Source organism: Myxosarcina sp. GI1 (assembly GCF_000756305.1).
Taxonomy (GTDB): Bacteria; Cyanobacteriota; Cyanobacteriia; order Cyanobacteriales; family Xenococcaceae; genus Myxosarcina.
In genome coordinates, this window is the sequence record NZ_JRFE01000035.1 from 1 (window position 1) to 55,407 (window position 55,407).

Genomic DNA, 55,407 nt, shown 5'->3' on the forward strand with positions numbered 1-55,407 from the left:
CCATTACTACCATCGAGAGCATCTAGATCGATAACGCCGTCACTGCCACCAAATACTACGTAACTTTCCCCTGATAGTTCAAACTCACCAGAGTTAGTATCTGGCGCACCGATAATAATATCTTCAATACCATCGTCATTGACATCTCCTGCACTGCTGACCGAGAATCCAAGGTCATCTCCCACATTGATACCATTAATTACTAGACCATTGCTGCCATCTAGAGAACTTAGTTCGATACTGCTGTTGCTACCAACTTCTGTTCCCCCAAACAATACATAGCTGCGATYTGCTTCGGGATCGGGTGTATATAAATTTGGCGCACCAATAATTAAGTCATCAAAACCATCACTATTAACATCTCCTGCAYTGCTGAYMGAGAAWCCAGAGCCATCGCCTAKTTCWATACCATTGATGACAAACCCATTACTACCATYAAGCTTGTCTAAATCGACGATTTTATCTTCGTCAATTTCTCTGCGCCCAAATATTACATAACTTTTGCCTTCCCCGAAGTAATTGTTATATAAAGCTTCATCGTATAATTTTTCGGGCGCACCGACAATAATATCTTCAATACCATCACCGTTAACATCGCCAGCATTGCTGACAGAATATCCCAGGCGATCGCCTGAAGCGATACCGTTAATTATCAAGCCGTTGCTACCATTGATATTATCAAGAGCGAAGATATTTACCATAGTAAGTTAGCTATAGTAAACCGATTAATTTAATCAGTTTTATTTGTTGAATTTTTATAAGCAAATCATAGCTCGAATTGGTTTTATTCATTATAGTTAAGCCATAATTAAATACTTTACAAACGGTAGAGAGTGCATATATCAGTCAATGTAATACAGATGTCGCTTCGATCGTGGGCAATGCGCGGCGGAAGCGCAACGCAAGTCAGAAGGACTCAGCGTATCCTTCGGATAATCGCGTCAAATTAAATATAGGTAGTTTTTTAAGAACAATTCGTCCTCAAAATCCATGTACAACTCAGACAAAGATAAATGCTTTATCGTTAAGACTCAAATTGGCAGAGACATTTTCTATGAGCGCGATAAGTTCTCCCATTATTACCATTAAACTCATCTACATCGATAATAGTTTTTGCCAAAACTCCTTCCTCCGATTACTTTAGAACTTACTTAAATAGATAGCCTAAAGTAAACAGTTGTATTGCTGTACTATTCTTACACAAAAAATAATTGGGTCACTGACTTGTATTTTTTTACTTTTGGCAGGGAGCAACGCAAAAAAGTTGGAGCGCGATTGCATGATTGCAGCGGCAGAGCAGAGTGCTTAATCCCGACAGAATATAAAAAGCAGATATCGCGAGGTTTAGATATCTGCGGTACTCATTTTCTATTGGTCTAAAGTCAAAAAGGAATAGGGTCAGCAGACAAATCTGTCTCAACGACATCCTGCTCTAATTCTTCGCTCTCAGCCTTTTCTTCTTCAGGTTCTACTGATTCAGTTTTCAACCAGGATTTAGTAGTCTCGATTAGCTGTTTAATACGTTCACTGACTGAAGAACCATTCTTAACAATCAAACTAGTAAAATTATCCCTTGTTGGTTCAACAAAACTCTTAGTCATTACAGCGTAGGAACTTTGACCATTAACCGAAGATGTAGCCTTTTCTCTAACCAATGTTGGTTGGTAAACAGCGTGGGCATAGAAAACATCATTTTTCTCCGCCGCTTTATCACCAGACAAAGCTTTGTACGTCTGAAGAAACTTCTTACAGAAGCTATCAGCATTATTGTAGTATGAAAAGTTCTTGAGAAAAGTAATTCCCGAATATCCAGAACACTTTAGCCGAAAAGGTAACTCCGACAAAGGTTGATTGTGACTATCTAAAAACCAAACAACCACGTAGCTAAAGGCTTTATATCCACCCTCTGTACTATTAAAGGAGAGTTTAGGAACAATCAACTACGTTGATTCGACATTTCTCCGAAATGGCGGATTGCCTACGGCAATCGATTTGCTGTAGTGCCGAGTCAACGGCTTTGATTTGGTAAGGTTTAGCATCGGAGTTATCTTTACCAGACTGCACTATTAATATGGGGTAAATAGGATGTTTCCAGAAGTTATGACTACCTTTGCCTCGTCGAGAACAGTAGACAAAACCAGCTTTAGATAACTTTGACTTTAAGGTTCTAATTTTCATTACTGAATCCTCATGCAATCGCGCTCGGCGCAGGAGATTAGCAAAGCTACTGAATTAACAATCAACTATGCCTGTTTATTAAACTTTGATTGTCGTTTTCTAGGTTTAGAGGAAGAAGAGTAAGACATAGAGGCAACAATAGCGTCAGTTTCAGTCCCTGGTAGAAGCCGAACCGAGAAAAGAAGAGGATGCCGACAGTTTGTGCCGAGATGCGGAACTATTCTTAGAACTGCATTTTTAATCTCCTCAATTCCCGAAGACATGAAATAGTTATCATGAGAGTCATGATAGATAGTGATAGTTGGAATATCTTCTGATTCGGGAAAGGGCTGGTTAAAAGTTCTAATTTCTACTAAAAGCTGTGGCTGAATCATGATAATTATTGAGAGTATTGAATAAAGTGAGGCGAGTTTAAAAAATAAGTATGGCTGTTGGCTAGCTAAGATTAAGTAGCCAACAGTTATGTGTCAGAACAGTTCTTTAGTTGCAATTGTGTAAGAAAGTTCGGCATGGCAAAGATCTCTTTCTGCCACCCACATATCCTCATAAGCAGGAGATAGCAAATAATACCATTCGGACTCGCTGAAGTAATGCTCAGGAGAGGAATAACATTGAGGATTGTGTCTTTTCTCAACAACCTCAAACGTTGCCCATTCGTTATGGTCTTCGTCGGAGTCTACGACTTTAACCATATCTCCGTAATCGTATTCTGAATATGGAAGGGCAAGGAGTGACCTAGATTCAGAGTTAAGCTCGCAGTCATTAGTTCGTTGGTGGTGTCTTCTAGTAGCGTCGTCAAACAGGTGACACCAGCCCGTACCTCTTTCGTCGCGGTAATCCTGAAAGTAAGTGCATTTAGCACAGGTGTCAGATTGGCGGATTAAAACTGATTCTTCGTACCAGCTTCCCTCATCAACTTTATATTTCCAGCGGGGTTGGTTTAGAAGTTTACCTGATGATGTTTTGCTTTCAATTAGTTCCATTCCGCAGATAGTAAGTGTCTTGGAAGGATTAAATTTGTTGATTACCTCATCATGGAATCTGAATTTAGGTTGGTAATTATATTTTTCGGTTTCTGTGGGATGAATGTTCGGTGCGAATTCAATGGTGACGAGGGGTGTTTCGTCTAATGTTGATACTGATTGTGGTAATTTTTCTGCTGTATATGTCATCATGAGATTACCTCATTATTGGTGAGTGAGAAGGAGAGCAGAACTTTGGACGGTACTTGCTCTCCTTCGTGTTAAGTCCACTAATTTTTTAGCGATAGCTAATAAAAAAAATCCCTATCTTAGTTGAAAAAGATAAGGATAAATTTGATTGAATTCTGATGTGCGTTCAACTGAGCCAACTTAAAATAGGTTGGCTTAATAAGTTGGCTATTACGGCAATTAATATTGCTCCAAGCAATCCGAAAACCCATTTTAATGACTTATAAATATAGTCTACTTTTTGCTCCAAGATATCGATTTTGTTGACTTGGGTTTTCATGGTTTTGGTTTCAAACTCGATTACTGCTAATCGTTCGGCATTTTTAATTAATTGCTGTAAAATTGCGTTTTCGTAATTTGGTTTGGATTCAGCACTAGTCATTGGTTCGATTTTGACCTTTAGGTCTTATTTTTATATTTTAACTCTTAGTAGTTGCTCCTCGTTCTACGGTTTATATTAAACCTGCCACGTTAGTTTCCTGAAAAAGAGTTTTATTATTTTTTCTTGGTGCAGATAAATACTGAATTATGGCACTTTGGTTAACTTTAGGCTTGCAATGTGCTGTTGTTTCCTAATAACTTTATTGTAAATTGTCTGCAAACAGTTGTCAAACATCTGTAGACAATATACAATATGATGAGAATTGGAAATTTAATTATGAAAACATTGCAAGTCAAACGAGTTCAGGAGAGTATTGGTGATTTCCCAGGTTTGGGACAGCGAATCAAAGAAGCTAGAGAGAACGATCCTCGTTCTTTAAGCCAAATTTGTCGTGATTGTAATATTAGTCGTTCTTACTGGTATCAATTAGAGTCAGAAGATATGAGATCGCCAGCAACCGAAGAAATTATTAGGAGGATTGAACAAGAATTGAATGTAGATTTGGGAGTTAAATTTGAAAACTAATTTTCAGATTATTAATTCTCTTAGTGAATTAGAATCGGCTTTTTAAGAGCGTGTTTTCATTTCCAATTCAAAAAACTAAAGAAATAGCCGATTAGAGTAAAGCTAAAAATTAAGAGCGACCGCCCGTTTCCGACCAAAGAACAGCGATCGCCCCAAGTAAAAATTCCATAAGGAGTTACCCAATGGATAATTATATTTTACGAGAGGTCAGACCATTTGACATCTCTACTTTCGCGCAACATCTTTTAAACTGTCTGAATAAGGGAGGTGTAGCATGATTAATTTCATCGCACCTTTTAAGATTCTGGACTATTTAGATCGCCTCGAAATAGTCAAAGAAACAGGTTCTGAATACCACTGTAAATGCCCTGTATGTGGCGATGGTGGCTTTAAAATCGACAAACCTACTGGCAAGTACCATCCGTTTAAGTGCGGTTGCGAAGTTAAGGATATCCGAGAAGCAATTCGTCCCTGGAGCGAAGTAGTAGAGAGCAGGGGAGAGGCTGCTTCGCAGCGACTCCTATCCAGGAGTCGGCGCAAATGCGCCCTGGAGCAGGGGAGCAGGGGAGCAAGGAAAAGTGTAAATTCAGTTCCTGAAGTTCCTAAGTTAGAAATTCCCGTTCCCAGATTAGCCAGATTACCAGCAGCAGCCGAAGATATACCTCAGCCAAATACGGATACAGAAATTCCCGAATGGCTACAGAAACAGGGAATACCAGCGATCGCTACTGAAACCCGTTACCACTACTCAAAAACGCAATGGGTATCACGCTTTGAGTGGCAAACCAATAAAGGAAAAGAGAAAACCTTTAGACAGGCACATACTAGCTCGAACGGATTAGTACGGTGGAAAAAAGGAGCAAAAAATTGGAACGCTTACAGACAAAATGAAGCTGCTGCTAATTGTCAAAACAAATGGGTGTTGGCAGTAGAAGGAGAAAAATGTGTTGAAGTAGCAAGAGAAAGAGCGATCGCGACAATAACATGGCAGGGTTCTAACTGGAACCATAGTGCAATCGCTTCAACTATAAAAGCTCTCAAGAAATCTGGTGCAGAGGGTTTGGTTTACTTTCCCGACAATGACGAAGCAGGAAGAAAAAAAGCCAGCCTAGTAGAATCAGCAGCTATTAAAGTTGACTTCCCTTGTCTAGTTCTCAATCCCAAAAACATCTGGACAGAAATACCAGAGAAAGGAGATTTAGCTGATTGGGTAAAAGCTCATGGTCATTTAGATGCCGAAGAACTAATAGCCAAATTAGAGGCTGCTATAAAAGGTCTAGAGTGTAGGAAAAAAGGGCAAAGGGTAAGGGAAAAAAGGAGTGAAGAACCCTTTAACCTTTCTCCTTTTTCCCTTTCCCCGAACGAAGTTCCTAACTGGTCACAGTCAGATCTTTCTAGTTGGTTGGCAGAAAAGTACAGCGATCGCCTAGCATGGAATACCGAGCTACAGCAGTGGTATCGTTATAGTTCAGTTATTGAGGGAATCTGGAGCATCGAACCTACAGAATTTGTGGGGCAATTAGTCAAGTTAGAATTAGAACAAACTGCTAGTGCGATAGCCTTATCGAATCCAAAAGGAAAAAAGCCAAGTTTCACCATCAGCTTTATCAATGGTGTAGTCGGATTACTAAAAATGGATTTGGCAGTGCGTTGTTGGGATGAAGCTACAGGATTGTTACCACTGCGAAATGGGGTTTTAAACTTAGAAACTAAAAAGCTGTTACCCCATGCCCCCGAACATAAGTTAACTTGGTGTCTGCCATATAGCTATAATCCTCTGTTGTCCTGCTACCCAATACAGCAATGGCTAAACCAAATGTGTCGGGGTGATGAGGATTTAGTCCAGCTAATGAGAGCCTATCTGCGAGGAGTAGTCACTGGTAGAACCGATTGGCAGAAATATTTGGAATTAATAGGACCTGGAGGAACGGGTAAATCCACTTTTACTAGATTAGCGATCGCACTAGTAGGACAAGAAAACACTCATACCACTACCTTGAAAAAACTTGAGTCTGAAAAGTTTGAACCAGCTTCGGTTGCTGGTAAAAGATTAGTTTTAATCAACGATTCGGAGCGTTACGCAGGGGAAGTTAGTGAGCTTAAAGCCTTAACTGGACAGGATACCTTACCTTATGAAGTTAAATACAAACAAAGTAGTGGTGGTTTTACCCCACAAGCAATGGTCATCGTGGCAACTAATGAAGTGATTCAGAGTAGTGATTATACTTCAGGACTAGAAAGAAGAAGAATTTCCATACCGATGTTTAATCGGATTGAGAGCGATCGCCAGCGCAATCTCATCGAACATCGTAACGGAGAAATGTTTGGTGAATTTGTCCCCTATCTACCAGGATTACTGAATTGGGTGCTAGGGATGGACGAAGTAAAAGCGACTGAAATCGTTAAAAACTACGAAACTGCCGTTCCTTCTTTAGCAGTGATGAAGGCACAAACCTTGGTAGAAACCAATCCGATCGCTGATTGGTTAGATAATAAGGTAATCTTAGACCCCGAAGCCAGAACCAATATTGGGGTAGCCAAGCGCGATAAAGATAGTAACTCGGATAATTGGTATTTACACAATGATGAATGGCTATATCCCAACTATACGGAATACTGTCACGATACTGGTAGTCGCGCGATCGGGTTACGGAGGTTTGTTAATCTGCTATCCGACCTGCTAAACAATCAGTTGAGATTAAATGTAGAAAAGGGACGCGATCGCCTGGGGTCATTTATTAAAGGCTTAAGACTTCGCGATAAAACAGATGATGAGCCGCCATTAATTACCAATGGTGCAGTAAGAACCAAAGCAGATTCTGGTAGTACGAATGTGAGGGCGCGTCCCCTGAATTCATTTCAGGGGCTTGTGTCGCCCGTCATTAACAAACTCTGGAATATGGTGATGGAAAAGGTGGTTAAAGCGATCGATTGCTTGATAGATGAGGGCGTTGCTCCCGATAGTAAGTTAGAAACTGCTGAAGACGATCGAGCAGAAGTAGGGGAAGATATTGAGGAAGTAGAAGCTGAAGAAATCTCTAACCAAAATGAAGAAATCAAGGTAGGCGATCGCGTAATGATTAAAGAATGTCCTGGTCATTGGTCGTGGGCGCAACCATTTCAGGTGTTATCTATAGAGAACGATAGAGTGGCTTTAGAATTGGTAGATGAGTTAGTAGAAATTAGTCGATTACGAAGATGTTAAAAGGAAAATTTAGAGTAGAACAATGGGTGGCAATTGATAAATATATCCTTCTGGTTTATTACACAACTGCCCATTGCTACCAGTTTTCAATTATTGATGGGGCGACCCACAGAGGCTACCGCCTCAGAGCCGCCTAGCGGCGTTTGCGCGTACGCGCTGTTCGGCGTAAGACGCAAGGGAACGCGCCCCATGTTGATGCAGAGGGAACAGCATTTGATTTTAAGCTAATTTGTTACACTGCTGCCGCAGCCGAGCTTGAGGGTAGGGCAGCGATCGAAACTGGATTAGGATTGTAGTTTAGCAGCGATAAGCCAGGGCGCATAGCTGAGTCTACGACTTGCGTTGCGCTTCCGCAACGCCATTGCTCAAAAAATTCGATAGAGTAAGAAAAATTACTTTACTTTATTGGGTGTCAATGATGGTGAATAAATCTTCTTCGCTTGCTTCGACGAAAAATAAAGCACAGAAACAAGAGCGAGACAATAAAGTCTCTAGTCCCAAGAACAGTTCATCATCTAATTTAAAAGCAGACAATACAAGCAAAACCCAACTTAAAACCTCTCAAAATTCCGAATCTAATAGTATTTTTCAAGCGATCGGAGTGCTTGAGGGTCTAGTAGCGGTTAAAAACGAAGAACAACTTACAATTACCATAGAAGGGCAAACATATCGTTTGGGCTATACTGCCAAATCAAAACAAAGATACAAAGCGTTGGTAGAAAAAATAGCATCTCAGGGCAGTAGCATTAAAAAGCTATCAGTTTATCCCCAAATCAATCACAACAAAGGACAAGAAGGCTACGAAATAAATTTCAACTTGGTAACGGTCGCGAATACAGAAGAAGCCAGAACCAGTATTTTTCAAGATTTAGAGCCAGGTGAGTTTTATCTATCAGGGTTTTGGCAGTATGTACTCTTCTGTAAGTCCTCAGTCATAGCAGTGTTAAGGAATTATAGTGAAAAATTAGCTCAAACAGTAGAAAGAGTTGGGAGTAAAAGAGCTAAGAAGATACTAAAACCAAATTATATTCCTGTAGATTCGGCAGATTCATCAGTCGATGCGTTTAAATACGATCCAGACCTTGAGAAAAAGCAGCAGATGCCCCGTTACTTCGTGCGGGTGAAAGCGAAATTTCAACCAGAGAAAAATTACTTTGAGGCGATCGCACAGGTTGGTGAAAGCACAACTCAAGCACCCAAGTATCTGAAATAAGAACTTGTTTTAAGTGTCGAGCTAGCAGCAGTGGAAGCAGCATTACAGGCAGTCTGCTTTGTAGTATATATGCAGCAAGTAAGTTTTAACTACAGTGATGACTGTGACTGAAGTTTGATGGCTAGAAACCTTGCTAGATATAGATGTGACGGATGTGACAGCAAATTTAAAAACTTCTAAAAGGTAGTGTTACTATACGCCAAAGTAAAATTACTTCTGCATAGTAGGACAAAAATCTAAGTAAGTTTTGTTATTTACCGTCACAGTTATCAAACTATACAGCTCTACAGTTGTAGAGCAGTCCAAATTAGATTTTGTTGTTGGCAAGAAAATTTAACCAAAGTCAAAAACTCTTCAAAACCATTGTCAAAGAACTGAGATTGTTAGGTAATTAAAGCAGGAGCAACTGTAGAACATTTGAAGTAGATGCCTAATTAGCCTAAAATACTCCCAGTATTCTTTGAGGCATCATGGAAACTTATATAGAGCGCATCGAAAATCGAGCAGATAAGGCAAAGGTTTCAATTGAGCTGATTAGAGAAATGGAAACAGCGATTGCTCAAGGTCACAAAGAGAGTATTCATGGTTTCAAACTAAGATTAGAAGAACTAATTGATAGGGTTTGGCATTTAGAATTGAGAGCCAAGAAAATTGGCAACTGGTCTGAATGCGAGTATTACTACCGACTTTCGTGTCAGTTGAGAGAACTGTGTCAAGAACTGGGATAGCAAGTCGAACAGCATTAGCATTGATGAACGAGCAGTTGAGGCTTCACTGCAAAGCCTGAAAATTACTGATGAAGTTGTACTTGATGAATAACTCTACTATTCGATGGAATACCAATATTATGAATTTCAGGCACTCGAACGCCCGCTTACCAAAGCCGAACAAGACTATCTGCAAAGTTTATCAAGTCGGGTGAAGCCTACTGCCACCAGAGCGGTTTTTACCTACAGTTATGCAGATTTTCCAGAGAATCCATTATCAGTTTTAGAGAAATGCTTTGATGCCATGCTTTACATGGCTAATTGGGGAAGTTACCAATTAGCGTTTCGTTTTCCCAAATCAGCAGTTAATGTCTCTGCATTGGAATCTTATTGTATTGACAACATTATTGAGGTCTCTACTACAGCAAAATATGTAATCCTCAATCTTGAGATTCACAGAGAGGAAGGCGGTGGCTGGATTGAGGAAAATAATAATTGGCTTAGTGATTTGCTATCATTACGACAGGCACTTCTCCAAGAAGATTATCGGGTTTTATATTTAGCTTGGTTGCAGGCAGAGGCAGTCTCTGCCTACTTAAAGGAAGATGCACAAGAGCCACCTATTCCACCTAATCTGCAAAAGCTCAACGCTCCGCTTCAGTCATTTGTCGATTGGCTAGAAATGGATACGGATTTAATCACAGTGGCAGCAAAGGCTAGTCCAACAAAAAAGGAACCCAAAGAAACTTTCAAAGACTGGGTCAATTCGCTCTCAGATAAAGAGAAAACCCAGTGGTTACTGGAAATTATTGTAGGAGACTCAGCGATTGCTAGCCAGCTTCAGGCACGTTTACGTCAAAAGTTTGCTAAAGTTTCCGAACTTTCGTCTGTATTTAGTAATGAGCGGCGCAGCTTTTCGGAGTTAAGGGTCTTAGCTGATACCCAACGTTTAGAGCGACAGGCAAAAGAGAAAGCAGCGGCAAAAGCCAAACGCCGTAAGTATCTCGAATCTTTAAAGCCTCAACAAGCTCAGCTCTGGGAAACGATCGACGCTTTGATTGCTCGCAAACAAGCACAACCCTATGAGCAGGCAATTCAATACTTGGTTGACTTGAGAGATTTAGCAGCACTAGAGGAAGACTCGGCTACGTTTCAATCTCGGATTCGGCAAATGCAAACTACGTATTCTAACCGTTCGGGGTTGTTGAGAAGAATGCGTGCAGCTAAACTTTTGAGCCGAGAGAATTAGCTAGTTGCTATACACTAACCCTATATTGAAGCCGAAAGAGCGCGTTTTCTCTCAACCAACAAAAATATGTGAGAATGTGTGAGAAGTCCCTCGGCTTGATTTATTCGATTACCAGCACCAAGCAGTATTAGAGATGATTCGGATTAGAGGAATCGTAAAAACAGCCAATCGAGTAAAAAGTAAATTACAACAAGGAGTTCATCCCGACGAAGTTGATTCTCTAAAAAAATTTGTGTTCGATTCTCTACAAACCATCGACAAGCTCTGTGAGGAAGCTAAGACTTCATCTAAAAGACTTCCCGTGCGTTCGCGTCGAGCTTATGATTATCTCAAAAATATAGATTGGCAGAATTTACCTGTGACTAACCAAAAACAGGAAGAGGAAGAACCAGCTACAAGTAACAGTTCCACTCTGCGAATTAAAAACTTAATCAAAAAACAAAAGAATCTTCAACGACGGATAAGAGAGCTACCACCTAACTATAAAGTTACTCAACTAAAATCTATCGGCAAAGCCTTGAGCGATTATACTCTCCAAGTCGAAGGCATTTGCCAACAAAGTCGGGTCACTCCCGCCGCCTTGACCGCTCCTTCCCGCAAAGCTTATGCCTGGATGAAGTTTCTCAGCGATGAAAACTATCTCGACCTCCACCTAAAAACTGTCGGGAAAATCAAAAACCTAGCCGCTCAAACTATTAAAACCGAGCGGCTAAATATCTCAGAAGTTAAAGTAAACATTACTAACTACAATGGCTTGTATAAATATAGAAAGAATCATCAAGGAAATATCGAACTACAATTGAGCGAAGGATTTATCCAAGCTGAAGATAATGTTTTACAAGCAATTATTAATCTAATTTTAGTGGGTAAAAATCCCCAAGATAAACAACTGATTCGCAGCTTTGGTTTAACGGAAGAATATCGCGATATTCTTTTGGAATTGGATCTGATAGCCGAAGTCGATGCGGAGAAAGATCGAGAAAGTTATTACGATTTAGAAGAATTGTTTCATCGCCTAAATCGAGAATACTTTACAGGAAAGTTAGCCAAACCACGTCTAAGCTGGAATAAAATCTTGACCCAACGCAAATTGGGACACTACGAGCCTTTGCGAGACAGAGTAGTAATGAGTCGTACTTTAGACAATCCCCAAGTACCGCAAATGGTAGTGGAATTAGTTTTATATCACGAATTACTGCATAAATATCATGGAGTCAAATGGGTAAACGGAAAGCGCATGGTACACACTCCTGAATTTCGTCGTAGCGAAAGAAAATTTTAACACTATCAAGAGGCGCAACAGTGGCTAGAGCAATCTTTTGAAATCCCAATGTAATTATTAATCTAATGAACCTTCTGCGATCTAAGGTGAAATCACAACAGAAGCACCCCAAGAGCTGAAGTAGAAATTTATTTCAAGTGTTAAAGAAAACGACAGTGGGAGTAGCAGTAAAAGCTAGTCGTTTTGTAGCACATATGCAGCAATTAAGTTTTAACTGCCGTGATAATTGTGACTAAACCTTGATGGCTGAAACCCTTGTCAGATATAGACGTGACGGATGTGACGGCAAATACAAAAACTCATAATTAGCGGAATGACACTCGTACCAAAGTAGAACTGCATTTTTATAGCTGAACAAATATACGGAGAAGTTTTGTTATTTACCGTCACAGTTGCCATCCGTCATCCGCCAGAGGCGATCGCTGTTAAAAGAAAGTTTTGTTGCGTTTATTTCACATAATTTGTAAACTAAGAAGAGTAGTATAAATGCTCTTAAAGTGTAAACTCAAACTATGGCTACATTAGAAAGACAAAATAAGCTTCCTATGCCGTCAGAAGAAGAAAAAAAGCTGTCTACAGAAAGTAGCCGTATTTTAGCTAGTATTTTCGATACTAATTCTGCAACTCAGTTGTTGACAGTAAAGACAAATAGTGGAGAGGAAAAGTTACTCACGATTCCCACGGTAGCCTACGAACTGATGATAGAAATCTTGTCAGAAATAGCTCAAGGTAATGCAGTGACCATAGTACCAATAGAAGCAGAATTAACTACCCAACAAGCAGCAAATATACTGAATGTATCTCGACCTTATCTAACTAAGCTACTGGATTCGGGAGAAATACCGCACTACAAAGTGGGACAGCATCGCCGAGTTTTAGCAGAAGAGGTATATAAATACAAAGCGGAAATTGATGCTAGAAGAAGTAAATCACTAGACGAACTAACTAGCTTGAGCGAAGAACTAGAGCTATACGATGAATCCTAAGCTGACGGTAGTGTATGATGCCTGCGTATTGTATCCCAATGTCCTTCGAGATTTGTTAATGGAGCTAGCGGTTAGAGATTTAGTAAGAGCCAAATGGACTGAGCAAATACATCGAGAATGGCTGGAAAACTTAAGTAGAAATCGACCAGAAATACCAATCGAAAAGCTGTATCGCCTTCGAGACTTAATGAACGCTAATGTTCGAGATTGTCTGGTTGTCGATTACGAAGCTCTTATTCCGACTCTAAATCTACCAGATTCTAATGATAGGCATATCTTAGCAGCAGCAATTAAAGCAGATGCAGAGGTAATAGTTACCACGAACCTAAAAGACTTTCCCGAATCGGAATTAACCAAATACAAGATAGAAGCACAGCATCAAGATACCTTCATAACCAATTTAATAGAGCTTTATCCGTTACAAGTGTTAGAGGTAGTAAAAGTATGTCAGTTGAGACGTAAAAATCCACCTTGTTCGTGGGAACAGTTTTTGTCTAGTTTGCTACGTCAGCAGCTTCCCAATACAGTATTAATGCTAAAAAAGATTCGTTCTTGATAATTGTGGTGGATGATTAAAAAGCTTGGTTTCGAGAATTGGACTGATTTTTATAGTTGGGAATAGCGCGATAAGCCCGAAGGGCATCCGCTTCGCGATCGCGATCTTTTAGAAAAATACTTGTCAACCGTTTAAAAATTTCTTGAGATTTCAGCTTCAGAAACTATTACAATAATTGCTCTGCTACGAAAGTATAAGTATTAAATCTGAAGTATTAGACGGTAATATACGGTTCGTAAGATTAGGGGTAACTAAATCCTAAAAGCCTTGTTATGCAGAAGGTACAGCGATTTGATTCTCAATATTTTGCGATCGCTAAAAGATTAAAACAATCATCTATCTAAAACTTGACAATTTTATCTACCTACTAGTAGAATAAAAATATGAACTCAACCAAAACTCAAATTCTCGATACAGCCCAAGAACTCATTCAAAGAGTTGGACTTAACGCTATGAGTTATGCTGACATTAGCAAAGCGGTCAATATTCGTAAAGCCAGCATTCACTACCATTTTCCTACCAAAGAGAAATTGGTTGCTGCTTTGCTCGATCGCTTTAGTGATGATTTTTTTAGATTGGTAGATTCAATCTTGAAAATTTCGGATACGGCTGAAGTCAAGTTGCGTCGTTACTGCGGATTGTTTGAAGCCACTCTCAGCAGTGGAGAGAAAGACAAAGCTTGTCTGTGCGGAATGCTAGGAGCAGAATTTAAAACTCTTGAATCTTCATCAACCGAGCGAGTTTCTCGGTTTTATCAAGATAATAGAGTTTGTTTGATAAAACTTCTCCAAGAAGGACAGGAAACAGGAGAGTTTAAGTTTCCTGGTCAAACAGAAGCGATGGCTATTACGATCTTTTCTTCACTAGAAGGTGGACTACTTATTGCCAGAGCCGATGGTGGCATTAGCCAATTTCGTAGTATTGTCGAGCAATTAATCGTGATTGTGAAGGGCTAGCTCTGTCAGAGAATATTTTTTTTAGTTATTTGTTTACCTACTAATAGATAAAATCAGATTGCGGACGCAATTCTTCCAGTTGATGGAGGGGTAACGGCTGGTCGTCAAGCAGCTTAGAGACAACAGAAATTACTTTATTAAGAGGTTCAAAATCATGTCTAACACCAATGTACCGATTACTTTAAACGCCGAGAACTTTGCAACGGAAGTTCTCAACAGTTCGATTCCCGTAGTTGTTGACTTCTGGGCACCGTGGTGTGGTCCTTGTCGGGTAATCAATCCCATTTTGACCGACTTGGCAGAAAAGTATGCTGGAGTTGTTAAGATTGGAAAATTAAACATAGATGACTTTCCTCAAATAGCCAGCCAGTATCGGATTGACGCAATTCCCACTTTATTGTTCTTCGCTCGCGGACAAGTTAAAGAGCGTGTGGCAGGACTGCTTCCCAAACCACTGCTGTTCGAGAAAGTCGAGACATTAGTAGCACCGAGCGATAAAGCTGCTTAATTCACGATGGGAGATGGGTACTCAATACTTTCCTATTTCCCTCTTCCAGAATTTTTTAAGTAAAGCTCATAGAGGCTAATTATGTATCCGATTACAGTTGCTTCAACATCCGCACGATTTTATATACCTTCTAATAGGTAACTAAACATATTTAAAACAGGAGCATAAATCATGGAACGCTCATTAATTAGTTTATCCGCTTTGACTCTTTCTTTAATTTTCAACCCCGCAGTAGCGCAAGACCTAGCTGCCATTAATCAAAACGAGATCGGCAATAATGAAATTACCCCTTTTAATTTAGTCCGTCGTGGCTATCAAGGTTCTTTCTCAGAGCGCGGTATACCCAGTAATGGAGCTTTTGTTGCTGCTGTTCAATTTAGAAAAATAACTGCCAAAGATTTGGTCGAAAAAGCGATCGCTTCAGGCAGATTAGCTCCCGAAACTATTAACAACAGCAATTACCTCAATCAGGTTCGCTCTCATCTGACTACATTACAGCGTCGGTAATTCGAGCGTCAACTAACTGTTACTTAATTCAAAATGAGGTAGTAATATGAAACTTACCAAACAGACTTGGCAACCAGCTACAGAAAAAATCTATGACACCATCGTTATTGGTGGTGGTGCGGGAGGACTTTCTGCGGGAATATATCTGCAACGCTATCTACTCGATACTTTAATTATTGATAAGGGAAAAGCTCGTTCTTTTTGGATGAGCGAACTGCATAACTATTTAGGCTTACCTCCCGATACCCCTGGTCGTTCCGTTCTGCGGCAGGGTAAAGAGCATTTTCTTTCTCTGGGTGGGGATTTACTCGATGCTTATGTAGAAGAAGTAATAGACGAAGGAGAAACCTTTGCTATCAGAGTAAAAATCGGTCGCAATAACAGTCAGTACCATACTTTTCGCGCTAAATATCTTATCGCAGCCAGTGGCATTATTGACTATCTGCCAGAGTTAGAGAATATGCGTAATGTCTATGAATATGCGGGTTATAACCTTCATGTTTGTCTGATTTGTGATGGTTATGAAATGGCAGATAAAAAGGTGGGTGTCTTTGCCAACAGTGCGGGAAATGCTGAAGTTGTTTTTCCTTTAGGTTGGTTTACATCTAATATTACTTTGTTTACTCAAGGACTGTTTGAAGTACCTGATGACCTACGCAGCAGATTAGAGGCTCAAGGCTATCAAATTGAAGCGACTTCTATCGAGCAGTTTATTGGTGAAGACCATCAAATGACGGGAGTGGAATTAACCGATGGTCGAATAGTGAAATTAGATACTGGTTTGATTTCAATGGGTTCTAAATATCATGCTACTTATTTAGATAAATTCGAGCTAGAAAAACAAGGCGGAAATTTAGTTACGGACAAGATGGCTCGGACTTCCCACCCACGTATTTTTGCCATTGGCGATCTCAAGGTGGGATTGAATCAAGTGGTGGTAGCTGCTGCGGATGGGGCATTAGCTGCAACTCAAATTTGGCGCGATATCCGTCGTAGCACTTTTTCAAAAACTGTCGTCCAACAAGCTAGAGATTAGAAAGGCAATAATGAATTATTTATGTTCCGCAATCTCATACCAGCTTTATCCCACAAATATCATTTGATTGCCCCAAATTACCCTGGTTATGGTAACAGTTCGATGCCGAATATAGATGATTTTGATTATACTTTTGACCGCCTAGCCAAAGTAATGGAAAAATTTGTCCGAGCATTAAATTTACAACAATATAGTCTTTATCTGATGGATTATGGCGCACCAATCGGTTTTCGCCTCGCTGTTGCCCATCCCGAACGGGTTCAGGCACTGCTAATCCAGAACGGTAATGCTTACGAAGAGAGTTTAAAAGATTTTTGGACTCCGATTAAAACCTATTGGCAAGATAAGACGACCGAAAATGCCGATAAACTAAGAGAATTCTTAAATGTTGAGGCTATTAAATGGCAATATATCCACGGCGTTCGCGATTCCGAAGCAATTAGTCCCGACAGTTGGAATCTCGATCGGCTATTTCTAGATCGTCTTGAAAATCAAGAGATTCAGCTAGCTTTGTTTTATAGCTATAGTTCTAATCCGCCTTTGTATCCACAGTGGCAAGAATATTTGAGGAAACATCAACCTCCTACGCTCATTACCTGGGGCAAAAATGATTATATCTTTCCCGAATCAGGAGCGCATCCCTACAAACAAGACCTCAAAAACATTGAATTTCATCTGTTAGATACGGGACATTTTGCTTTGGAAGAAGAAGGAGAGGCGATCGCCAACCATATCGATAACTTCCTTTCCAGTCAATTACCAATTTAAAAGTAGCATCAAATAAACTAGATAAGCCCAATGCCAAAAACCAAATCTATGACCGAGAACCTTCTCAAACCAAGCGAACTCAGCCAGCGGTTGAAGGGAACTTCAGTGTTATCCAGTCAGCAGATAGGCTGGAAGGGAATCTCGGTCGAACAGTATCAATACGCTCCAAGTCTAGGCAAAACAGAAGAAAAAGAAATTCCCGGTCTGTCAGCTCATTGGCTAATCTTACCTCTAGGACATCCAGGTCATTTGAGCCAGAAGTCTGACAATCGCTTGCATGAATCTCTCTTTCAAAAGGGAGACAGCCTTTTGGTTCCTGCAAGAAAACCAACCTACTGGCGTTGTCCGGCAAGTCAGTTATCCTTTACAGAACTACATATTCACTTACAACAGGAGACAATCGCCAAAGTTGCTAAATCATCTGAAATAGATACAAAGCAAAGTGACCTCGTCAATCATTTTCGCAAGCAAGATTTACAACTGCAACATATCGCCATGCTGTTTTTAGCTGAATTACAGTCGGGTGGCATAATGGGGCGATTGTATGTCGAATCTCTAACTCAAGCGTTAGTCATTCATTTGCTGCGACACTATTCTGAGGTGGCACAAATTGTTACACCCCAAGAAACAAGTTTAACTCATACTCAGTTGCAGCAAGCAATTGACTATATTCACACGAACCTCGATCGCGATTTATCCCTCTCTCAAATTGCCTCAGTTATCAATATCAGTCCGACATATTTTGCTAGCTTATTCAAACGTATTACGGGTACTTCGCCGCATCAATATGTGATTCAACAGCGAGTCGAACGAGCAAAATTGCTATTGTCGAAAACGAATTTGGCGATCGCGGATATCGCCCTACAAGTTGGTTTTTCCAGCCAAAGCCACTTGACGCAACAGTTTAGGCGATTGACTGGAGTAACACCAAAGCAAATTCGCCTTTCGGCGTTAGACTAAGCCAGGTTGTCACCAACCCGACTCGTCTTCAGAACGCAGCACGAGACTTTTACCTCACTGCGCTCCTCTCTTTTCAGTCTCTTTATGAGTACCTACTTTGAGTAAGGTAGGAATATCATCCACCCATTCCCAGTCCAGATTATTGAACCATTTTTGGGTCTTCTCTCCTTCCTTTTTCGCTTTATGAAGCTTTATAACCAATTGGTTACTAAACGTTTTGGTATCATGGCAATGTTTGTGTAATAGCTGAAGATTATCTTTACTATTGTTACCACCCGCTTGTTTGGGGATGATGTGGTCAGTATCAATTAAATCTCCATCAAGGAAGTTAAGACCGCACCAATTACACTTACCATTTTGTTTCTTCAGCAGTTTGGCTGTTGAAGGCTTCAATTCAGGGTGCGAACCCTTTCTTTTTGCCCAGTAAATAGTGTCTCCGTCATAGGGTGTTTTATTTCCTTTAACTTTGACATGACGGGCAATGGCAGTTTGTGTGTGTCTTTCTAAGGTGATTAAATCATCCTTATATTCCTTGCCAAAAACCCAATTATCTCCTCCTATAGTTACCCAGTATTTATCTCCCACCCAGTGTTTACTTTTGTTGGGATGTCTTCTATCTGCCCATCTACGTAACCTTTTATGAGTTAAATAACCAACCTTTGAGTAGGTTTCTTGACTACATACTGTTCTGTAGTAATTACACCATCCTCTAATAATCGGATTTAACTCACTGATGATTTTTTCTTGGGGTGCCGCTTTTAATCTTCCGATTTTAAGGGAAAGTTTTTCATAGTGCCTCCTAACACTATCGGATGATGGTCTTGTAATTGTTTTAAACCCCAATAATTTACCCTGTCCATTCTTCCCTGACTGGTATTTGCCAACTTTGTATTGGCGTATATTGAATCCCAGAAAATCGAATCCTGGTTGGTGTTTATCCAGTTTAAGTTGAGTGTGAACAATTTTAGTTTTGCTTGATTTTAATTCGAGGTTGTAGTGGGATAACCATTCACTTATGACATTTTGACAGACCTTGAGAGTATCCAGATTTTCATGAAAGATTACGAAATCGTCAGCATATCTGATTAAAGATGCACCTTTAATTTGTTTAATCCTGTTTTCCATTCCATGTAGGGCTATGTTGCTTAAAAGCGGAGAAATCACGCCTCCCTGGGGCGTTCCCTGGCGGTTTGGAGTTTTTTCATGCTTCTTAAAGTCACAAATATCCGCTCTTAACCAGGCTCGAATTTGTCTCCTGATGATAGGAAGTGTGTTTAGCTTGGTTAAGAGTTTTTGGTGGTTAATTCGGTCAAAACATTTCGCTATATCTGCATCCAACACAAATTTTGATTTATATCTAATCTGGTTGAAAATGGCTTCAATTGCGTCATGTGCGCTTCTACCAGGTCGGAAGCCATAAGAATTGTTTTCAAATTTTGACTCCCATTCGGGTTCAAGAACAGCTTTAACTAAAGCTTGTACCGCTCTATCGCGCATTACAGGAATTCCCAGAGGTCGCTTTTCGTTTCTTCCAGTTTAGGAATCCAAACCCTTCTAATAGGCTGGGATTTATCCCCTAGTTTTAAATTGTTAGCGAGTTGAAAACGCTGTTTTGGGGTTAAAGATTTAACCTTATCTACGCCCGCAGATTTCTTTCCTGAGTTATCCTGCGTGACCTTTCTCACAGATAAAAGTCGGTTGTAATAGGATTTGATGAGGGTTTTTTGCAGCTTTCTTCCTTGTTTGTCATCACCATTGACGTAGGCTCGGTAGATTCTCTTTTGTAACTTCCAAACAGCTTTTTGGATTTTACGCCAGTTAAGCTGTTTCCATTCCACACTGCTGTAATCGCGTGTTTTAGACATATTAATTACTACTTAATCACTACTTGACTGAAAACAGTGAGGACGTGGGCAGATCTCATTCATTACAAATGAGCATTCGCTTTTTCCTCAATCCTTCGCCCTCTATAGCCTCCATATGACGGAGAGTTTGCATCTTGGTTGATTACTCAGAAGTTTCGACCTTTTTCCTGAGAGTTATAGAGGGATTTCCTCGTTCCGAATATTTCGTTGGTATGAATCTTTAGGATGTGTCTGTCCACCGAGAGCGGTTAGTATTGTGATTGTCATATTAACACTGACAATTAACCAGATGCCCTGATGCCTTTTGGCTACAGCCTTTCAGTCCTGATTTGGCTGTTTACCCTTAACGATGGTTACGACGGGAATCGTGATTCCTTTTACTTCAGGATTAACCTTATCCATAGAATTCTTGCTAGCAGATAACCAGTTCAGACTACCAGTTAGAGCTACATTTAACCCCGCTTTACGGATTGATGACCAATCGCTACCGTAGGGGTTATGCTTGTACTCCCAATACCGAGAGAGTAGGACTTGATGACTTGGGCTTTTGTTAGTATTTAGCACCTTATTACAGGCTCTCTCACCTACACGAAATATTCAGTTATCATGGTTCAGATACTCATGATTGAGTCTTATCCAAGCTAGTCATACCAAAGGTTTTATCCCTTGTTTCGACTAAACGAGTCGCACGTAGATCGAAGGTTCGTGCGACGAAGTGCAACCTGTTGCTGAAACTCTTGCTGTACAATCAATACAGCGATCTGATTTTAAAATCATAGCGATCGCTAAAACATAAGTTACATAAATGTTTTAAAAACGCATTCATAGCCAAAAAACTTTGCCTAAAATAGAAGTTGGGATATATCAAAACACATATATCAAAGCATTGAAACTCCGTCTTGAATTTTATAAACATTGCCCATGAATCCACCCGTGCCAGGGTAATTGATGCCATAATGTACGCCATGAATGAGAAATTGGTGTAGATGTTCCTCTTTCCAGCCCATGACAATCTGGATGATGTAGTGCAGATCGGCAATAGTGCTATTGCTACTCACTTTTATCCGTCGCCAAATCATCGGACTAATGCCGACTAACACTATTTTTAGCTGATATGTGACGGGCGGGTTTGACTCTAGCATGAGTTCATTTTAAGCGATTTCCCCCGTTTTTTTTCGCTCTCCAATAAGCATTTCAAATCCAGATTTTGGCAATCGCCAAGGTGATGAATTTTTGCAGTCTTTGAGTAGTTCTTGCAAAATTGTGATATTTATCCAAAGAACTAAAAGTGTTGAATAATATATACTGCAATAGTTTTAAAGATTATAGACAGAAAGTTATTTTAACTAGCTCTAGGTTGTAAGAAACTGCCAGCTACTTCGACTAACCAATCTACAAAAGTTAGAATCAGTGGTTCTTTCGAGTGGTTTTCTAAATACACTGCTGAATAGTTAAAACCATCTAGCGATATATTAAGAGGCTGGACTAAAAAACCTAACGCCACATCATCAGCGACATGAATATTGCTGCATAACGCTATTCCTTGACCGGCGATCGCAGCTTGAATGGCTAAACTTTCCTCATCAAATGTCAGTCCCCGATTTGGGTTAATGTCGTTCAGCTTTGTGAGAGCAAACCAGTTTTTCCAATCAGGAGCGTCTGTGCCAAAGTGAATCCACTCAAAATGTAGCAGAGGATGATGCACTAAATCATCGGGCTTTTTAATGAGATGTTTACCCTCCAATAACCGTGGATTACAGACAGGCAAAAACACATCAGACATGAGCTTACGGACGGCAAACCCAGAATAGTTGCCTCTGCCATAACGAATGGCTAGATCAACCGTCTGCTTGTTCAGATTTACTACATCATTCGAGGTTTGTAGACGCAGATCGATGTCAGGATGAGATTGTTGAAACTCAGATAAACGGGAAACTAACCACTTGGCTGCAAACACCGTCGTTACACTCACGGTCAAAGTAGTAGATTCTGGAGTTTTAGTCAACTTGGCGATCGCAGAGTCGATTGTGTCCAGACTTTCCCTTAGTGCTGGATACAGGAGTTGCCCCGCTTCAGTTAGTGCTAGAGGACGAGGGCGGCGGCGAAATAAGGTTACTCCCAGACGCTCTTCGAGAACTTTGATTTGATGACTAACTGCGGTTGGCGTGACATCTAGTTCTTCAGCCGCTTGCTGGAAACTCAGGTGTCGAGCCGCAGCTTCAAAGGTATGCAAGGCGTTGAGCGGTGGCAGCGATCGCATAGATTTGTGGGTAAGTTTTTTTCATCTTAAACGTGAGCAAATTGAATTTGCAATCCCTTTTTATCCCTTGCTACTTTGAGAAGGAAGTGAATTTCTTAAAGAAATTATGGAATCAGACTTAGACACAATTAAGGTCATCAACACCTCCCAACTCTCGAATAGTTTTCTGGGCGATGTTATCGAAATTTGTATCGTTACTCGCGATTATCAGCAAACGATGGCAGGGTTTGTCCAGTTGGGTATTGGCCCCTGGCGAGTCTACACCTTTAATGCTGAAACTGTTACAGAACAGACTTACAAATGGCAGTCTGCTGAATATGCAATTAAAGTCTGTTTTGCTCAGTTCAAAAATGTAATCTGGGAAATTATTTTGAGTATCCAGAGCCTGAAGCCTGGTTTCCAGTAGCCCCTTAGCGGGACAGCACACAGATGACGACTGTATTGAAAATTGAAGTAACGAAAGAATCTTCCCATTAACATCAATAAGAACTACCATGAAGAAATTTAACGTGACCCTCAAACAGATTTCGACCGAGCCTGACCCTTATCAACCCTTTCTTTTATCCCAAGGCATTCAGGTTGGAGACTTAGTGTTCATTTCAGGACAAGCTGGTTATGCTGATAACGGACAGATTGTTGCTGGTGGTTTCCGCGCTCAAGGTGAGCAGGCATTTTCAAACCTCGAGCGTGCGCTTATAGCTGGCGGCTCCAACCTCAACAACGTCGCCAAAGTGACCATCTTTCTAACGGACATGAGCAACTTTGATGAAATTGTCGAACTCCGCCGCAAGTATTTCAGCCCTCCCTATCCAGCCGATAGCATTGTCGAAGTTTCCAGCCTCTACACGCCCGAAGCAAAGATTGAAATCGAAGCAATTGCTGTAGTGAACGAGGTGCGTCGCGACGTAGGTTGAGAAGTTGATTAAGGATTTTCCGCTCTTGTTTACTTAAGCTGACAATACCAATTACTTCCGCAGTTAGTGAAAGCGCAATGACAGCTACATTTGTTCACAACTATTTAGAATAGGCTGGAAATGAGTATTAAAATTGAAGTTTACTTGGACTACGTGTGTCCTTACTGCTTTTTGGCAAAACAGACTTTAGATGAAGTTGCCAAAGAACAAGAGGTAGAAATAGAGTGGATGCCTTTCGAGTTAAGACCCTATCCTACACCTACGCTCAAACCTGAAGACGATTACCTACCGAGAGTATGGCAACAGTCTGTTTATCCCCTGGCAGAAGCAATGGAAATTTCTATTCAATTACCTAGTATTTCGCCACAGCCATATACTCACTTGGCTTTTGAAGGTTATCAATTTGCCAAAGCACATGGCAAGGCAGAGGCTTATAACAACAAAGTACTAAAAGCTTTTTTCCAAGAAGATCGTGATATTGGAGAACTTGAAGTACTCGTACAATTGGCAGAAGAAATTGGTTTGCCAAAACAAGAATTCAAGCAGGCTTTAATTGAACGTAGATATAAAGCTATTCATCAGCAGGCTTTGAAACACGCTTGTGAATCAGTAGGAGTAACTTCTGTACCTACATTGGTAATTGGAGAACAAATATTCCCAGGTATGCCTCGAAAAGAAAACTTACAACAAGCGATCGAGGTAGCAAAAGCGAATTGACGCTCGAAATGACTGCACAAGCTAGATTAGTCGGAATTTATCAACGCTAAATCATCAAGTATCTAAAAAATATGACATCAACAACCAACGTACCCCATCTTCTTAGTCCTTTAGAGAAAAGCTTATCTTTAAAGAATCGTGTCGTAATGGCTCCTATGACTCGCGGACGAGCAGGAGAAGAAAGAACTCCTAATTCCTTGATGACAGAATATTATGCTCAACGTACGGGTGCGGGCTTAATTGTTTCTGAAGGTACTGCGATCTCTCTACAAGGTTATGGCTGGAGTCATAGTCCAGGAATTTATATTTCCGAACAAATAGAAGCATGGAAAGAGGTAGTTAATGCGGTACACGCCCAGGGAACGCCAATTTTTTTGCAACTATGGCATACGGGTAGAGCATCCCACAGCAGTTTTCAGCCGAATAATCAGCTTCCCATCGCTCCATCGGCAATCAAAATTGAGGGAGCCCAAGCCCACACACTTGACGGTAAAAAGCCCTACGAAATACCTAGAGCTTTAGAAACCCAGGAAATTCCCAGAGTAATTGAGGAATATCGTCAAGCAGCAGCAAATGCCAAAGAATCGGGTTTTGATGGCGTAGAAATTCACGGGGCAAACGGCTATCTAATTGATGAGTTTTTACAGTCGAGAACAAATCAGCGCACCGATAAATATGGTGACAGTATTGAAAATCGCTATCGCTTTTTAAAAGAGGTGCTAGAAGCAGTATTAACTGTTTGGGATGCGGGAAGTGTAGGAGTTAGACTTTCTCCCAACGGTAATTTTAACGACATGGGTTCGCCTGACTACCGTGACGCTTTTACCTATATTGTTGGACAACTAAATAACTATAAATTAGCATATTTGCACCTGGTTGATGGTTTGGCTTTTGGCTTTCATGAGTTAGGAGAACCTATGACCATCGCTGAATTTAGAAAAATCTATGATGGGGTGTTAATAGGTAACTGCGGTTACGATCGCCACTCAGCCGAACAAGCGATCGCCTCGGGAAATGCTGATTTAGTGGCATTTGGTAGACTATATATCAGCAACCCCGATCTAGTAGATCGTTTTGCCAACAACTGGAAACTAAATCCCGATGCGGAGATGGGTATTTGGTATTCCCCTGGTGCAGAAGGTTATACTGATTTTCCTACTTACAAAGAAGGGTCGTGATTACATTAATTACTGATTAGATTGGCGTACAGGGCGTTTGAGTAGCAATTGATACTGCTGATGAACTTAACAAATACCAGTAGGGCGATCGCTAACGCTAAAAATTTAATGGCTCACCCACGCTCAAAATAACCTAAATTGAGCTTGTAAATAATAACAAAAGTTCTGGGAGAGTCATTTATTATGGTTCTGCATCCGCATGGCATCAAATCTATCCCATCTCTCACCAAAGAAATAGCCCGAAAAGCTTTTCCTAAAGGAAATATATACATGACCCTGAGAGATAAATTAGGGACATTTTATGACGATGAGGACTTTGCTGAACGCAGCGCGTACGCGCAGATCGTCGTCTAGCGACGACTGGCAAAGCCTTGCTTTGCGCTTCATTTGAAGGTCAACCAGCTCTACATCCTGGGCGTTTAGCTTTGATCTGTGTAATGCAGTACATGGCTAATTTATCTGACAGAGGAACAGTAGAAGCCGTCGCTGCCCGAATTGATTGGAAATATGCTTTGGGAGAATGGAGTTGAGCGAAGGGAGTTTTGATTCTTCCGTACTGACTTTATTTCGTTCTCGATTGCTTAATGGGGGCAAAGAAAAACTGATATTGGATAAACTCCTAGAACGTTGTCAGAAACTTCAATTGATAAAAGCCAAAGGAAAAGCCCGAACTGATTCTACTCATATCCTGGCAGCAATTTGTAACTTGAATCGTCTCGAATATGTCGGTGAAACTTTGAGATCCGCTTTAAATGCGTTAGCTGTAATTCATCCAGATTGGTTATCGAATTTAGTCGCTCCTGACTGGTTCGACCGTTACAGCAAACCTGTTGAAGAATCTCGATTGCCAAGAGGTACAAATGCTCGTAATGATTATGCTCAAATAATTGGACGAGATGGCATGAAAATTTTGGCTTCTATTTACGACGATCCGACCACACCTCAATGGCTTAAGAAAATTCCAGCAATCGAAACTCTGAGAATTACTTGGGTACACCAATACTGGATTGATAACGGTCAACTTCATTGGCGTAGCCATAAAGATTTACCACCAGCAGGAATTAGAAGTAATTCTCCCTACGATCTCAAAGCTCGTTATGGCAACAAACGAGACACCACTTGGCTTGGCTACAAGGTTCATCTGACTGAAACTTGCGACAAAGAGCGAGTTCATCTGATTACCAATGTTCAAACGACAGAAGCTCATTTAGCCGATGTAGACCAAACTGAATCAGTTCATCAATCTTTGGCTGATAAAGAGTTATTACCATCTCAGCATATAGTTGATGCTGGTTATGTAGACGGTGCTTTGTTGGTAAAAAGTAAGCAAAAGTATGACCTAGAATTAATTGGACCAGTCCGCGAAAATGTAAGCTGGCAGTCTAAAATCCCTGATGGTTATGATTTAAGCAAGTTTAAAATTAATTGGAAAAACCAACGAGTTACTTGCCCCCAAGGAGTTAAAAGCACCAAAAAATGGACTCTTCTTGTAGATCGATGGGGAAATGAAGTAATCAGAGTGAAATTTCCTAGGGCTGCTTGTCGAGATTGTCAATTTCGTCATCTTTGCACTCGTTCGAAACAAGAGCCGAGAGAACTCACCTTACGTCGTCAAAAGGAACATCTTGCCATAACCAAAAGGCGCAAACAGCAAGAAGCAAAAACATGGTCAACAAAATATAATCAACGAGCTGGAGTTGAAGGCACTATCTCTCAGGGCGTTCGTAGTTTTGGTTTGCGTCAATGTCGTTATGTAGGTTTGAGCAAAGTCCATCTACAACATATTCTGACCGCAACTGCGATGAATGCGATTCGTTTGTTTGCTTGGTATGAAGGTGTTCCACTAGCTAAAACTCGTATATCTTCTTTTGCCAAGTTAGCTCCTAATTAGTCAGAACTGTATTTATCTGACTAGGCGATCGCTTTTCTTAAGAGTGATCGGTAGTTGAAATTCGACAAGTTTATAGCTACCTTCTGTACCATTTAAACCCTCCCGTTCGTGGGTAGTTCAAACCCTAATAGCGTCGTTACTTTAAAGCGTACCAAATAGACTACAGTTTTATTGATACAGCGATCGCCTGAACGGTATTGTTAAGTTCGTCAGCAGTATCAATTGCTACTCAAACCCCTAACACAAAACTTCAAGCGACTTACTGGAGCAACACCAAAACAGGTTCGCTAACTTCATAAGAATCTGACAAAACATCATAAGAATCTGAAAGAAACCGAGCATTAGAAATCACTACAGTTAAGTTAAATCAAACAAAAATTTGATGCAGCATTAGGAGGAGATAGCAATGTCTTACGTTACTGTCGGTCAAGAAAATTCGGCAACCATCGATCTCTACTACGAAGATCTTGGGACAGGTCAACCAATTGTCCTCATTCATGGATTTCCCCTCAACGGTCATTCGTGGGAAAAGCAGGTCTTAGTGCTGCTAGATGCGGGGTATCGAACGATCGCCTACGACCGCCGAGGATTTGGTGCTTCTAGCCAACCCTCATTTGGCTATGACTACAATACCTTTGCCGCAGATCTAAACGTGCTGATGACCAAACTGGATTTGCATGATGCTGTGCTGGTTGGTTTCTCAATGGGAACAGGTGAAGTCACGCGCTATCTTGGCAAGTATGGCTCAGAGCGGGTGCAGAAAGCCGTGCTGATGGCTCCCGTGCCACCTTTCTTACTGAAGACCGATGATAATCCCGAAGGCGTTGACCAAAGTGTTTTCGATGGCATTATGAAAGCGATCGTCAAAGACCGTCCAGCCTACTTTTCTGAGTTTTTTAGAGAATTTTTTAACGTGGATGTGCTGCTGGGCGAACGCATCAGCAACTATGCCATTCAGGCAAGTTGGAATGTGGCAGCAGGGGCTTCTGCTAAAGGGACTCTGGATTGTGTACCGTCCTGGCTCACCGATTTCCGCAACGATTTGCCTCGAATTGACGTGCCAACTCTGATTATTCATGGCGATGCCGATCGCATTTTGCCGCTTGAGTCCACCGCCGCCAGACTCCCGAAACTGATTAAAAACAGTCAGCTTGAGATTATCCCTGGCGGGCCGCACGCCATCAACTGGACTCACGCCGATCGAGTCAATCCCTTGTTGCTGAACTTTCTTCAGAAGGAATAGTCAGTAATCTGCCGCATTTCTGACTGGTAAAAAAACCTGTGATTCATCCGTCGATCGGGTTCACATGAGAGGGCATGTCTACATAGTAAATTCTGCAAAGTAAACATTGAATGGGAGCTTATAGCGATGTCTAAAAATTCAAAAATTGGACTAGAAGGATTGCTTCGTCCAGAAGATAGCATCCTGGTACTGATTGAATCAGCCTTATCAATTCACCAATTTGAACAGCTATGAACCGACGACAATCGTTAACAATGTTGTTGATCTTGCCAAATCGGCAAAGGCGTTCAACGTACCCACAATCCTCGCTGAATTCATCAGGCGGAGCGGGCGGCAGGATAACCCGACGCTGCACTCGACCGACCCTGCATGTGTCATCAGGGCGAAGCGATTCGCGGGCTTATTGGTTAAGTAAATTGCCGATTTGACGATCGCATTAGTAATCACATACGCAGTAAAACACTATGTTACAAAAACTCCCAGAAAAAGTTGCACTCATCACTGGCGGCACCAGCGGCATCGGACTTGCCACTGCTAAGCGATTTGTCGCCGAAGGTGCCTATGTCTTTATCACGGGTCGTCGTCAGACTGAACTTGATGCCGCTGTAAACGAGATTGGTAATAACATTATAGGCATTCAGAGCGATGTCTCCAATCTGGCAGACCTCAATCCGCTTTACACCACGATCGAGCAAGAGCAAGGTCACTTAGATATAATCTTTGCGAATGCTGGCAGTGGCGAATTTGTTCCACTGGGTTCAATTACCGAGGAACACTTTGACAAAACATTCAACACCAATGTCAAGGGTCTACTGTTCACCGTGCAGAAGGCATTGCCACTGATGCCGGAGGGTGCCTCCATCATCCTGAATGCCTCAACTACTTCCATCAGAGGTACCCCAGCCTTCAGCGTTTATAGCGCTACCAAGGCTGCCGTGCGCTCATTTGCCCGCAACTGGATACTCGACCTCAAAGACCGCCAGATTCGAGTGAATGCGGTCAGCCCTGGTACCATTCCGACTCCCGCTTACAATCTCTTGGGACTCAGTGAAGAGCAGGTGAAAGAATTTGTGAAGAGCGAAGCCAACAATATCCCATTGGGACGAGTTGGCACGCCTGATGAGATCGCCAAAGCCGTTGTCTTTCTTGCTTCAGATGACAGCAGCTTTGTCAACGGCATTGAGCTATTCGTCGATGGTGGCATGGCACAAATCTAAGAAGATGCTGTGTTCACACCAGCTAACAATGCAGCAGACGGTTTAAAGCCGCTAGCGCTGCGTTCGAGTTTCTTTGTCGCCGATGATTTGAGCCATTGTGCGTTTTGGGTGATGTGAGGTATGGAACAGATGACAGATAAACTCGAGCAGAACAAACAGACGGTCACAGCATTTTATGACCTGATGTTCAATCAGTGTCAGCCCGCAGAAGCCATCGAGAAATATGTCGGCGATGTGTACATCCAGCACAACCCAGCGGTGGCCGACGGAAAGCAGGCTTTCATCGAATATTTCGAGAGGATGGCTAAGGAATATCCGGGCAAGTGCGTCCAGTTTAAGCGCGTCTTCGCTGAAAGCGATTATGTAGTCTTGCATTGCTACCAACAATGGCCAGACAACAACGACTGGGCAGGCATCGACATTTTCCGCCTGGATGATAAAGGCAAGATAGTCGAGCATTGGGACGTGCTTCAGACTATCCCGAAAGCGTCAGCCAACGATAACACGATGTTCTAAACAGTTGAGTGTTGGTAGGGTGAAGGCTAGTTTGTACAACGGTACTGTTTATTCTAAATTAAGGAGAGTTAGCGCAGATGGAATCTATGAAAGCAGCCATATTAACTGCATTTGGTGATGCTGAGAAGTTTGAGATTCAAACTGTTCCCATACCAACGCTGAAGGGGAATCAGGTGTTAGTCAGAGTTTGTGCAACCTCGATTAACCCGGTCGATTACCAAACTCGTCGGGGTGATTACAAGGAACTGGTTCGATTACCCGCCATCCTTGGAGTTGATGTTTCAGGGGTGATTGAGGCAATTGGCGAAGCTGTGACTGATTTCAAGGTGGGAGACAACGTATATTACTCGCCGCAAATTTTTGGAGAATTCGGTAGCTACGCTCAGTATCATGTGGCTGATGCAGCGATTGTTGCCTTGAAGCCTGCAAATCTGTCGCACATTGAAGCAGCTTCTTTTCCGCTTGCAGGCGGAACTGCTTGGGATTGTCTGGTGACTAGGGGCAATCTACAAGTCGGTGAAACAGTTCTCATCCATGCGGGTGCGGGTGGAGTGGGTTCGATTGCAATTCAAATCGCCAAAGCAATAGGGGCATACGTTTTTACAACATGTAGTTCTAGAAACCGAGATTTCGTGACAAAACTAGGCGCAGATCGAGTGATTGATTACAAAAATGAAGATTACGTAGAAGTCATTCGTCAAGAAACAAATGGACTGGGTGTGGATTTAGTTCTAGATACGATCGGCGGAGAAACAATTCAGCGTAGTCTAGAAATCATTCGTCCTTTCGGTCGGCTTACAAGCATTGTAGACATTGCAATCCCGCAATCGCTTCTTGAGGCATGGGGTAAGAATCTGACGATTCATTTTGTTTTTTCACCCCAATACCGAGCAAAATTAGAGGCTTTGACAAAGCTAATCGAGCGGGATCGGCTTCGCCCAGTGATTGATTCAGTATTGTCTTGGGATCGGGTCGTTCTGGCACATCAGCGTCTAGAACAGGGAGGAACACGGGGCAAAATTGTGCTGAAATTTACAGAAAATTAGACTAACTTTACGGCGCTGATGATTGCTAAACGAATCGGAGTTTGATTGTGTGCTGAAGGTCAATATTGATTGAAACAGAAGAAAACCGACCTAATCCTTGGGGCATTCTCACAGTCTTGCAGAGACACATCAGCCAGTAGAGTGCATTAGCGACAGTGTAATGCACCGAACACAAAATCTGCCGCATTTCTGACTTGTGAAAAAACCCTGTAATTCACCTCGTTGAGTCAAGCTCACACGCCAGGGCGTGTCTGCAAAGTAAATATTGAATCTGAGAAGTATTAAATTATTTTCACACTCAAAAAAAAATTTGGACAACAATGTCAAAACAGCTAAAACAAATAACTGAAAATCAGTGTCAAAATGCACCAGCAAAATATGACGATCTCAAGGTTCTTTTTTTGAACTGCACTCTGAATAGAACTCCTATTTTATCTCATACTGAGGGGGTAATTGATATTGCTAAAAATATCTTTGAAGCCAATGGAGTTCAAACTAAAGTCATGCGACCTGTAGATTGGGAAATACCAGCAGGACTTGGGCTAGATATGTCCGAGACAGATGAATGGGACAAAGACGATTGGCCCATAATTCAACAAAAAATTGATGAAACTGATATTTTGGTATTGTGTACCTCAGTTTGGCTTGGAGAAAAAAGTTCTGTTTGTAATCGAGTTTTAGAAAGAATGTACGGTTACACTCATGTTTTAAACGAAAAAGGACAATATCGAGATTATGGAAAAGTCGGTGCAACCTTAATCACTGGTAACGAAGATGGGATTAAACATTGCGCGATGAATATTTTATTTTCTCTTTCTCATATTGGTTGTACAATTCCACCACAAGCTGATGCAGGATGGCTAGGAGAAGTCGGTCCTGGTCCTTCTTATCTAGATCCTGGTTCTGGTGGCCCTGAAAACGATTTTACTAACAGAAATACAACTTTCTTAGCTTGGAACTGTATGCATTTGGCAAGAATGTTGAAAGATAATGGTGGAATTCCTGCTTACGGAAACCAACCTGAAGTTTGGGATGCAGGTTGTAAGAGTGATTTTAAAAACCCAGAACACAAAGTATAGGAAGTTTTAGCCTCGAAAGAAAACCTGAGTAATAAGTTGCGATCGCGCCCAATTATTGAATAAGCAGTACCAAGACTCAATCGTTTTTTTAGGAGTTAAAAATGAACAACGAAACTATTAAGCATCTCATTCACGATCGCAATGTACGCGGTCATACACAAACAGGTTTGCTCGATAGCCGCTATACCTTTTCTTTTAGCGATTTTTACGACCCTAACCGTATGGGATTTCGTAGTCTAAGAGTCATTAATGAGGATCGAGTAGTTCCAGGTGCAGGGTTTCCCGCTCATAGTCATCAAGATATGGAAATTATTTCTTACATACTTGCAGGCGCGTTAGAGCATCAGGATAGCTTGGGGACTGGCTCGGTTATTAAGCCAGGAGATGTGCAAATTATGAGTGCTGGTACGGGAATTACTCACAGCGAATTCAATCATTCTCAAACTGAAGCCATTCACTTGCTGCAAATTTGGATTAAACCCAATCGAACGGGTATTGAACCAAGATACGAACAACGGAATTTTCCTGCTGAAGAAAAGCAGGGTAAACTACGCCTTATTGCTGCGCCAGAGGGACAAGACGGAGCAGTTACTATCTATCAAGATGTCTATTTGTATGCCTCTGTAATGGCTGCTGGGGACGAGATAGCTTATGAAGTTCGCTCTCATCGCTATGCTTGGCTACAAATAGCCCTGGGCATAGTGGAACTGAATGGTGAAATACTAAGAGCAGGTGACGGAGTACAAATTAATACTCCAGAGCGACTAGAACTTACTACTGATATTGGCGCAGAAATTTTGCTCTTCGACCTAGCTTAATTCTCTCAAAGCTCGGTGCAACAATTAAATTTAGACAGATTATGGCAAAGATAAATCAAATACACACTGCTTCTCAACAAGATATTTGGCCGAGTCTGCCCTGGGAAACATGGCAGGATACTTGTAGTACTCTCCATCTTTGGACGCAGATCGTAGGTAAAATTCGACTAAAACTGACTCCGAAGATAAATCATTGTTGGGAAGTGCCTCTTTATGTCACCGCTACAGGTCTGACAACCTCACCAATTACCTATAAATCGAATATTTTTCAAATCGATTTTGATTTTCTCGCTCATAAAATGCAAATCATTAAAGATAGTGGAGAAATTCGCTCGCTCGAACTCAGACCTGTCTCTGTAGCCGAATTCTATGGAGAAACAATGAACGCTCTTCATTCTCTGGGAATAGAGGTTAATATTTGGACTACCCCAGTTGAAATTCCAGATCTTACTCCCTTTTAACGAGACACTAAACATAATTCCTACGACCGAGAATACGCACAGCGTTTCTGGAAAGTTTTAGTTCAGGTAGATCGAGTTTTGAAACAGTTTCGCTCTCGCTTTATTGGAAAAGTCAGCCCAGTACATTTTTTTTTGGAGCTTTCGATCTCGCCGTGACGCGCTTTTCAGATCGTACTGCACCGAAACATCCTGGAGTGCCTAATGTTGCCCGTTCTGTAATGGTTGAGGCTTATTCCCATGAAGTCAGTAGCTGCGGATTTTGGCCTGGTGCGGGTTTGGGAGAACCAGCTTTCTACGCTTATGCCTATCCCGAACCTGAAGGATTTAAAAATTACGTCGTTCGACCAGAAGAGGCTTATTACAATACCGACTGGGGAGAATTTATCCTGCCTTACGAAGCTGTAAGAACAGCCTCATCACCAGACGACAAGCTACTGGCATTCCTCGAAAGCACTTATAAAGCGGCAGCTAACTTAAGTAATTGGAATCGAGTCGCCCTAGAACGGAGTTTAGACTAAAAGGTTTACAATTTTGAGTTCATCTATTCTGGTAGCAATCTACATTTGTTAAATGCTACAACTTCGACTCAAATTTTGGCAACAGTACCCAAATCAGTATTTCATTGAGAATAGCCTTATGACGCATTTAAAATTACAGAGCAAGAATGATTTCGACCATGAGGTTATCCCTCAGACTGATTGTCTCCATGACTCTAAGGTTAATCATGCCCTGATTGCGATCGCGCAAGAAGTCGCTGAGTTGCTGAAGCAATCCTATCCATTACAGGCTGATGGAATCGATAGCATAGGATTAATAGACGGAAGCAGTTCTGCTGAACGAGCGATCGCTGGCTAAAAGCGTGATTGAAGGATTGAAAATCAAAGAACAGCCGTTGTAAGCTGTAATTCTCAAATGGCGACTAAACAATTGTCAGAATTTTATTGATTTCATAGCGCCTCACTGGAATGACACCCAAGCAGATTCGCTAACACCATAAGAATTTGACAAAACACCATAAGAATCTGAAAGAAATCGAGCATTAGAACACATTATATTTAAGTTAAATCAGACAAGAATCTAAAGCAGTATCCACAGAAGATTTCATTGTCTTACGTTACTATCAGTCAAGAAAATTCTGCAACCATCAATCTCTAAATAGAAATCTATAGCTATGTCTAAAAATCCAAAAATAGGCTTAGAAGGACTGCTTCGTCCAGAAGATAGTATCCTGGTACTTATTGACCACCAGCCCTATCAGTTTGCCAACTTGAACAGCCATGAACCTACGACGATCGTTAACAATGTTATTGGTCTTGCCAAATCGGCAAAGGTGTTCGACGTACCAACAATCCTTACCACAGTAATTGAAGAAAGAGGGGGTTATATCATTAAGGGACTACAGGATGTTTTTCCCGATCGAAAACCGATCGACCGCACTTTCATCAATACATGGGAAGATCCAAACGTTACAGATGTAGTGAAGAAAAGTGGACGCAAGCAACTTATACTTGCTGCACTTTACACCGAGATCTGTCTCGCAATGCCAGCAATTCAGGCGCTTGGTGAGGGTTATGAAGTGTTCATCGTTACCGATGCTTCGGGCGGTGTTACTGCGGAAGCTCATGACATGGCTGTTCGCCGTATGGTTCAGGCTGGTGCAATTCCAATCAACTGGATGGCTGTACTTGCTGAATGGCAACGTGACTGGGCACGCACAGAAACAACTGCGGGTGTCTCAGATATTATTCTCGAGCATGGCGGTGCTAGTGCGGTGGCCCTTGCATGGGAACATCAGCTCTTGGCAACAACACCTCCTTTAGTGACCTCAGGTGGACATTAATACTTGAGGTTTCCTCTACGGAAGCAACAAGCAAAACAGGAGACAGCATTTTGAAAAAGATAAAATACGAATCTTTTTAGAAAACAACCATAGACAATATTAAATAGCAAAAATACTGATGAGCAAAATTGAACTTCTAACTCCTCAAAATTCCACACTATTAATCATCGACCATCAACCTCAGATGGCTTTTGGGGTGGTCAGTATAGATCGACAGACTTTGAAAAATAACGTTGTCGCGCTGCTAAAAAGTGCCAAAGTATTCAAAGTTCCGACAATTCTCACCAGTGTAGAAACGGAAAGCTTTAGCGGTTATATGTGGCCCGAAATTTTAGAAGTTTTTCCCGATAATGATGTATTGGAAAGAACCAGTATGAACTCTTGGGATGACCAAAAGGTTAGAGATACTGTAGCTGCAACTGGTCGTAAAAAATTAATTCTTTCGGGATTATGGACGGAAGTTTGTATTAATATGTGCGCCTTCTCCGCTATGGCTGATGATTATGAACTGTATGTCGTGGAAGATGCTTGTGGTGGTACGAGCGAAATGGCTCATCGTGCGTCTATGAATCGGATGATTCAGGCAGGAGTTGTGCCAGTAACCTGGCAACAAGTACTTTTAGAATGGCAACGAGATTGGGCGCGAAAAGAAACTTACGACACAACTCTAGCTGTAGTTAAAGAACACAGCGGAGCTTATGGAATGGGCGTGGACTACGCTTACACAATGGTGCACAAAGCTCCCCAACGCAGCAAACCTACGAACAAGATCCTTAGTTAAATAATGAATAATTATCGCAAGACTAAAAGACGTGATTTTTTTAAGTGGGCTTTAGCAGCAGGATTTTCGACTTACTTACTAGATAGAAAATCTTGGGGACAAAATCCTCCCGAACCTGCTACCAATCCAGCAGATTTAATTCTTCACAATGCTACTATTGCCACCCAAGACGAGAAACGTTCTTTTGCCGAAGCCCTAGCAATCAAAGATAATCGCTTTCTGGCTGTAGGAACGGAAAAAGAGGTGATGGCTTATCGAAGTGATAATACCCAAGTTATTAATCTCAATCGACGTACCGTAATACCAGGATTAAATGATAGTCACACTCACCTGATTCGCGGTGGTTTGAACTACAACATGGAACTGCGCTGGGATGGCGTTCCTTCTCTAGCCGATGCCTTGCAAATGCTTAAAGAACAGGCTCGTAGAACTCCTGCTCCACAATGGGTCAGAGTGATTGGCGGTTGGAATGAGTTTCAGTTTGCCGAAAAAAGAATGCCCACTCTGGCAGAAATCAATGCGGTTTCTCAAGATGTACCCGTATTTATTCTCAATCTCTACAACCGCGCTTTACTCAACGGCGCAGCATTAAGAGCATTAGGGATCGATCGCAATACCACACCCCCTCCTAATTCTGTCATTGAAAAAGATAGTAATGGTAATCCTACAGGAATGCTGATTGCTAAACCCAACGCCACAATTTTATATGCTGCGATCGCTCAAGGACCGGTTTTAGGCTTAGAAGACCAAATCAATTCCAGTCGCCACTATATGCGAGAAATGAATCGTCTGGGTCTTACTAGCGTTATTGATGCTGGTGGTGGGGGACAAAACTACCCCAATGATTATCAGGTTATCGACCGCCTCCATAAAGATGGTTTAATGACGGTGCGAATTGCTTATAACCTGTTTACCCAAAACCCTGGAGAAGAAAAAGCCGATTTTGAACGTTGGATTAATATTGCCAATCCAGCACAGGGAGACGACTTTTATCGCCTTAACGGTGCGGGAGAAATGTTAGTTTTTTCGGCTGCGGATTTTGAAGACTTTACCGAACCTCGCCCCGATCTTGCTGCCAAAATGGAGACAGAATTAACGGGAGTTATTCAGCTTCTGGCAGAAAATCAATGGCCCTTTAGACTCCATGCAACCTATGACGAGTCTATCTCCCGTTTTTTAAATGTCTTTGAAAATGTCAATCGCGCAGTGCCTTTTGAGGGGATGCACTGGATTTTAGACCATGCTGAAACCATTAGCGATCGCAATCTCGAACGAGTCAAAGCGTTAGGGGGAGGTATTGCCATTCAACATCGCATGGCTTATCAAGGAGAATACTTTGTAGACCGCTATGGTGCTGAGGCTGCAAATCATACTCCCCCAATTAAAAAGATGCTGGCAATGGATATTCCCGTATCGGGAGGGACAGACGGCACAAGAGTTGCTAGCTACAATCCCTGGGTGGGTTTGTATTGGCTGGTTTCGGGCAAGACAGTAGGCGGAATGAGTCTTTATCCCGAAGCAAATCGCTTTGACCGCATGGATGCGTTGAGAATGTATACGAAGGCTACTGCCTGGTTTGACAATCAAGAAGGCAACAAAGGCTCGATCGTTCCAGGTCAATTAGCAGATTTAGCCGTGCTTTCAGAAGATTATTTCTCTGTACCAAAAGAGAGAATCAAACACCTCGAATCTGTGCTTACTATTGTCGATGGCAAACCCGTCTACGCCACTGAAGAATTCAGCAATTTGTCTCCGCCACCTTTACCTGTAAGTCCCAATTGGTCGCCCGTGAAGTATTTCGGCGGTTATCACAATGATTCCAAGGTTACTTTACTAACCGCCAACCAACAGCAATCTGTCACAAAGGCGATCGCGAATCCGCCGAACCAGCACAATTTCAATCTTTCTTCTCTTAGTAGATCGGGTAGTCTATCTCGTTTCTGGGGAGGTATGGCTTGCGCTTGCTGTTACTAAACCTCATTGAGATAAGAAACAGGAGTTTTTAGAGTGAAAGTCAAACAACAGATACCAAAGCTATGGGTCTTACTTCCAATTGCTTTATACAAAGAGACATCCTTTAAAACTTGCTACTTGCTATCTCGATTCTGCTTGACTGGACTGTCCATTTGCTACTTTACCTTATTAAGCGGATTAGGCACTAAAGTTTTAGCTCGACAACCTACTCAGTATACAGAAAATCAACAAATTACAAACGTCCGAGATTTACAAGATGTTCGTCCCACAGACTGGGCTTATTCTGCTTTGCAAAATTTAATCGAACGATATGGCTTTCCTCAAGGTTATGAAGACGGAACTTTTAGAGGAGATCGCTCTCTAAGTCGCTATGAATTTGCAGCAGCCTTGAACGCTCTGTTAACGAAAGTTGAATTAGATCGCCGATCCTTCCCTCAAGAGGATTTTGAAACCTTAAGCAGATTACAACGAGATTTTGCCTCGGAGTTAGAGACGATTGCCTCAAAAATAGATCGATTAGATAAGCGAGTTAGCGTATTAGAAGATGAGCAGTTCTCCACTACAACAAAATTAAGCGGTCAGGTTATCTTTGCCACAACTGCTGCCTTCAGAGACGATAAAGCAATTCCCGCAGGAGAGTCAACTGAAGATTCAGAAGAAATCGACAATAATTTTACTTTCAGCAATCGTATTCGCTTGTTTTTAAATACTAGCTTCACAGGTCAAGATTTGTTGCGAGTCAGATTGTTAGCAGGTAATGTTCAAAATCTAAGCTCTGCTACGGGTACCAATATGACTCGTTTGAGCTTTGATAATGATACTGACAACCAGCTCGAAGTCGACCAGTTATTCTATCAATTTCCAGTAGCAGACGAGATCGAGATAACTTTACTTTCAGTGGGTACAATTTTTGACGTAGTTGATGTTGCTAATCCCTTGTTGGGAAGTGATGCTACAGGTTCTCCTTTTTTGTTTGGAGTTCGCAGTCCTATCTATCGGGAAAATATTGGGGGGACTGGAGCAGGCATTAGCTACGATATTAGTTCGCAGTTTAATCTGTCTGCCGTTTATTTAGCTGAAGATGCAGCTTCACCCGAAGATGGTTCTGGATTATTTGACGGAGAATTTACTGCTTTGGGTCAGTTTACTTGGAAACCTACCGATTCTGGTCAAATAGCTCTGGCTTATTCCCGTTCATATAATGCTGTTGACATCAATGCAGGTGGACAAAACACGAACGCTCCTTTTGGTGATAGCAGCGATAGTATTAGCGCAGATTCTTTTGGCTTTATTACCAACTGGCAAATTAACTCTCAAATATTTCTTGGTGGTTGGGCTGGCTGGGTACGTGCCGTCGCTCAAGACCTCGAAGATAAACCTACAGCAGAAATTTTATACTATGCTGCTACCTTTGCCGTAACCGATTTCGCTAAAGAAGGGGATTTAACGGGGGTGGTTTTTGGTCAACCCCCCAAATTAATCGAGAACGAGTTTGCAGGAATTGAAGATCCCGATCCCGCCCTCAATTTGGAATTGTTTTATCGTTTTCCCGCCAGCGATCGCATTTCTGTAACTCCTGGATTTTTGGTGATTTTTAATCCCGAACATAACGATAGTAATGACACCATTTATATGGGAACTGTACGGACGACGTTTTCTTTTTAATTCTTTTGATAAAACTAAAATCTGATTAGGCTGATGAATACCGAAACAAATCTTCAAAATCAACAGGTTACGGCAATTATTTCTCACTATATACGTCCCGATCGAGAAACGGGTTACGAAGAGTGGCTGCAAGGAATATCCCAAACTGCGAGAAAATTTGAAGGTCATAACGGAGTAACTATCCTCAGACCAAAATCTAGCTCTGGTGGTGAATATGCAATTATTTTACGTTTTAATAATTATAATAATCTTCGTCAATGGATGCGATCGCCCGAACGTCGAGATTGGATCGAGCGAGCTAAACCCTTAACCGAAAAGCCTGAAAATGTGCAAGTTTTAACAGGATTAGAAGCCTTAGTATCTCTGCCAAATGTCGCCTCAACTCCACCTCCTAAATATAAGACTGCCTTTGTTACCTGGATTGGGGTTTTTATATGTGTATCTACTCTAGGTCATTTTGTTGCCCCGTACTTGGCAGGTTTACCCTATCTATTGCGTCAAGCAATTATTACTGCAATAGTAGTTTTGTTGTTGGCTTATGTAGTAATGCCCAGATTAACCCGCCTGTTTCATGAATGGCTTCACCCATCATAAAATTTGTATTCAAAATCAAATAATCCATACCTGCTGTTTGTTCTTATGACTAATATTACTCAAATACTTACTCCCCACATCAAAGATTTAGGCGGATTCAACGCTCGTCGTAGCTTACCCCATAATGAACGGATGATGGTTGGCTCGTTCATTTTCTTCGACCATTTAGGTCCTGCCGTATTTCTTCCTGGCGAGGGGGTAGATGTCAGACCACATCCTCATATCAATTTAGCAACGGTTACTTATCTGTTTGAGGGTGCATTACTGCATCGCGATAGCCTTGGCAGCGTTCGTGAAATTCAGCCTGGTGCAGTTAACTGGATGAGTGCGGGAACGGGAATCGTTCACTCGGAAAGAAGTCCAGATAGCGATCGCGCTATTAAAAGTACTCTTCATGCAATTCAAATTTGGGTGGCTTTACCCGAATCAGATGAAGAGAGCGAACCTTGGTTTCGTCATTACAAGAGTGCAGATATTCCAACCTGGACGGAGAACGGAGTGAAAATTACTCTCATTGCAGGAGAAACAAGTGGTAAGCTTTCTCCCGTTGAAACTCTCTCCCCTACTATTTATCTCGATCTAGTTTTTACTTCAGGAGGCAAATTTAGGCTTCTTGCCGAGTACAGCGAACGAGCAATTTATAGCGTTACACCAGAAATTATTATCGATGGCAAAGAGCTAGAACAACACCGAATGGCAATCCTTGCCCCTAAAAATGAAGTGGAAATAACTGCCAAAACCGATGCTAGATGTATAGTTATTGGTGGTGAACCTGTAGGAGAACGCCATAAATGGTGGAACTTTGTCTCCAGTCGCCAAGAGCGAATCGAACAAGCTAAACAAGATTGGCAATCGGGTAAATTTCCTCTAGTACCACAAGAAACCGAATTTATTCCACTCCCTGAAGAAGAAACTGCAAGACCACAACCTTTGAGCTGAGAGCATTTGTTAAATACTACAATTCCGTCTCAAGTTTTTGCAACAGTACCCAAATCAGCATTTCATTGAGAATAGCCTTATGACGCATTTAAAATTACAGAGCAAGAATGATTTCGATCATGAGGTTATCCCTCAAACTGATTCTCTCCACGACTCTAACGTCAATCATGCCCCGATCGCGATCGCGCAAGAAGTCGCTGAGTTGCTGAAGCAATCTTATCCATTACAGGCTGATGGAATCGATAACGTAGAATTAATAGACGGAAGCAGTTCTGCTGAACGAGCGACTACTGACTGAGCTGCTTTTAGCTGAGTTGAGATCGGGTGGGATGATGGGGCAATTATATGTCGAATCACTCACTCAAATCCTGGTGATTCATTTACTACGACACTATTCGACCCTAACACAACCGATCGCATCACAAAACAGCAGCTTCACTCGCACCTAGTTGCAGCAGGCGATCGATTACATCCAAGCTTATCTGAATCGAGGTTTGTCTTTGGCTGAATTAGCAAGTGTAATTAATATCAGCCCTACTTATTTTGCCAGTTTGTTCAAACAAGCAATGGGAATCTCTCCTCATCAGTACGCGATTCAGCAGCGGGTGGAAAGGGCGAAAATAGATGCTGATGAAAACGGATTTGGCGATCGCAGACATCGCCTTACAAGTCGGCTTCTCTAGTCAAAGCCCTCTGACGCAATGGTTTAAGCGATTGACTGGAGTAACACCAAAGCAAATTCGCCTTTCATCATAAGAATCTGATAAATCACCATAAGAATTTGAAAGAAATCGAAACTTAGAACTCAGTATACTTTAGATCGATGCAACAAACGTGATGCTAAAAGAAACACAATAGTGTTTCAAAAAAATATCAACTGTACTAAAATAAAGGAACAAAATGAGTAAGCCCAAATTTTTTGTCACCCCTGGCTATGGGGAACGCATGCTGAATGAATTACATTACTCGCAAGCGCTAAAAATTGGCAATCGAGTGGAGATATCAGGACAAGGCGGCTGGGATGACGATCTGCAAATTCCCGAATCGCTCGCGGACGAGATTGCTCAGGCATTTAGGAACATAGAGCGAACCTTGGCAACTGCCGATGCGGGTTGGGAGCATGTTGTCCACGTAAATTCTTACCATGTTGGAGGGTTTCCCCCAGAGGTTAACGATGTGATGGTCAAGCTATTTCGTCATTACATGCCCAATCATGCCCCAATTTGGACAGAGCTAGGTGTCGCGGCGCTTGCACTGCCAACGATGCGGATTGAAATTCGCGCTACTGCAATTGTTCCTTAAGTTTTGCATCAGCGGTAGCTTACTGTCTAGATGAAATTAAAGTTTCTGATTGAGGCACTATGGCAAGCATTCTGCATATCGATTCAAGTCCAAGAGGCGAGCGTTCTAAATCTCGCCAATTAGCTAAAGAGTTCATCACGGCGTGGCAAGACCGACATCCTGATGATGCGATCGCCTATCGCGATCTAAGACAAACTCCAGTTCCTCACGTCACCGAAGACTGGATTGCAGCTTACTTTACTCCTCCAGAAGCACTGACTCCAGAAATGGCTGAACTGCTGAAGTTTTCCGACGAGTTAGTGGATGAATTTTTGGCAGCAGATAGATGTGTTTTCAGCGTGCCAATGTATAACTTCAGCATTCCATCCAACTTCAAAGCCTACATCGACCACATTGTTCGTGTGAATCGCACATTCAGCGATGAAAATGGTCAATTTAAAGGATTTGCGAATGGTAAGAAAGTGTTGTTCATTACCTCACGAGGCGTTGAGTTTGGATCGGGTTCTCCCTATGAAGGATGGGATGCTCAGGAACCTGCACTCCGTTATCCTTTTCAATTCATGGGTGTCACTGATATTCAGTTCATTCATGCCAATGGTTTAGATCTGGGAGATGACGCACGAAAACGGGGGCTAAACGAAGCACGGTCTAAAATTCAAGCGTTAGTAGGCAGTTGGTAGTACCAGCTGGCTAAAAAGATCGCAGACATTGCTTTTTACAAGTAAGTTACTCCAGTCAAAGCAAGTTCGCTTTTCACCATAAGAATCTAAAAGAAGTTAAGCATTAAAACTCAGTGCATTGGCGATAGATAGAAAATCTAATCAGTTTAGGAATGACCGAGAACCCAACATCGGTTGCTCACAGCACCTACTATCTAAAACCAAGAATGGATTATTACCTTAAACTCAACCGAAAAAGTATTATGTCACAAAAACTCTTAGAAAAAGTTGCACTTGTTACTGGCGGCACCAGCGGCATCGGTCTTGCCACTGCTAAACATTTTGTCGCCGAAGGTGCCTATGTTTTCATTACGGGTCGTCGTCAGACTGAACTCGATGCCGCTGTGAAAGAAATCGGTAAGAACGTTACTGGCATTCAGGGCGATGTCTCAAATCTGGCAGACCTCGACCGTCTTTACGCCACAATCGAGCAAGAGCAAGGTCACTTGGATATAATCTTTGCCAATGCTGGCGTTGGACAACCCATCCCGCTCAGATCGATTACCGAAGAACACTTTGACAAAACATTCAACACTAATGTCAAGGGTCTACTTTTCACTGTGCAGAAGGCACTGCCGCTATTACCAGAGGGTGCTTCCATCATCTTGAATGCCTCAACTGCTTCTATCAGAGGCATCCCAGCCTTCAGCGTTTATAGCGCTACCAAGGCTGCCGTGCGCTCGTTTGCCCGCAACTGGATACTCGACCTTAAAGAACGCAAAATTCGGGTGAATGCTATTAGTCCTGGCACGGTTCCGACTCCTGGTTACGATCGCTTTGGACTGAGTGATGAGGAGTTACAGACATTCATAGATAGCGAAGCCATCAGTATCCCGCTGGGAAGAGTCGGCACGCCCGACGAGATCGCCAAAGCCGTTGTCTTTCTGGCTTCAGATGACAGCAGCTTTGTCAACGGCATTGAGCTATTTGTCGATGGTGGCATGGCACAAATCTAAATGGGTGCTGTGTCCGAGTTTCTTTGCAGCTAATGATTTGAGTCGTTATGCTTAATCGATCGAGAATTTCAAAAGTTTGACCAAGAAAAAAGACAAACTCATGCAACCGCAATTAAGTATCTAATAAATTATCAACCTCTGCCCAAAGTTGCCTATCACTTGCCGAACATAGCTATGAAGCGATTGCCATTTACAATCCTCAAGAGAGTAGATATAAGATGGCGTTGACAATTTCTCTTTAATCTATTTCTCTTCGCCTACAATTTTCTACTTCAAATCATTCAAGACTGAAAGACAACATTTGCAAGTCATCTTGAACTTTTATAGTCTTAATGTCTTTCTTTTTATGATTTATTTTAAACTTTTACACTCTATTTTCTTTTTACAAATAGTCTCTGAGAATAATGAAATTGTCATTATGCCAAGTTAAATTACGCGCTTTTAATTTTATTAGCAAATGCTATTTTCCGCGCGCTTGGTACAAACAATATAAATTTTTACGTACTTATTTTTTAATCTTAATCTGCTGTAGCTTTATCTTAACCACCTCGATTTTACCCGCAGTGAGTGCGGATCGCTTGGCTTTTAACTACGGAATTTTTGGCGAGTTTTACATTTCTGTTGCCGATCTAGAAACATTTGCCCAAGAAGTTAAGATTACTCCTAAGTTCAATTATTATGCCAAGCGTGTTAGCCCAGAAAATTTAGCAAAGTTGAGATATTTATTAAATCATAGCTTTGATGTCAATCGAGTCAATGCAAATGTTTTTCTTAACTTACCTATTGGTAAAGAATTAATTAAGGAAATTGCTAAAATCATCAATTCTCCTACTAAGGTAAGCTTGCCTGCTCTGAAAGCCTCGCTGATTTTAGCTGCCAACAAATCGCAAGGAGGACTAAAGGTGCTAGATGTTTTGCGTCTTTATAGTACTAAGACTCTAAAGCTAAACATCGATCGGATTATTGAAGCGGTTGATGAAGCTAACAAAATTTTAGTAGATACAGAAAAGGTATTTCAGATCTTAGAAAATGAAGAAATCGCCAAGGCAGAATATGTTAATTCTTTAGAGCTTAATTCTTTAGTAGATTTAAGTCAAGCTGATACAAAAAAATGGCATCGAGAGTTTTTGACAATCGAACCCAACCAAAATCAAGTTACTGCTTACATTAGCAATCGCCGAATTCAGGGAGTAGTTTACTTACCTGTGGATTCCCACCAACCTGCGCCGTTAATTGTAATTGCTCCAGGATTAAACACTAATTGGCAAGAGTTTGGATATATTGCCAGACATTTGGCTTCTTATGGTTTTGGGGTAGCGACTTTAAATTTTCCTGGGACTAATGCTACACGAGTTAATGCTGTTTTAAATAAGTTAGATACACCGCCATCGGATAATGAATGGATCGAACAGCCGAAAATAATTACTCTGTTGCTAGATGAAATAGAACAAAAATCCCAAAACGATCGCCTGTGGCAAAACAAGCTCGATTTGCAAAAGGTTGGTGTTATCGGTCAATCTTTAGGAGGCTATACTTCATTGGCGATCGCAGGAGCTAAGGTAAACTGGCAGCAGGTGCAGAGAAAGTGTGCCCAATGGAGAAGTCGCGAACAAATTAATCTTAATCCCGCAGTATACTGGCAGTGTCAGAGTAGTACTGCAACTCCACCTAATACGGATTTATCTGATTCGAGAATTATCGCAGCGATCGCGATTAATCCTGTAAGTAATCCTATATTCGATCGAGCTGGAATGAATCGATTAAAAGTTCCTTTAGCGATTGTGGCTGGAGATAAAGATTTGTTTGCACCTGCTTTAGACGAACAGCTCAAGCCATTTACCTGGCTGTCAGACAGCCAAAAATATTTAGTTTTGGTTAAAAATAGTACTCATTTTTCCTTTATTGACGAACAAGACACAAATAATGCTAATGCCGAATTATCTTCACAGATAGAAGATTTGCATTTGGCATTAGCTCGTTCGTATCTTAAGTTTTTGAGCGTGGCTTTTTTTCAAACTTATGTAGCCCAACAACAAGAGTTTAGCAACTATTTAACTGACTCTTATGCCAAAACAGTGAGCAAAGAACAACTTCCTTTGACTATAATCCGTTCTTTAAATAGCGATAAGCTTTCGGACAGGGCTTTCGCCCAAACGCGCGCCAGCGCGCTAAGACGCTTTGCGTCTGTGCTTCGCTACGTGTCCCAGAATTGATTGCGGAACAATATTAGGTAGTGTAGTAAAGATGTGAAAGCGATTAAAATATCTTGTTGAGAAGCAGTGTGTATTTGATTTATCTTTGCCATAATCGCTCTATATTTAATTGTTGCATCGAGCTTTGAGAGAATTAAGACTGATGCAAGACCTTTGAATTTTTGACATCCACTGTTTTGTAAGGACTACATTTGGCTATGACTACGATACTTTTGCAGCAATTTGAACGTCTATTAATAGAGATGCAAGATGTGGGGCAAATGATATAATATACTGTGGGAAAAGGTTGACAATACTTCACTGAAAGAGAGTTTAATGTGATTGCCCTACCCGGAGTCGCCATTCACAGCAAAATCTATGAGAGTCCGACTTCTCTATTGTATCGGGGGGTTAGAGAGCAAGATAATTGTGCAGTAGTTGCTAAAGTTCTCAAGCAGAATTATCCTTCTATTCAAGAATTAACTCGTTATCGACAAGAATATGAAATTACCTGTTCTCTTAATATTGAAGGTGTAGTAAAAGCTTACAGCCAGCAGGATTATGAGCGATCGCTCGTCATCTTTCTAGAAGATTTTGGTGGGGAATCTTTAGAGTACTGGATAGGGCAGAAATATGATTTCTGCCCCATGCTTTTATCAACGTTTCTAGAGCTGGCGAGCGCCATTACTGATACTCTAGGCAAAATCCATGCGGCTCATGTCATCCATAAAGATATTAATCCTGGCAATATTGTCTTTAATCCGGGGACTGGCGTTGTCAAAATCATTGATTTTGGCATTGCCACTCGCTTCAGTCGCACCAATCCCACATTCAAAAATCTCTATCTTCTAGAAGGAACCCCCGCCTATTTGTCGCCAGAGCAAACCGGGCGAATGAACCGGATGCTCGACTATCGCACCGACTTTTATTCATTGGGTGCAACCTTCTACGAACTGTTGACGGGACAATTGCCGTTTCCCACCAGCGATCTCCTGGAACTAGTTCACTGTCACATTGCTACACCGCCGATTCCCCCGCATGAATTGAATGCTACGATTCCCCAACCTGTTTCAAACCTGATTTTGAAACTGATGGCAAAAAATGCAGAGGATCGTTATCAAAGTGCCTGGGGCATCAAAGCAGATCTAGAGCGCTGTGCCCAACAACTGGCAGAAATGGGGCAGATTAACGCTATGTCGTTGGGACTGCAAGATGTTTCCGAGCAGTTCCGCATTCCTCAAAAACTGTATGGGCGAGAAGCGGAGATTGCAGCATTATGGGTGGCGTTTGACAGGGTGGCAGAGAGTAAGGCAGTCCGTGAAATGATGCTGGTCTCTGGTTACGCTGGCGTTGGCAAAACAGCATTGGTACAGGAACTCTTTAAACCGATCGCCGCAAAGCACGGCTATTTTATCTGGGGTAAATTTGACCAATTTCGGCGCAATATTCCCTACAGCGCGATCGTCGATGCTCTGCAAAAATTAGTGCTGCAACTATTGGGCGAACCCAATGAACAGGTGGAAGTATGGCGATCGCGTTTACTCAGTGCTCTGGGCAGCAATGGACAAATCATCATTGATGTCATCCCCGAAGTTGAGTTAATCATTGGCAAGCAACCACCTGTGCCCGAAGTTGGAGCAACAGAAGCACAAAATCGCTTCAATCTCACGTTTCAAAGATTTGTGCGGGCGTTTTGTACAAAAGAGCATCCCCTGGTCATTTTTTTAGACGATCTGCAGTGGATCGACTCTGCGACGTTGAAGCTAATCGAACTCATCTTGCTTGATGAGCAGATTCAGTATCTGTTTTTGATCGGAGCCTACCGAGATAACAAACTGACTCCAATGCATCCATTGGTCTTAACACTAGAGAGCATGCGAAACCAGGGAGCAGTACTTCAGGAAATCACCCTGGCTCCCTTAACGCTGGAACCGTTGACTCAACTGGTGGCTGAGACATTACATCGCAATCGTGATACCGTTCGTTCCTTAGCCCAAGTCGTGTTGCGGAAAACCGAGGGAAATCCTTTCTTTGTTGGTGAATTTTTGAAGCTGCTGCATAGCGAAAACTTGTTAACCTTTGATGCCCAACAGTTGAGTTGGCAGTGGAACCTAGCTGAGATTGAAGCTCAAGATATCACCGATAATGTGGTGGAGTTGCTGCTGCGTCAGTTGCAGAAGTTGTCGGAAGCAACACAGCAAGTTCTCTCCATCGCCGCTTGTACTGGGGCTGAATTTGATTTAGAGACATTGGCGATCGTTTGCGAAAAATCGCCGAAAGCAATTTTTCAGGATTTATTAGCAGCGATCCAAGCAGGATTAATTCAACCTCTGTCTGACTTGGACGAAGACTTGTTGGTTCAAGAATATAAGTTTCTGCACGATCGCGTTCAGCAAGCGGCTTATGCTTTGATTGATGAATCGCAGAAACAGGTTGTTCATCTCCAAATCGGTCACAATTTGCTCGAAAAAACTTCACCAGAGCAACGGTCCGATCGGTTGTTTGAAATCATCGATCATCTCAATCAAGGACTTGAGCTAGTCACTACTCGATCGGAACAAACTGAAATTGCTAGATTGAATTTAATGGCAGGTCAGAAAGCAAAGGCAGCAACGGCTTATGAAGCAGCTTTTAAGTATTTTACTACAGGGATTCAACTCTTTAATTCAGAGAGTTGGCAGAGTGAGTACGATCTCACCTTAGCGCTGTACTCAGAAGCAGCAGAAGCGGCGTATCTCAAGGGTTGCTTTGATGAGATGGAACAGTTGGTGGAAGTGGTACTCGGTCGTGCCAAAACAGTGGTTGACAAAGTTCAAGTTTACGATAGCAGCATTCAAAGATATTTGTCACAGGGCAACCTGAAAGAAGCACTCAAAATTGGCTTGGAGGCGCTGAAGCTCCTAGGAGTGATTTTACCAGAAGATCAAAGTGAGTTAGATGTTCTAGGCGGATTGGAGTCAACGTCGGTACTACTTGCTGAACGAGAAATTGAAGACTTGATTAATTTACCAGAGATGACTGCACCAGAACCGCTAGCAGCAATGTCAATCCTAGCGAATATAGGGTCTGCTGCATTCATAGCATCACCAGCACTTGTGATACTGATTGCTTGCAAAATGGTGAATTTATCAATCAACTACGGCAATGCTACCTGGTCACCACTGGGCTGTGCTGGCTACGGGTTTGTTCTATGTGGAGTTGTTCGAGACATTGAACTCGGCTATAAATTTGGTCAATTGGCTCTTAGCTTGGCGGAACGATTGAATACCAAAAAAGGCAAGGTTAAAGCATTACACATATTTAGTTACCATGTTATGCAATGGAAAGTACATCTTAGGGAGACGATACCACTGCTAGTTGAGGCTTATCAAGAAGGAGTGGAAGCCGGAGACTTTGAAATCGCTAGTTATGTTGCATATACCGTGTGCCACCACTCGTTTTTTGTCGGTGAGGAACTCACCCAACTGGAACAGAAAATGGCAACCTACAGCAAAGCGGTTGCTCGAATCAGACGGGAAAGCCCCTCGACTTGGATTGCGATAGTGTGGCAGACCACTCTTAATTTGTTAGATAGGGCTGAGAATTCCAGCCGCTTAGTTGGTCGGGTTTTTAATGAAGAGGAGGCGTTACCACACGCTATTGCAGTTAAAGATGGAATTGCAATTCAAATACTCTATTTGCACAAAGTCATGTTGTGTTATCTATTTGGAGAACACCATCAAGCTGTACAGACTGCTATTTTGGCAAGGCGACATTTTGAAGAAGCGTCGGCAGTAAAGCTTTTACCTGTATTCTGTTTTTATCATTCTCTGGCGCTTTTGAGTCTATCGCTCGATGCTTCAAACTCTGAAAAAGCCGCTTGGCTAAACTGTGTTAACACCAACCAAGAAAAGATGCAAAAATGGGCGAGTCATGCCCCAATGAATTATCTACATAAATCTCATTTAGTCGAAGCAGAGAAAGCGCGAGTCTTAGGGCAATTCTTTAAGGCTGAGGAACTTTACGAACGAGCGATCGCAGGTGCTGCTGAAACTGAGTATATCCAGGAAGAAGCATTAGCTTATGAGTTAGCGGCTAAACATTATCTAGCGCGAGGTCGCGAAAAAATTGCTCAAACATACATAAAAGAAGCGCACTATTGCTACGATCGCTGGGGCGCAACTGCTAAAGTTAAAGACTTAGAAAAACGCTATCCACAGTTCTTTTTTCAGTCGTCTAGAGCCGCTTCCACATCAATTCCTGTTACTGCTGAAACTATCTCTAATCCCTTCCATACTGATTTCGATTTAGCAGCAGTAATGAAAGCTTCACAGGCGATTTCTCGTGAAATTGAACTGAAGCAATTGCTGCGATCGCTGATGCAAATTTTAATTGAGAATGCTGGCGCACAAATCGGATATTTGATTTTAGAAAACTCAGGAGAATGGTCAATTGAAGCGGCTTGTGAACTCAATGCCGATGAGAATGCTTGCGCGACTCAGGTGTTACAGTCTATTCCAATTGCCGATCGACTGCCAGAATCAATCATTCAATATGTGATTCGGACTCTGAAACCTGTCGCCTTAAATGATGCAACTCGTGAAGGTACTTTTATTAATGAGCCATACATTCAACAGAACCAGCCTCAATCTATTTTCTGTTTGCCACTGCTGAATCAAGCCAAGCTGGTCGGTATATTGTATTTAGAAAATCGGTTAGCAATCGGAGTATTTACACCAGAGCGATCGCAGGTCTTGCAGCTATTGTCAACTCAAGCAGCGATCGCCATCGAAAATGCCAAGCTTTACTCAGAACTGCAGGCTAAGGAAAGCAAGATCGCCCAGTTCCTCGAAGCGATTCCGGTGGGTATTGGGATCGTGGATGCGGCGGGTTGCCCTTACTATGCCAACCAATGCGGCAATCAACTCCTGGGCAAAGAAACTGATACTTCTATAGCACCGGAGCAGATCTCAGAGGCTTATCAACTTTATGTAGCAGGAACGGATCGAATCTATCCAGCGGAGAGCTTGCCTGCTGTGCGGGCATTAAGGGGCGAACGCACTAGGACTGAAGATATAGAAATTCGTCGAGATCGTGTCTCAATTCTACTTGAGGCACGGGGAACACCCGTTTTCGATCGCCAGGGCAATATCACTTATGCGATCGCTACCTTTCAGGACATTACAGAGCGCAAACAAGCCGAGAAACTCCTAGCTGACTACAACTGCACTTTAGAGCAACAGGTCGCAGAACGAACTGCTGCATTACAACGAAGCGAAGCCAAGTTCCGAACTATCTTTGAAAACTCGCAGGTTGGCATCTACCGCACTCGCCTCTCTGATGGATTAATTCTCGAAGCCAATCAACGCTTTGCCGATCTGTTTGGCTTTGATTCACCCGATGAAATGATTGGGTTTGAGCATACTGTAAACTACTATGTAAATCCCAACGTTCGCCAACAAGCCATTGAGATGATGAAGCGGGATGGGGAAGTGCGAAGCTTTGAAGTCCAGATACGAAAACGAGATGGAACATTGCTTTGGGGACTTTTCTCTTCTCGTCTGAATGTTGCTGATGAATGTGTAGAAGGAGTGGTTGCAGATATTAGCGAACAGCAAACTGCGCTACACGAACGCAAACAAGCACAAGTAGCCTTACAAGCCTCAGAGTCAAAGCTACGGACTCTAATTGAGGCAATTCCCGATCCATTATTTGTACTGACTGCTGAAGGGCAATTCCTTGAAATAATCGCACAGGAACCAAATCTACTATGGCACCCCTTTGAGGAGATGATTGGTAAAACCATGCACCAACTCGGAAAGGAACAAGCCGATGAATTTCTAAGTTATATTCAGCAGGTGCTGAGAACCCAACAAATCCTCACGGTCGAGTACAGTGCCTTTCTAAATGGACGAGAAGCCTGGTTTTCGGCTCGCATTGCCCCAATCAATCACGACCGGGTGATTTGGCTAACGCGAGATATTACGGCGCAAAAGCAAGCAGAAGCAGCCTCGATTTTAGAAGAGCGTAACCGCATGGCACGCGAAATTCACGATACCCTTGCTCAGGCGTTTACAGGCATTCTGGCTCAAGTAGGAGCGGCAAACCAGGTACTAACGGATGATTTAGAAGCAACTCAAGCACATCTAGACCTGATCAAAGAACTGGCGCGAACTGGACTGACTGAAGCGCGGCGATCGGTCGTCGCGCTCCGTCCTCAGCTTTTGGAGGAGGGCAATTTACAGAGTGCTCTTCATCGTCTTATCGCTCAAATCAGAACTGCCGCATTGGATGCCACTTTATACTATGAGATCGAGGGGGCAATGTATGCTCTACCGACTGAAGTAGAGAGTAACCTACTGCGGATTGGGCAGGAAGCCTTAACCAATGCGATTAGACATGCCAATGCTGACGAAATTCGTGTGGATCTGCTCTACGATCGCGAGCGATTTTGCTTGCGGGTGAAAGACAATGGTCAGGGCTTTGGAGTTGGGAGTATTCCCTGCTCGGAGGGTTTTGGCTTACTCGGCATGAGCGAACGGGCAGAGCGCATCGGCGCACAACTCACGATTAGGAGTCAACCTGGACAAGGAACAGAGATTATTGTCACCGTCAATCGGGAGTAGCGCAATGAGCCAAACCACAACCATTCGAGTTCTGATTGCGGACGATCATGCCATTTTTCGACAAGGATTAGCCACGATTATTAACCGTAACCCAGAGATGCAGGTGATTGCCCAAGCTGAAAATGGGGAACAAGCGATCGCGCTATTTGAGGAACACCAACCGGATGTCACGCTCATGGATCTGCGAATGCCTGAAGTAGAAGGAGTTGCCGCCATCGGTGCCATTCGTGCTGCCGCTAAATCTGCTCGGATTATTGTACTGACAACATATGATAGCGATGAAGATATCTATCGGGGATTGCAGGCAGGCGCAAAAGGATACCTGTTAAAAGAAACTGAACCTGACGAGCTTCTAAATGCTATTCGCACCGTTCATCGGGGGCAGCAGTATATTCCGCCTAATGTAGGAGCAAAGTTGGCAGAGCGCCTCAGTAATCCAGAACTGAGTGAAAGAGAACTAGAAGTACTCCGCTCACTGGCTCAGGGGATGAGTAATGCCGAGATTGCGGCAGCTTTGAGTATTAGTGAAGGCACGGTTAAATCTCATGTTAATCGGATTTTGAATAAATTAGATGTGAGCGATCGCACCCAAGCTGTGATTGTTGCCGTTAAACGCGGCATTGTCTGTTTGTAGATCTTTTGATTGAAATCGGATTCTAACTTGAGTTAGAGCCTACCTTCTATTTTAAGAAGAAGCGGCTGCTCCATCAAATTACAGTGTAAAAATTTTAACTCACTGTAGACGACAACTAAAAGTAAATTACCTATATTAAATTTATGTAAATCGTACGGGAGTAAATGGATTGAGCAAGTTAATTACAAGGTTCTGTGTTTGATGCAGATGTAAAAAGATGAACGACGAGCGTAACCGCAGTTCCTTACTTGTGCCACCTTCAACCCAAGACTGGATGCAAGGTGTGCTAAGTGCCAAGGTCGTGCTGGTGATGTATGGAGATTATCAAGATTTCAGAAGTGCAGATGTTTACAAGCTGATTAAAGGGATTGAACGAGAGCTTAGTGCTTTCTCAGGGGAGGATTATTTATGCTTCATCTTCCGCCATTTTCCGCAAACACAAATTCATCCTAATGCTAAACGGGCAGCCCAAGCTGCCGAGGCCGCCGCTGCCCAAGGACAGTTTTGGTTAATGCACGATACTTTATTTGCCCATCAACAAAAGTTGGAGAATGGTTATCTTGTCGAGTACGCCAATGATTTAGGGCTTGACATTCCTCAATTTCTTAAAGAGTTATCTAAACAAGTGCATGTCGATCGTATCAATGAAGATATCGAAAGCGGAATGCAGAGTGGTGTAACAGCAACCCCAACTTTATTTATCAACGGCATTCGCTACAGCGATCGCTACAACAGAACACGGTTAATGGCTGCTCTAAGCAATCTTGCCAATTAAATCAATCGAGAAATGTTTAGTAAAAGGAGAATTCCAATGACAATTGATAGTAATTTTATGACAGAACTACACATTCACCTGCAGCCCAGTCTAGTCAAACAAGTTGCTGAAACGGCTGAAATGGATTCAGAACGACTTAATCTGGTGAACTATTTTGCCAAGCAAGACTTGCAGCTTCAGCATATCGCCATGCTGCTAGCTGAGTTGCGCTCAGCTGGTATGATGGAAAAATTGCATGTTGAATCGTCGTCTCAAGCGTTAGTGATTCATTTGTTACCCCACTATTCTAAGGGTGTACAAATTGTTGCGCCTGAAAATAAGAACTCAACTTACAGCTACTTGCATCAGGTAATCGATTACATTCATACTCACCTCGACCGAAATTTATCGCTGGCTGAACTGGCGAGCATTATTAATATCAACCCAACTTACTTTGCTAGTTTATTTAAACAGACCATAGGAACTTCGCCGCATCAGTATGTGATTCAACAGCGAGTGGAACGGGCGAAAATGATGTTAAAGAAAACAAATTTGGCGATCGCAGACATCGCCCTACAAGTTGGTTTTTCCAGCCAAAGCCACTTGACGCAACAGTTTAGGCGATTGACTGGAGTAACACCAAAGCAAATTCGCCTTTCACCATAAGAATCTAATTGGGGAAGAGTTTAACTGCTCTACAGTTGTGGTAATGTAGTAATAATGTTGAAGCAGCTAGATTTCTCTCTCAAATTCATACTTATTGATATACAAACCAATTACTAAATCGTGCATCTGAACTATTTTAGAGAAACAGATAGATTTCCTTTGTAATCTTTTAATTCTGGTTCTCAAAGCTAAATGCTTTCTCTCAATTGTCTTGGTGCGCGTTCCGCACGAGCAAAGCTCGAAGTCGCTTAGGCGTAAGACGGCAGCAAAGCTGCCCGCAAGCAGGGCTTGCTTGAGCCACTAGGCTCTGTTACGCGCAAACGCCATGCCCTGGAGGGCATCGCCTTTCCAA

At 42.1% G+C, this 55,407-nt stretch carries 52 protein-coding genes and 5 pseudogenes; 46 read left to right on the plus strand and 11 right to left on the minus strand.

All coding sequences use genetic code 11. The features are described 5' to 3' along the window. From KV40_RS24675 to KV40_RS24700, 6 genes are all read right to left on the minus strand, one after another. On the minus strand, positions 1 to 701 hold a 701-nt coding region (locus KV40_RS24675; RefSeq protein ID WP_036486982.1), incomplete at its 3' end, for an integrin alpha. Positions 702 to 1,382: 681 nt separating this feature from the next. Then, on the minus strand, positions 1,383 to 1,880 hold the full coding sequence (locus KV40_RS24680; RefSeq protein WP_156114165.1) for a hypothetical protein: 498 nt from the start codon (positions 1,878 to 1,880) through the stop codon (positions 1,383 to 1,385). 46 nt (positions 1,881 to 1,926) lie between these two features. Beyond that, a complete protein-coding gene (locus tag KV40_RS24685; protein ID WP_036486986.1) occupies positions 1,927 to 2,178 on the minus strand; it encodes a type II toxin-antitoxin system HicA family toxin in 252 nt (83 codons plus the stop codon). Positions 2,179 to 2,243: 65 nt separating this feature from the next. Beyond that, complete coding sequence (locus KV40_RS24690; protein WP_036486988.1) at positions 2,244 to 2,552, minus strand: hypothetical protein; 309 nt, start codon at positions 2,550 to 2,552, stop codon at positions 2,244 to 2,246. Positions 2,553 to 2,645: 93 nt separating this feature from the next. After that, entirely contained in the window at positions 2,646 to 3,353 is a 708-nt protein-coding gene (locus KV40_RS24695) for a hypothetical protein (protein WP_036486990.1), read from the minus strand. Positions 3,354 to 3,516: 163 nt separating this feature from the next. After that, on the minus strand, positions 3,517 to 3,771 hold the full coding sequence (locus KV40_RS24700; RefSeq protein WP_036486992.1) for a hypothetical protein: 255 nt from the start codon (positions 3,769 to 3,771) through the stop codon (positions 3,517 to 3,519). Positions 3,772 to 4,047: 276 nt separating this feature from the next. Between KV40_RS24700 and KV40_RS24705 the strand changes: the two genes are divergently transcribed. The 15 genes from KV40_RS24705 to KV40_RS24770 all read left to right on the plus strand — a co-directional run bounded on the left by KV40_RS24705 (position 4,048) and on the right by KV40_RS24770 (position 18,229). Continuing rightward, the gene (locus tag KV40_RS24705) at positions 4,048 to 4,296 is read left to right on the plus strand and encodes a helix-turn-helix transcriptional regulator (protein WP_036487043.1); all 249 of its coding nucleotides are present in this window, start codon (positions 4,048 to 4,050) and stop codon (positions 4,294 to 4,296) included. Positions 4,297 to 4,570: 274 nt separating this feature from the next. After that, positions 4,571 to 7,501 carry a phage/plasmid primase, P4 family gene (locus KV40_RS32590; protein WP_052055931.1) on the plus strand — a complete coding sequence of 977 codons (2,931 nt, stop codon included), beginning with the start codon at positions 4,571 to 4,573 and terminating at the stop codon, positions 7,499 to 7,501. 143 nt (positions 7,502 to 7,644) lie between these two features. Beyond that, positions 7,645 to 7,797 (plus strand): hypothetical protein, encoded by a 153-nt coding sequence (locus KV40_RS35240; protein ID WP_156114166.1) that lies wholly within the window; start codon positions 7,645 to 7,647, stop codon positions 7,795 to 7,797. A 119-nt stretch (positions 7,798 to 7,916) separates the two neighbouring features. Continuing rightward, a complete protein-coding gene (locus KV40_RS24715) occupies positions 7,917 to 8,714 on the plus strand; it encodes a hypothetical protein (protein ID WP_036486994.1) in 798 nt (265 codons plus the stop codon). Positions 8,715 to 9,184: 470 nt separating this feature from the next. Then, positions 9,185 to 9,442, plus strand: coding sequence for a hypothetical protein (locus tag KV40_RS24720; protein WP_036486996.1), 258 nt, complete (start codon positions 9,185 to 9,187; stop codon positions 9,440 to 9,442). Positions 9,443 to 9,545: 103 nt separating this feature from the next. Further along, positions 9,546 to 10,670, plus strand: coding sequence for a hypothetical protein (locus tag KV40_RS24725; RefSeq protein ID WP_036486998.1), 1,125 nt, complete (start codon positions 9,546 to 9,548; stop codon positions 10,668 to 10,670). A gap of 133 nt (positions 10,671 to 10,803) precedes the next feature. Next, positions 10,804 to 11,952 carry a SprT-like domain-containing protein gene (locus KV40_RS24730; RefSeq protein ID WP_052055932.1) on the plus strand — a complete coding sequence of 383 codons (1,149 nt, stop codon included), beginning with the start codon at positions 10,804 to 10,806 and terminating at the stop codon, positions 11,950 to 11,952. Between the two features lie 512 nt (positions 11,953 to 12,464). After that, positions 12,465 to 12,938 carry a helix-turn-helix domain-containing protein gene (locus KV40_RS24735; protein WP_036487000.1) on the plus strand — a complete coding sequence of 158 codons (474 nt, stop codon included), beginning with the start codon at positions 12,465 to 12,467 and terminating at the stop codon, positions 12,936 to 12,938. After that, entirely contained in the window at positions 12,928 to 13,494 is a 567-nt protein-coding gene (locus KV40_RS24740) for a PIN domain-containing protein (protein ID WP_036487002.1), read from the plus strand. The genes KV40_RS24735 and KV40_RS24740 overlap by 11 nt, the downstream gene beginning before the upstream one ends. 383 nt (positions 13,495 to 13,877) lie before the next feature. Then, entirely contained in the window at positions 13,878 to 14,450 is a 573-nt protein-coding gene (locus tag KV40_RS24745; protein ID WP_036487004.1) for a TetR/AcrR family transcriptional regulator, read from the plus strand. Positions 14,451 to 14,604: 154 nt separating this feature from the next. Continuing rightward, complete coding sequence (trxA, locus tag KV40_RS24750) at positions 14,605 to 14,958, plus strand: thioredoxin (protein WP_036487006.1); 354 nt, start codon at positions 14,605 to 14,607, stop codon at positions 14,956 to 14,958. Between the two features lie 171 nt (positions 14,959 to 15,129). Beyond that, the gene (locus KV40_RS24755; RefSeq protein WP_036487008.1) at positions 15,130 to 15,465 is read left to right on the plus strand and encodes a hypothetical protein; all 336 of its coding nucleotides are present in this window, start codon (positions 15,130 to 15,132) and stop codon (positions 15,463 to 15,465) included. 46 nt (positions 15,466 to 15,511) lie between these two features. Beyond that, positions 15,512 to 16,501: an NAD(P)/FAD-dependent oxidoreductase gene (locus tag KV40_RS24760; RefSeq protein ID WP_036487010.1), complete on the plus strand. Its 990-nt coding sequence runs from the start codon at positions 15,512 to 15,514 to the stop codon at positions 16,499 to 16,501. 21 nt (positions 16,502 to 16,522) lie between these two features. Next, a complete protein-coding gene (locus KV40_RS24765) occupies positions 16,523 to 17,269 on the plus strand; it encodes an alpha/beta fold hydrolase (protein WP_036487011.1) in 747 nt (248 codons plus the stop codon). A gap of 30 nt (positions 17,270 to 17,299) precedes the next feature. Then, positions 17,300 to 18,229 carry an AraC family transcriptional regulator gene (locus tag KV40_RS24770; RefSeq protein WP_072013897.1) on the plus strand — a complete coding sequence of 310 codons (930 nt, stop codon included), beginning with the start codon at positions 17,300 to 17,302 and terminating at the stop codon, positions 18,227 to 18,229. Here the strand turns inward: KV40_RS24770 and ltrA are convergent. From ltrA to gcvA, 4 genes and pseudogenes are all read right to left on the minus strand, one after another. Next, positions 18,226 to 20,094: pseudogene (gene ltrA / locus KV40_RS24775) on the minus strand (group II intron reverse transcriptase/maturase). The gene KV40_RS24770 and the pseudogene ltrA overlap by 4 nt on opposite strands. Positions 20,095 to 20,412: 318 nt before the next feature. Next, on the minus strand, positions 20,413 to 20,658 hold the full coding sequence (locus tag KV40_RS24780; protein ID WP_036487013.1) for a hypothetical protein: 246 nt from the start codon (positions 20,656 to 20,658) through the stop codon (positions 20,413 to 20,415). Positions 20,659 to 20,972: 314 nt separating this feature from the next. Further along, entirely contained in the window at positions 20,973 to 21,236 is a 264-nt protein-coding gene (locus KV40_RS24785; protein WP_052055933.1) for a plasmid pRiA4b ORF-3 family protein, read from the minus strand. A gap of 200 nt (positions 21,237 to 21,436) precedes the next feature. Beyond that, positions 21,437 to 22,354 carry a transcriptional regulator GcvA gene (gene gcvA / locus KV40_RS24790; protein WP_036487014.1) on the minus strand — a complete coding sequence of 306 codons (918 nt, stop codon included), beginning with the start codon at positions 22,352 to 22,354 and terminating at the stop codon, positions 21,437 to 21,439. A 106-nt stretch (positions 22,355 to 22,460) separates the two neighbouring features. Between gcvA and KV40_RS24795 the strand changes: the two genes are divergently transcribed. The 31 genes and pseudogenes from KV40_RS24795 to KV40_RS24935 all read left to right on the plus strand — a co-directional run bounded on the left by KV40_RS24795 (position 22,461) and on the right by KV40_RS24935 (position 55,055). Then, the gene (locus KV40_RS24795; RefSeq protein WP_052055934.1) at positions 22,461 to 22,760 is read left to right on the plus strand and encodes a hypothetical protein; all 300 of its coding nucleotides are present in this window, start codon (positions 22,461 to 22,463) and stop codon (positions 22,758 to 22,760) included. 88 nt (positions 22,761 to 22,848) lie between these two features. Then, on the plus strand, positions 22,849 to 23,268 hold the full coding sequence (locus KV40_RS24800; protein WP_036487015.1) for a RidA family protein: 420 nt from the start codon (positions 22,849 to 22,851) through the stop codon (positions 23,266 to 23,268). A gap of 120 nt (positions 23,269 to 23,388) precedes the next feature. Beyond that, complete coding sequence (locus KV40_RS24805) at positions 23,389 to 23,985, plus strand: DsbA family protein (protein ID WP_036487016.1); 597 nt, start codon at positions 23,389 to 23,391, stop codon at positions 23,983 to 23,985. A gap of 71 nt (positions 23,986 to 24,056) precedes the next feature. Beyond that, complete coding sequence (locus KV40_RS24810) at positions 24,057 to 25,163, plus strand: alkene reductase (protein ID WP_036487017.1); 1,107 nt, start codon at positions 24,057 to 24,059, stop codon at positions 25,161 to 25,163. 189 nt (positions 25,164 to 25,352) lie between these two features. Then, positions 25,353 to 27,054, plus strand: a pseudogene (locus KV40_RS24815) (IS1182 family transposase). Between the two features lie 406 nt (positions 27,055 to 27,460). Next, the gene (locus KV40_RS24820) at positions 27,461 to 28,297 is read left to right on the plus strand and encodes an alpha/beta fold hydrolase (protein WP_036487018.1); all 837 of its coding nucleotides are present in this window, start codon (positions 27,461 to 27,463) and stop codon (positions 28,295 to 28,297) included. Between the two features lie 126 nt (positions 28,298 to 28,423). Beyond that, a pseudogene (locus KV40_RS37435) lies at positions 28,424 to 28,628 on the plus strand (hydrolase); the annotation flags it as partial. A gap of 133 nt (positions 28,629 to 28,761) precedes the next feature. After that, a complete protein-coding gene (locus KV40_RS24825) occupies positions 28,762 to 29,514 on the plus strand; it encodes an SDR family oxidoreductase (protein ID WP_036487019.1) in 753 nt (250 codons plus the stop codon). A 129-nt stretch (positions 29,515 to 29,643) separates the two neighbouring features. Then, positions 29,644 to 30,030, plus strand: a complete 387-nt coding sequence (locus KV40_RS24830) for a nuclear transport factor 2 family protein (protein ID WP_036487052.1) — start codon at positions 29,644 to 29,646, stop codon at positions 30,028 to 30,030. Positions 30,031 to 30,107: 77 nt separating this feature from the next. Next, complete coding sequence (locus KV40_RS24835) at positions 30,108 to 31,076, plus strand: zinc-dependent alcohol dehydrogenase family protein (RefSeq protein WP_036487021.1); 969 nt, start codon at positions 30,108 to 30,110, stop codon at positions 31,074 to 31,076. 320 nt (positions 31,077 to 31,396) lie between these two features. Continuing rightward, the gene (locus tag KV40_RS24840) at positions 31,397 to 32,155 is read left to right on the plus strand and encodes a flavodoxin family protein (protein WP_036487023.1); all 759 of its coding nucleotides are present in this window, start codon (positions 31,397 to 31,399) and stop codon (positions 32,153 to 32,155) included. A 101-nt stretch (positions 32,156 to 32,256) separates the two neighbouring features. Then, positions 32,257 to 32,973, plus strand: coding sequence for a pirin family protein (locus KV40_RS24845; protein WP_036487025.1), 717 nt, complete (start codon positions 32,257 to 32,259; stop codon positions 32,971 to 32,973). Between the two features lie 41 nt (positions 32,974 to 33,014). Next, positions 33,015 to 33,952: pseudogene (locus tag KV40_RS36815) on the plus strand (DUF5996 family protein). A gap of 118 nt (positions 33,953 to 34,070) precedes the next feature. Continuing rightward, a complete protein-coding gene (locus KV40_RS24855; protein ID WP_052055939.1) occupies positions 34,071 to 34,289 on the plus strand; it encodes a hypothetical protein in 219 nt (72 codons plus the stop codon). 316 nt (positions 34,290 to 34,605) lie between these two features. Further along, on the plus strand, positions 34,606 to 35,274 hold the full coding sequence (locus KV40_RS24860) for a hydrolase (protein ID WP_036487029.1): 669 nt from the start codon (positions 34,606 to 34,608) through the stop codon (positions 35,272 to 35,274). Positions 35,275 to 35,392: 118 nt separating this feature from the next. After that, positions 35,393 to 36,055, plus strand: coding sequence for a hydrolase (locus KV40_RS24865; RefSeq protein ID WP_036487031.1), 663 nt, complete (start codon positions 35,393 to 35,395; stop codon positions 36,053 to 36,055). A 3-nt stretch (positions 36,056 to 36,058) separates the two neighbouring features. Continuing rightward, a complete protein-coding gene (locus KV40_RS24870; RefSeq protein ID WP_081942931.1) occupies positions 36,059 to 38,029 on the plus strand; it encodes an amidohydrolase in 1,971 nt (656 codons plus the stop codon). Positions 38,030 to 38,164: 135 nt separating this feature from the next. Continuing rightward, positions 38,165 to 39,694 carry an iron uptake porin gene (locus tag KV40_RS24875; RefSeq protein WP_052055935.1) on the plus strand — a complete coding sequence of 510 codons (1,530 nt, stop codon included), beginning with the start codon at positions 38,165 to 38,167 and terminating at the stop codon, positions 39,692 to 39,694. Between the two features lie 33 nt (positions 39,695 to 39,727). After that, the gene (locus KV40_RS24880) at positions 39,728 to 40,288 is read left to right on the plus strand and encodes an antibiotic biosynthesis monooxygenase (protein ID WP_036487033.1); all 561 of its coding nucleotides are present in this window, start codon (positions 39,728 to 39,730) and stop codon (positions 40,286 to 40,288) included. A 45-nt stretch (positions 40,289 to 40,333) separates the two neighbouring features. Further along, positions 40,334 to 41,227: a pirin family protein gene (locus KV40_RS24885; protein WP_036487035.1), complete on the plus strand. Its 894-nt coding sequence runs from the start codon at positions 40,334 to 40,336 to the stop codon at positions 41,225 to 41,227. Positions 41,228 to 41,306: 79 nt separating this feature from the next. Beyond that, entirely contained in the window at positions 41,307 to 41,525 is a 219-nt protein-coding gene (locus KV40_RS24890; protein WP_036487037.1) for a hypothetical protein, read from the plus strand. A 151-nt stretch (positions 41,526 to 41,676) separates the two neighbouring features. Then, positions 41,677 to 41,910 (plus strand): AraC family transcriptional regulator, encoded by a 234-nt coding sequence (locus KV40_RS24895; RefSeq protein ID WP_216595711.1) that lies wholly within the window; start codon positions 41,677 to 41,679, stop codon positions 41,908 to 41,910. Further along, complete coding sequence (locus KV40_RS37440; protein ID WP_216595712.1) at positions 41,858 to 41,983, plus strand: AraC family transcriptional regulator; 126 nt, start codon at positions 41,858 to 41,860, stop codon at positions 41,981 to 41,983. The genes KV40_RS24895 and KV40_RS37440 overlap by 53 nt, the downstream gene beginning before the upstream one ends. Positions 41,984 to 42,127: 144 nt before the next feature. Then, on the plus strand, positions 42,128 to 42,529 hold the full coding sequence (locus KV40_RS24900) for a RidA family protein (protein ID WP_036487038.1): 402 nt from the start codon (positions 42,128 to 42,130) through the stop codon (positions 42,527 to 42,529). 59 nt (positions 42,530 to 42,588) lie between these two features. After that, positions 42,589 to 43,209: an FMN-dependent NADH-azoreductase gene (locus KV40_RS24905; protein ID WP_036487039.1), complete on the plus strand. Its 621-nt coding sequence runs from the start codon at positions 42,589 to 42,591 to the stop codon at positions 43,207 to 43,209. A gap of 242 nt (positions 43,210 to 43,451) precedes the next feature. Beyond that, on the plus strand, positions 43,452 to 44,204 hold the full coding sequence (locus KV40_RS24910) for a glucose 1-dehydrogenase (RefSeq protein WP_036487056.1): 753 nt from the start codon (positions 43,452 to 43,454) through the stop codon (positions 44,202 to 44,204). Between the two features lie 563 nt (positions 44,205 to 44,767). Next, entirely contained in the window at positions 44,768 to 46,417 is a 1,650-nt protein-coding gene (locus KV40_RS24915) for an alpha/beta hydrolase (protein ID WP_172657337.1), read from the plus strand. 317 nt (positions 46,418 to 46,734) lie between these two features. Then, positions 46,735 to 53,001 carry an AAA family ATPase gene (locus KV40_RS24920; protein WP_036487040.1) on the plus strand — a complete coding sequence of 2,089 codons (6,267 nt, stop codon included), beginning with the start codon at positions 46,735 to 46,737 and terminating at the stop codon, positions 52,999 to 53,001. 4 nt (positions 53,002 to 53,005) lie between these two features. Further along, the gene (locus tag KV40_RS24925) at positions 53,006 to 53,635 is read left to right on the plus strand and encodes a response regulator transcription factor (protein WP_036487041.1); all 630 of its coding nucleotides are present in this window, start codon (positions 53,006 to 53,008) and stop codon (positions 53,633 to 53,635) included. A gap of 217 nt (positions 53,636 to 53,852) precedes the next feature. Continuing rightward, the gene (locus KV40_RS24930; RefSeq protein ID WP_036487042.1) at positions 53,853 to 54,410 is read left to right on the plus strand and encodes a thioredoxin domain-containing protein; all 558 of its coding nucleotides are present in this window, start codon (positions 53,853 to 53,855) and stop codon (positions 54,408 to 54,410) included. 36 nt (positions 54,411 to 54,446) lie between these two features. Further along, a complete protein-coding gene (locus KV40_RS24935; RefSeq protein WP_052055937.1) occupies positions 54,447 to 55,055 on the plus strand; it encodes an AraC family transcriptional regulator in 609 nt (202 codons plus the stop codon). Between the two features lie 66 nt (positions 55,056 to 55,121). Here KV40_RS24935 and KV40_RS33695 read toward each other — a convergent pair. After that, a pseudogene (locus KV40_RS33695) lies at positions 55,122 to 55,271 on the minus strand (IS1 family transposase); the annotation flags it as partial. Between the last annotated feature and the right edge of the window lie 136 nt (positions 55,272 to 55,407).

Bases quoted from the DNA above. Each gene is read 5' to 3' on its own strand.
- KV40_RS24910 (WP_036487056.1), top strand. From the start codon at position 43,452: ATGTCACAAAAACTCTTAGAAAAAGTTGCACTTGTTACTGGCGGCACC.
- KV40_RS24700 (WP_036486992.1), bottom strand. From the start codon at position 3,771: ATGACTAGTGCTGAATCCAAACCAAATTACGAAAACGCAATTTTACAG.
- KV40_RS24880 (WP_036487033.1), top strand. From the start codon at position 39,728: ATGAATACCGAAACAAATCTTCAAAATCAACAGGTTACGGCAATTATT.
- KV40_RS24870 (WP_081942931.1), top strand. From the start codon at position 36,059: ATGAATAATTATCGCAAGACTAAAAGACGTGATTTTTTTAAGTGGGCT.
- KV40_RS24905 (WP_036487039.1), top strand. From the start codon at position 42,589: ATGGCAAGCATTCTGCATATCGATTCAAGTCCAAGAGGCGAGCGTTCT.
- KV40_RS37440 (WP_216595712.1), top strand. From the start codon at position 41,858: ATGAAAACGGATTTGGCGATCGCAGACATCGCCTTACAAGTCGGCTTC.
- KV40_RS24765 (WP_036487011.1), top strand. From the start codon at position 16,523: ATGTTCCGCAATCTCATACCAGCTTTATCCCACAAATATCATTTGATT.
- KV40_RS24865 (WP_036487031.1), top strand. From the start codon at position 35,393: ATGAGCAAAATTGAACTTCTAACTCCTCAAAATTCCACACTATTAATC.
- KV40_RS24830 (WP_036487052.1), top strand. From the start codon at position 29,644: ATGACAGATAAACTCGAGCAGAACAAACAGACGGTCACAGCATTTTAT.
- KV40_RS24925 (WP_036487041.1), top strand. From the start codon at position 53,006: ATGAGCCAAACCACAACCATTCGAGTTCTGATTGCGGACGATCATGCC.
- KV40_RS24705 (WP_036487043.1), top strand. From the start codon at position 4,048: ATGAAAACATTGCAAGTCAAACGAGTTCAGGAGAGTATTGGTGATTTC.
- KV40_RS24800 (WP_036487015.1), top strand. From the start codon at position 22,849: ATGAAGAAATTTAACGTGACCCTCAAACAGATTTCGACCGAGCCTGAC.
- KV40_RS24860 (WP_036487029.1), top strand. From the start codon at position 34,606: ATGTCTAAAAATCCAAAAATAGGCTTAGAAGGACTGCTTCGTCCAGAA.
- KV40_RS24930 (WP_036487042.1), top strand. From the start codon at position 53,853: ATGAACGACGAGCGTAACCGCAGTTCCTTACTTGTGCCACCTTCAACC.
- KV40_RS24755 (WP_036487008.1), top strand. From the start codon at position 15,130: ATGGAACGCTCATTAATTAGTTTATCCGCTTTGACTCTTTCTTTAATT.
- KV40_RS24845 (WP_036487025.1), top strand. From the start codon at position 32,257: ATGAACAACGAAACTATTAAGCATCTCATTCACGATCGCAATGTACGC.
- KV40_RS24745 (WP_036487004.1), top strand. From the start codon at position 13,878: ATGAACTCAACCAAAACTCAAATTCTCGATACAGCCCAAGAACTCATT.
- KV40_RS24735 (WP_036487000.1), top strand. From the start codon at position 12,465: ATGGCTACATTAGAAAGACAAAATAAGCTTCCTATGCCGTCAGAAGAA.
- KV40_RS24740 (WP_036487002.1), top strand. From the start codon at position 12,928: ATGAATCCTAAGCTGACGGTAGTGTATGATGCCTGCGTATTGTATCCC.
- KV40_RS24900 (WP_036487038.1), top strand. From the start codon at position 42,128: ATGAGTAAGCCCAAATTTTTTGTCACCCCTGGCTATGGGGAACGCATG.
- KV40_RS24715 (WP_036486994.1), top strand. From the start codon at position 7,917: ATGATGGTGAATAAATCTTCTTCGCTTGCTTCGACGAAAAATAAAGCA.
- KV40_RS24720 (WP_036486996.1), top strand. From the start codon at position 9,185: ATGGAAACTTATATAGAGCGCATCGAAAATCGAGCAGATAAGGCAAAG.
- trxA (WP_036487006.1), top strand. From the start codon at position 14,605: ATGTCTAACACCAATGTACCGATTACTTTAAACGCCGAGAACTTTGCA.
- KV40_RS24840 (WP_036487023.1), top strand. From the start codon at position 31,397: ATGTCAAAACAGCTAAAACAAATAACTGAAAATCAGTGTCAAAATGCA.
- KV40_RS24770 (WP_072013897.1), top strand. From the start codon at position 17,300: ATGCCAAAAACCAAATCTATGACCGAGAACCTTCTCAAACCAAGCGAA.
- KV40_RS24835 (WP_036487021.1), top strand. From the start codon at position 30,108: ATGGAATCTATGAAAGCAGCCATATTAACTGCATTTGGTGATGCTGAG.
- KV40_RS24935 (WP_052055937.1), top strand. From the start codon at position 54,447: ATGACAATTGATAGTAATTTTATGACAGAACTACACATTCACCTGCAG.
- KV40_RS24695 (WP_036486990.1), bottom strand. From the start codon at position 3,353: ATGATGACATATACAGCAGAAAAATTACCACAATCAGTATCAACATTA.
- KV40_RS24810 (WP_036487017.1), top strand. From the start codon at position 24,057: ATGACATCAACAACCAACGTACCCCATCTTCTTAGTCCTTTAGAGAAA.
- KV40_RS24685 (WP_036486986.1), bottom strand. From the start codon at position 2,178: ATGAAAATTAGAACCTTAAAGTCAAAGTTATCTAAAGCTGGTTTTGTC.
- KV40_RS24890 (WP_036487037.1), top strand. From the start codon at position 41,307: ATGACGCATTTAAAATTACAGAGCAAGAATGATTTCGATCATGAGGTT.
- KV40_RS24760 (WP_036487010.1), top strand. From the start codon at position 15,512: ATGAAACTTACCAAACAGACTTGGCAACCAGCTACAGAAAAAATCTAT.
- KV40_RS24785 (WP_052055933.1), bottom strand. From the start codon at position 21,236: ATGCTAGAGTCAAACCCGCCCGTCACATATCAGCTAAAAATAGTGTTA.
- KV40_RS24730 (WP_052055932.1), top strand. From the start codon at position 10,804: ATGATTCGGATTAGAGGAATCGTAAAAACAGCCAATCGAGTAAAAAGT.
- gcvA (WP_036487014.1), bottom strand. From the start codon at position 22,354: ATGCGATCGCTGCCACCGCTCAACGCCTTGCATACCTTTGAAGCTGCG.
- KV40_RS24805 (WP_036487016.1), top strand. From the start codon at position 23,389: ATGAGTATTAAAATTGAAGTTTACTTGGACTACGTGTGTCCTTACTGC.
- KV40_RS24690 (WP_036486988.1), bottom strand. From the start codon at position 2,552: ATGATTCAGCCACAGCTTTTAGTAGAAATTAGAACTTTTAACCAGCCC.
- KV40_RS24825 (WP_036487019.1), top strand. From the start codon at position 28,762: ATGTTACAAAAACTCCCAGAAAAAGTTGCACTCATCACTGGCGGCACC.
- KV40_RS24725 (WP_036486998.1), top strand. From the start codon at position 9,546: ATGGAATACCAATATTATGAATTTCAGGCACTCGAACGCCCGCTTACC.
- KV40_RS32590 (WP_052055931.1), top strand. From the start codon at position 4,571: ATGATTAATTTCATCGCACCTTTTAAGATTCTGGACTATTTAGATCGC.
- KV40_RS24855 (WP_052055939.1), top strand. From the start codon at position 34,071: ATGACGCATTTAAAATTACAGAGCAAGAATGATTTCGACCATGAGGTT.
- KV40_RS24820 (WP_036487018.1), top strand. From the start codon at position 27,461: ATGTCTTACGTTACTGTCGGTCAAGAAAATTCGGCAACCATCGATCTC.
- KV40_RS24795 (WP_052055934.1), top strand. From the start codon at position 22,461: ATGGAATCAGACTTAGACACAATTAAGGTCATCAACACCTCCCAACTC.
- KV40_RS24885 (WP_036487035.1), top strand. From the start codon at position 40,334: ATGACTAATATTACTCAAATACTTACTCCCCACATCAAAGATTTAGGC.